54 protein-coding genes and 1 pseudogene (2 of these 55 running past the window's edge) are annotated in these 56,009 nt (G+C 66.5%); 33 read left to right on the top strand and 22 right to left on the bottom strand.

From position 1 onward, the window contains the following. Positions 1-798 carry the 5' portion of a LysR family transcriptional regulator gene (locus tag C7446_RS04125; RefSeq protein ID WP_121171529.1) on the bottom strand. It extends 150 nt beyond the left edge of the window, so the window shows 798 of its 948 coding nt (coding positions 1-798); it begins with the start codon at positions 796-798; its stop codon lies beyond the left edge, outside the window. Positions 799-1,014: 216 nt separating this feature from the next. On the opposite strand from C7446_RS04125, the gene C7446_RS04120 reads away from it, so the two are divergent. The 7 genes from C7446_RS04120 (at position 1,015) to C7446_RS04090 (ending at position 9,043) form a co-directional block, all read left to right on the top strand. Then, complete coding sequence (locus C7446_RS04120; protein WP_211327846.1) at positions 1,015-2,544, top strand: ABC transporter substrate-binding protein; 1,530 nt, start codon at positions 1,015-1,017, stop codon at positions 2,542-2,544. A 74-nt stretch (positions 2,545-2,618) separates the two neighbouring features. Continuing rightward, entirely contained in the window at positions 2,619-3,428 is an 810-nt protein-coding gene (locus C7446_RS04115; protein ID WP_121171525.1) for an ABC transporter permease, read from the top strand. Positions 3,429-3,608: 180 nt separating this feature from the next. Continuing rightward, the gene (locus C7446_RS04110) at positions 3,609-4,370 is read left to right on the top strand and encodes an ABC transporter permease (protein WP_245977661.1); all 762 of its coding nucleotides are present in this window, start codon (positions 3,609-3,611) and stop codon (positions 4,368-4,370) included. A gap of 58 nt (positions 4,371-4,428) precedes the next feature. Continuing rightward, positions 4,429-5,436, top strand: a complete 1,008-nt coding sequence (locus C7446_RS04105) for an ABC transporter ATP-binding protein (RefSeq protein ID WP_245977660.1) — start codon at positions 4,429-4,431, stop codon at positions 5,434-5,436. Next, the gene (locus C7446_RS04100; RefSeq protein ID WP_245977659.1) at positions 5,433-6,443 is read left to right on the top strand and encodes an ABC transporter ATP-binding protein; all 1,011 of its coding nucleotides are present in this window, start codon (positions 5,433-5,435) and stop codon (positions 6,441-6,443) included. The genes C7446_RS04105 and C7446_RS04100 overlap by 4 nt, the downstream gene beginning before the upstream one ends. A 33-nt stretch (positions 6,444-6,476) precedes the next feature. Further along, the gene (locus tag C7446_RS04095; protein WP_121171523.1) at positions 6,477-7,895 is read left to right on the top strand and encodes a M20 family metallopeptidase; all 1,419 of its coding nucleotides are present in this window, start codon (positions 6,477-6,479) and stop codon (positions 7,893-7,895) included. Beyond that, a complete protein-coding gene (locus tag C7446_RS04090; RefSeq protein WP_245977658.1) occupies positions 7,880-9,043 on the top strand; it encodes a M20 family metallopeptidase in 1,164 nt (387 codons plus the stop codon). Before C7446_RS04095 ends, C7446_RS04090 begins: the two co-directional genes overlap by 16 nt. A gap of 30 nt (positions 9,044-9,073) precedes the next feature. On the opposite strand, the gene C7446_RS04085 is transcribed toward C7446_RS04090, so the two are convergent. After that, positions 9,074-9,493: a GNAT family acetyltransferase gene (locus C7446_RS04085; RefSeq protein ID WP_121171519.1), complete on the bottom strand. Its 420-nt coding sequence runs from the start codon at positions 9,491-9,493 to the stop codon at positions 9,074-9,076. Between the two features lie 118 nt (positions 9,494-9,611). Here C7446_RS04085 and C7446_RS04080 point away from each other — a divergent pair, with 118 nt between their 5' ends. The 7 genes from C7446_RS04080 to speB all read left to right on the top strand — a co-directional run bounded on the left by C7446_RS04080 (position 9,612) and on the right by speB (position 14,936). Further along, positions 9,612-9,992: a winged helix-turn-helix domain-containing protein gene (locus C7446_RS04080; protein WP_121171814.1), complete on the top strand. Its 381-nt coding sequence runs from the start codon at positions 9,612-9,614 to the stop codon at positions 9,990-9,992. A 124-nt stretch (positions 9,993-10,116) separates the two neighbouring features. Further along, positions 10,117-10,923, top strand: coding sequence for a molybdate ABC transporter substrate-binding protein (gene modA, locus C7446_RS04075; RefSeq protein WP_121171517.1), 807 nt, complete (start codon positions 10,117-10,119; stop codon positions 10,921-10,923). 68 nt (positions 10,924-10,991) lie between these two features. After that, the gene (locus C7446_RS04070; protein WP_121171515.1) at positions 10,992-11,579 is read left to right on the top strand and encodes a malonic semialdehyde reductase; all 588 of its coding nucleotides are present in this window, start codon (positions 10,992-10,994) and stop codon (positions 11,577-11,579) included. 17 nt (positions 11,580-11,596) lie between these two features. Further along, on the top strand, positions 11,597-12,292 hold the full coding sequence (modB, locus tag C7446_RS04065; protein ID WP_121171513.1) for a molybdate ABC transporter permease subunit: 696 nt from the start codon (positions 11,597-11,599) through the stop codon (positions 12,290-12,292). A gap of 7 nt (positions 12,293-12,299) precedes the next feature. Further along, positions 12,300-13,400: a molybdenum ABC transporter ATP-binding protein gene (gene modC, locus C7446_RS04060; protein ID WP_121171511.1), complete on the top strand. Its 1,101-nt coding sequence runs from the start codon at positions 12,300-12,302 to the stop codon at positions 13,398-13,400. 21 nt (positions 13,401-13,421) lie between these two features. Continuing rightward, positions 13,422-13,940 (top strand): GNAT family N-acetyltransferase, encoded by a 519-nt coding sequence (locus tag C7446_RS04055; RefSeq protein WP_121171509.1) that lies wholly within the window; start codon positions 13,422-13,424, stop codon positions 13,938-13,940. A gap of 96 nt (positions 13,941-14,036) precedes the next feature. Continuing rightward, positions 14,037-14,936, top strand: coding sequence for an agmatinase (gene speB / locus C7446_RS04050; protein WP_121171507.1), 900 nt, complete (start codon positions 14,037-14,039; stop codon positions 14,934-14,936). 13 nt (positions 14,937-14,949) lie between these two features. On the opposite strand, the gene C7446_RS04045 is transcribed toward speB, so the two are convergent. Both C7446_RS04045 and C7446_RS04040 read right to left on the bottom strand, forming a co-directional pair. Continuing rightward, a complete protein-coding gene (locus C7446_RS04045) occupies positions 14,950-16,587 on the bottom strand; it encodes a sensor domain-containing diguanylate cyclase (RefSeq protein ID WP_121171505.1) in 1,638 nt (545 codons plus the stop codon). Positions 16,588-16,777: 190 nt separating this feature from the next. Beyond that, positions 16,778-17,725 (bottom strand): alpha/beta fold hydrolase, encoded by a 948-nt coding sequence (locus C7446_RS04040; protein WP_121171503.1) that lies wholly within the window; start codon positions 17,723-17,725, stop codon positions 16,778-16,780. A gap of 121 nt (positions 17,726-17,846) precedes the next feature. Here C7446_RS04040 and C7446_RS04035 point away from each other — a divergent pair, with 121 nt between their 5' ends. The 5 genes from C7446_RS04035 to C7446_RS04015 all read left to right on the top strand — a co-directional run bounded on the left by C7446_RS04035 (position 17,847) and on the right by C7446_RS04015 (position 21,949). Then, entirely contained in the window at positions 17,847-19,022 is a 1,176-nt protein-coding gene (locus C7446_RS04035; RefSeq protein WP_121171501.1) for a glycerophosphodiester phosphodiesterase, read from the top strand. Between the two features lie 74 nt (positions 19,023-19,096). Next, positions 19,097-19,396, top strand: a complete 300-nt coding sequence (locus C7446_RS04030) for a hypothetical protein (protein ID WP_121171499.1) — start codon at positions 19,097-19,099, stop codon at positions 19,394-19,396. 68 nt (positions 19,397-19,464) lie between these two features. Beyond that, positions 19,465-20,196 carry an alpha/beta fold hydrolase gene (locus C7446_RS04025; protein WP_121171497.1) on the top strand — a complete coding sequence of 244 codons (732 nt, stop codon included), beginning with the start codon at positions 19,465-19,467 and terminating at the stop codon, positions 20,194-20,196. Positions 20,197-20,291: 95 nt separating this feature from the next. Further along, a complete protein-coding gene (locus C7446_RS04020) occupies positions 20,292-20,783 on the top strand; it encodes a GNAT family N-acetyltransferase (RefSeq protein WP_121171496.1) in 492 nt (163 codons plus the stop codon). Beyond that, on the top strand, positions 20,783-21,949 hold the full coding sequence (locus C7446_RS04015; RefSeq protein WP_211327845.1) for an MFS transporter: 1,167 nt from the start codon (positions 20,783-20,785) through the stop codon (positions 21,947-21,949). The genes C7446_RS04020 and C7446_RS04015 overlap by 1 nt, the downstream gene beginning before the upstream one ends. 3 nt (positions 21,950-21,952) lie before the next feature. Here C7446_RS04015 and cra read toward each other — a convergent pair whose 3' ends face one another. Next, positions 21,953-22,954: a catabolite repressor/activator gene (gene cra, locus C7446_RS04010; protein ID WP_121171494.1), complete on the bottom strand. Its 1,002-nt coding sequence runs from the start codon at positions 22,952-22,954 to the stop codon at positions 21,953-21,955. A gap of 215 nt (positions 22,955-23,169) precedes the next feature. Between cra and ptsP the strand changes: the two genes are divergently transcribed. From ptsP to C7446_RS03960, 11 genes and pseudogenes are all read left to right on the top strand, one after another. Further along, positions 23,170-26,058, top strand: coding sequence for a phosphoenolpyruvate--protein phosphotransferase (gene ptsP / locus C7446_RS04005; protein WP_121171493.1), 2,889 nt, complete (start codon positions 23,170-23,172; stop codon positions 26,056-26,058). Continuing rightward, on the top strand, positions 26,058-27,011 hold the full coding sequence (locus C7446_RS04000) for a 1-phosphofructokinase family hexose kinase (RefSeq protein WP_121171491.1): 954 nt from the start codon (positions 26,058-26,060) through the stop codon (positions 27,009-27,011). The genes ptsP and C7446_RS04000 overlap by 1 nt, the downstream gene beginning before the upstream one ends. A 100-nt stretch (positions 27,012-27,111) precedes the next feature. Continuing rightward, entirely contained in the window at positions 27,112-28,857 is a 1,746-nt protein-coding gene (locus C7446_RS03995) for a fructose-specific PTS transporter subunit EIIC (protein ID WP_121171489.1), read from the top strand. 86 nt (positions 28,858-28,943) lie between these two features. Further along, positions 28,944-29,630, top strand: coding sequence for a type 1 glutamine amidotransferase domain-containing protein (locus C7446_RS03990; RefSeq protein WP_121171487.1), 687 nt, complete (start codon positions 28,944-28,946; stop codon positions 29,628-29,630). Between the two features lie 231 nt (positions 29,631-29,861). Further along, positions 29,862-30,416 (top strand): O-acetyl-ADP-ribose deacetylase, encoded by a 555-nt coding sequence (locus C7446_RS03985; protein WP_121171485.1) that lies wholly within the window; start codon positions 29,862-29,864, stop codon positions 30,414-30,416. Between the two features lie 191 nt (positions 30,417-30,607). After that, the gene (locus C7446_RS03980; protein ID WP_121171483.1) at positions 30,608-31,117 is read left to right on the top strand and encodes a 2Fe-2S iron-sulfur cluster-binding protein; all 510 of its coding nucleotides are present in this window, start codon (positions 30,608-30,610) and stop codon (positions 31,115-31,117) included. Then, a pseudogene (locus tag C7446_RS16895) lies at positions 31,114-31,706 on the top strand (FAD binding domain-containing protein); the annotation flags it as partial. The gene C7446_RS03980 and the pseudogene C7446_RS16895, both read left to right, overlap by 4 nt. A 132-nt stretch (positions 31,707-31,838) precedes the next feature. Next, positions 31,839-32,099, top strand: coding sequence for an FAD binding domain-containing protein (locus tag C7446_RS16630; protein ID WP_245977684.1), 261 nt, complete (start codon positions 31,839-31,841; stop codon positions 32,097-32,099). Further along, a complete protein-coding gene (locus tag C7446_RS03970) occupies positions 32,096-34,396 on the top strand; it encodes a xanthine dehydrogenase family protein molybdopterin-binding subunit (RefSeq protein ID WP_121171482.1) in 2,301 nt (766 codons plus the stop codon). The genes C7446_RS16630 and C7446_RS03970 overlap by 4 nt, the downstream gene beginning before the upstream one ends. A gap of 224 nt (positions 34,397-34,620) precedes the next feature. Then, positions 34,621-34,872, top strand: coding sequence for a hypothetical protein (locus C7446_RS03965; protein WP_121171480.1), 252 nt, complete (start codon positions 34,621-34,623; stop codon positions 34,870-34,872). Next, positions 34,869-35,060, top strand: a complete 192-nt coding sequence (locus C7446_RS03960) for a hypothetical protein (RefSeq protein WP_121171478.1) — start codon at positions 34,869-34,871, stop codon at positions 35,058-35,060. The genes C7446_RS03965 and C7446_RS03960 overlap by 4 nt, the downstream gene beginning before the upstream one ends. Before the next feature lie 165 nt (positions 35,061-35,225). Here C7446_RS03960 and C7446_RS03955 read toward each other — a convergent pair whose 3' ends face one another. The 3 genes from C7446_RS03955 to C7446_RS03945 all read right to left on the bottom strand — a co-directional run bounded on the left by C7446_RS03955 (position 35,226) and on the right by C7446_RS03945 (position 38,526). Beyond that, on the bottom strand, positions 35,226-36,200 hold the full coding sequence (locus tag C7446_RS03955; RefSeq protein ID WP_121171476.1) for a coiled-coil domain-containing protein: 975 nt from the start codon (positions 36,198-36,200) through the stop codon (positions 35,226-35,228). 142 nt (positions 36,201-36,342) lie between these two features. Then, on the bottom strand, positions 36,343-37,044 hold the full coding sequence (locus tag C7446_RS03950) for a response regulator (RefSeq protein ID WP_121171474.1): 702 nt from the start codon (positions 37,042-37,044) through the stop codon (positions 36,343-36,345). Positions 37,045-37,047: 3 nt separating this feature from the next. After that, positions 37,048-38,526, bottom strand: coding sequence for an ATP-binding protein (locus tag C7446_RS03945; RefSeq protein WP_121171472.1), 1,479 nt, complete (start codon positions 38,524-38,526; stop codon positions 37,048-37,050). Positions 38,527-38,763: 237 nt separating this feature from the next. Here C7446_RS03945 and C7446_RS03940 point away from each other — a divergent pair, with 237 nt between their 5' ends. Further along, a complete protein-coding gene (locus C7446_RS03940; RefSeq protein WP_121171470.1) occupies positions 38,764-39,321 on the top strand; it encodes a gluconokinase in 558 nt (185 codons plus the stop codon). Here C7446_RS03940 and C7446_RS03935 read toward each other — a convergent pair whose 3' ends face one another. The 5 genes from C7446_RS03935 to C7446_RS03915 form a co-directional block, all read right to left on the bottom strand. Further along, positions 39,322-40,353: a LacI family DNA-binding transcriptional regulator gene (locus C7446_RS03935; RefSeq protein ID WP_121171468.1), complete on the bottom strand. Its 1,032-nt coding sequence runs from the start codon at positions 40,351-40,353 to the stop codon at positions 39,322-39,324. Positions 40,354-40,396: 43 nt separating this feature from the next. Continuing rightward, complete coding sequence (locus tag C7446_RS03930) at positions 40,397-41,272, bottom strand: SMP-30/gluconolactonase/LRE family protein (protein WP_170149995.1); 876 nt, start codon at positions 41,270-41,272, stop codon at positions 40,397-40,399. 93 nt (positions 41,273-41,365) lie between these two features. After that, a complete protein-coding gene (locus C7446_RS03925; RefSeq protein WP_121171464.1) occupies positions 41,366-42,559 on the bottom strand; it encodes a fumarylacetoacetate hydrolase family protein in 1,194 nt (397 codons plus the stop codon). A gap of 129 nt (positions 42,560-42,688) precedes the next feature. After that, on the bottom strand, positions 42,689-44,089 hold the full coding sequence (locus C7446_RS03920) for a sugar porter family MFS transporter (RefSeq protein WP_121171462.1): 1,401 nt from the start codon (positions 44,087-44,089) through the stop codon (positions 42,689-42,691). A gap of 190 nt (positions 44,090-44,279) precedes the next feature. Continuing rightward, positions 44,280-45,626, bottom strand: a complete 1,347-nt coding sequence (locus tag C7446_RS03915) for a glycosyltransferase (protein ID WP_121171460.1) — start codon at positions 45,624-45,626, stop codon at positions 44,280-44,282. 159 nt (positions 45,627-45,785) lie between these two features. Between C7446_RS03915 and C7446_RS03910 the strand changes: the two genes are divergently transcribed. After that, entirely contained in the window at positions 45,786-46,325 is a 540-nt protein-coding gene (locus tag C7446_RS03910; protein ID WP_121171458.1) for a DUF2585 family protein, read from the top strand. A 3-nt stretch (positions 46,326-46,328) separates the two neighbouring features. Here the strand turns inward: C7446_RS03910 and C7446_RS03905 are convergent, their stop codons facing one another. The 8 genes from C7446_RS03905 to C7446_RS03870 form a co-directional block, all read right to left on the bottom strand. Further along, positions 46,329-47,099, bottom strand: a complete 771-nt coding sequence (locus tag C7446_RS03905; protein ID WP_121171457.1) for an SDR family NAD(P)-dependent oxidoreductase — start codon at positions 47,097-47,099, stop codon at positions 46,329-46,331. Between the two features lie 129 nt (positions 47,100-47,228). Then, positions 47,229-48,164, bottom strand: coding sequence for a Gfo/Idh/MocA family protein (locus C7446_RS03900; RefSeq protein WP_121171455.1), 936 nt, complete (start codon positions 48,162-48,164; stop codon positions 47,229-47,231). 361 nt (positions 48,165-48,525) lie between these two features. Next, positions 48,526-49,317, bottom strand: coding sequence for an ATP-binding cassette domain-containing protein (locus C7446_RS03895; RefSeq protein WP_121171453.1), 792 nt, complete (start codon positions 49,315-49,317; stop codon positions 48,526-48,528). After that, complete coding sequence (locus C7446_RS03890) at positions 49,314-50,348, bottom strand: ABC transporter permease (RefSeq protein ID WP_211327844.1); 1,035 nt, start codon at positions 50,346-50,348, stop codon at positions 49,314-49,316. The genes C7446_RS03895 and C7446_RS03890 overlap by 4 nt, the downstream gene beginning before the upstream one ends. A 3-nt stretch (positions 50,349-50,351) precedes the next feature. Continuing rightward, on the bottom strand, positions 50,352-51,458 hold the full coding sequence (locus tag C7446_RS03885; RefSeq protein WP_121171451.1) for a sugar ABC transporter substrate-binding protein: 1,107 nt from the start codon (positions 51,456-51,458) through the stop codon (positions 50,352-50,354). Positions 51,459-51,503: 45 nt separating this feature from the next. Continuing rightward, on the bottom strand, positions 51,504-52,706 hold the full coding sequence (locus tag C7446_RS03880; RefSeq protein WP_211327843.1) for an aldose epimerase family protein: 1,203 nt from the start codon (positions 52,704-52,706) through the stop codon (positions 51,504-51,506). A gap of 520 nt (positions 52,707-53,226) precedes the next feature. Further along, complete coding sequence (locus C7446_RS03875) at positions 53,227-54,000, bottom strand: FadR/GntR family transcriptional regulator (RefSeq protein ID WP_245977657.1); 774 nt, start codon at positions 53,998-54,000, stop codon at positions 53,227-53,229. Between the two features lie 172 nt (positions 54,001-54,172). After that, positions 54,173-55,096, bottom strand: a complete 924-nt coding sequence (locus C7446_RS03870; protein WP_121171447.1) for a LysO family transporter — start codon at positions 55,094-55,096, stop codon at positions 54,173-54,175. A 190-nt stretch (positions 55,097-55,286) separates the two neighbouring features. On the opposite strand from C7446_RS03870, the gene C7446_RS03865 reads away from it, so the two are divergent. Next, positions 55,287-55,844: a DJ-1/PfpI family protein gene (locus C7446_RS03865; protein WP_121171446.1), complete on the top strand. Its 558-nt coding sequence runs from the start codon at positions 55,287-55,289 to the stop codon at positions 55,842-55,844. A gap of 19 nt (positions 55,845-55,863) precedes the next feature. Here C7446_RS03865 and C7446_RS03860 read toward each other — a convergent pair whose 3' ends face one another. Beyond that, positions 55,864-56,009: the end of a 2-hydroxyacid dehydrogenase gene (locus C7446_RS03860; RefSeq protein WP_121171444.1), read on the bottom strand. The gene runs 775 nt beyond the window's last position; only the last 146 of its 921 coding nucleotides appear in the window; its start codon lies off the right edge, out of view — the gene reads right to left on this strand; it ends in the stop codon at positions 55,864-55,866.

Below are 56,009 nucleotides of genomic sequence, written 5' to 3'. Positions count from 1 at the left end.
GATGGGCACCGCCATCAGCCGCCCCAGCGCCAGCCGGCGACGCACCGTCAGCTCACCGGAGAGGGTCAGGCCCTGTCCGAGCAGGGCGAAGCTGGTCAGGGCTTCGGTAAAGTTGCTGGTAAAGACCGGCTCGAACAGCAGCTGGCGGCGTGAACAGCAGACATCGAAGAGCTGGCGCAGGGTGGTGGTCGTTTCCGGCAGCGCGATCGGCCAGGGGTGCATCTGCGCCAGCGAGACCTGCTCGCGATCGGCCAGCGGATGATCCGGCGCCATGATGGCGTGAATCGGCGAACTCTGGCGGTAGGCGATGTGCACGCCGCTGCGGGGTGCCAGGCTGTAGGTCAGGGCGATATCGGCATCCCCCTCCAGTACCCGCCGGGTGGCCTGTTCGGCGGTATTGACGTGCAGATCGAACTGGATACCGCTGTAGTGCTCGCGAAACGCGGCAATCAGCCCGGGCAGAAAGTCGATCGCAAACCCCTCCGAAGAGGCCAGCCTGACCTTGCCACGACGCAGGCCGGCAAGCGCCTGAATGTCATCGGCGACCCGTTCGGTATCGAGCTGGCTGCGCCGGGCATGCGCCGCCAGCAGCTCGCCTGCGGCGCTGGGCACCATGCCCCGGGGATGGCGCTCGAACAGCACGGTATCGAGCTCCTGTTCCAGCCGGGTGATCTGACGGCTGATGGCCGAACCGGCCACGCTGAGCCGCTGGGATGCCTCGCTGACCGATCCGCAGCGCACCACCTCGAGAAAGTAACGCAGGCCGGTACCCATCAGCAGCCGGGAGGAAGAGGGCATGAGCTCGGCTCCTGGGCCGTGTTGTCGATTGTCTTCGCAATGTCGCACTGCGTTGCCGAAACGGCAAGGCAGGCTTCGAAACTCGATGCTTGTGGCATTACGGGCGCAGTCATAGAGTCGGATTCATGCGTTGCGCCCGACACCCTCATGACAACAACGGGTGCGACGTCGGCATCACGCCCGAACACAGCGACAACAACAATGCGAGGACCCGCCATGCCCCTTCGCCACTCCCTGCTGGCGCTGAGTGCAGCGACCCTGGGTGCCGTCTCCGGTCAGGTACTGGCCGATCGCGCCGATGATACCCTGGTCTATGCCTCCAACAGCGAGCCGGAAAACGTCAGCCCCTACTTCAACAACCTGCGCGAGGGCGTGATGCTGTCGCACCTGGCGTGGGACACGCTGATCCATCGCGATCCCGCTTCCGGCGACTATCAGCCGCAGCTGGCCACCGACTGGCAGTGGGTGGACAGCACCACGCTCGATCTCGACCTGCGCCGCGGGGTGGAATTCCAGAACGGCGAGCCGTTCTCGGCGGATGACGTCGCCTTTACCTTCAATCACATGCTCGAGCCGGACTCGAAGATCGTGACCCGTCAGAACATCGACTGGATCGATCACGTCGAGAAGCTGGATGACTACCGGGTGCGCTTTCATCTCGCCCACCCCTTCCCGGCGGCACTGGAGTATCTGGCCGGGCCGACACCGATCTATCCGCAGCAGTACTACCAGCAGGTCGGGCCGGAAGGCTACAGCCGCCACCCCATCGGTACCGGCCCCTACGAGATCACGCAGGTCTCGCCCGGCGAGGGCGTGACCCTGCAGAAGAACGACAGCTACTTCAGTGACAGCCCGCTGGGCGAGCCCTCGATCGGCACCCTGGTCTTCCGGGTGGTGCCGGACCAGGACTCCCAGGTGGCGCAGCTGATGACCGGTCAGGTGGACTGGATCTGGCGGCTGCCCGCCGACCAGGCCGACTCGATGGCTTCGATGCCGAATATCACCGTCAACAGCGGCGAGAGCATGCGCGTGGGCTATGTGTCGATGAACTCGAACAACAACGCCCCCGAAGACTCGCCATTTCGCAAGCTCAAGGTGCGCCAGGCCGTGAACCACGCCCTCAATCGTCAGGGGATGGTGGACAACCTGGTGCGCGGCGACAGTCGGCCGATCCACGCGCCCTGTTTTCCTTCCCAGGCGGGGTGTGAGACCGGTGACGTGGTGCAGTACGACTACGACCCGCAGCAGGCCAGGCAGCTGCTGGAGGAGGCCGGGTATCCCGATGGCTTCGAGACCGATCTCTACGCCTATCGCGATCGCAACTACGCCGAGGCCATTCTCAACGATCTGCGTGCGGTGGGCATTCGCGCCAGACTGCACTTCATGGCGTACTCCGCGGTGCGCGAGCGTCAGCGTGACGGCCGGGCCCCGATGACCTTCCAGACCTGGGGCTCGAACTCGGTCAACGATGCCTCGGCCTTCACCGGGGTCTACTTCAACGGCGGCGCGGATGACGAGGCCCGCGATCCGCAGGTGATGAAGCTGATCAGCCAGGCCAACAGCGAGACCGATCCGCAGGCACGCAACAGCGACTATCGCCAGGCACTGGCGCGGATCTCGCAGCAGGCGTACTGGGCACCGCTGTTCTCGTACTCGATCAACTATGCCTATACCGACCAGCTCGTATTCACGCCCCATACCGACGCCATCCCGCGCTTCTACGACTCGCACTGGCAGCAGCCGTAGTCGCCATGTCACGGCCGCCCGGGCAGGGCGGCCGGTGATCAACGCGGTCTTCCCATCGAACATGGAGGTGCACCATGGGGCGTTTCATCTTCCGCCGCACGCTGGTCGCCCTCGGCGTGGCGCTGACGGTCTCGATCATCAGTTTCCTGCTGCTGCATCTGTCCGGTGATCTGGCCACGGCCATCGCCGGACCCGATGCGACGGCTGCGGAGATTGCGCGCATCCGGGTCCAGTTCGGACTCGACCAGCCGATGATCGTGCAGTTCTATCACTGGTTCACGGATGTGCTGCAGCTCGATTTCGGCCAGTCGTACTACTACCAGAGTTCGGTGCTGTCGCTGATCGCCGATCGGCTGGCCCTGCTGGTGGCCGTGATCGGGCAGGCCATGCCGAGCTTCTGGTTCGGGCTGGCGCTGATCATCCTCTTCGCCGTGCAGCTGCAGTGGCTGCCGGCAGCCGGCCACGAGGGCTGGCAGAGCTTCATCCTGCCGGCCATCGCGCTGGGCTACTACGCCACGCCGGCGATGATGCGCCTGACCCGGGCCGGCATGCTCGAGGTGCTCGAATCCGACTACATCCGCACCGCCCGGGCCAAGGGGCTGCGCACGCCGACGGTGATCTTCAAGCACGCCCTGCGCAACGCGATCATTCCGGTGGTGGCACTGGCGGCGGTCGAGCTCGGTTTCATGCTGGGCGGCTCGGTGGTGATCGAGTCGGTGTTCTCGCTGCAGGGACTGGGCCAGCTGGCATGGGATTCCATCTCGCGCAATGACTTCCCGGTGGTGCAGGCCGTGGTGCTGATCATCGCGCTGTTCTACATCGCCCTGACACTGCTGTCGGACATTCTCAACGCCATGCTCGACCCGCGTCTGCGTGTCGGCTGAAGGGAGGATTCGGGATGAGTGATTCCACCGCAACCGAACGGGACGCCTCGCTGGATGAGCGCTGGGCCGCGCTCGACGGCCAGCGCGGCCGGTTGAGCGCACTGCGCCGCCGGCTGCTGGGCCATCACGGCCTGAGCCTGGGACTGGCGATTGTTGCCCTGGTGGTGCTGACGGCGCTCCTTGCCCCCCTGGCTTGCGCCACACGATCCCTACGCTCAGGCGCTCGGCTCGCGCCTGGTACCGCCGGTGTGGGATGCGCAGGGCAGCTGGGCGCACATGCTGGGCACCGACAAGCTGGGCCGCGACATGCTCAGCCGGCTGATCTTCGGCGCCCGCATCTCGCTGTTCATCGGCATTGCCGCGGCGCTGATCTCGGCGCTGATCGGCATCACGCTGGGGATTCTCGCCGGCTACTTCGGTGGCCGGGTGGATTCGGTCATCAACTACCTGATCACCACCCGGCTGGCGCTGCCGGTGGTGCTGGTGGCGCTGGCGATGGCGTCGCTGGTGGGGGGCTCGCTGACCACCGTCGTGGTGCTGCTGGGGCTGCTGCTGTGGGACCGCTTCGCGGTGGTGACCCGCTCGGCCACCCAGCAGCTGCGTGACAGCGAGTACGTGCTGTCGGCGCGGACCCTGGGCTGCTCGCTGCAGTGGATCCTGCTGCGCGAGATCCTGCCCAACATCGCCGGTGCCCTGATCGTGGTCGCCACCCTGGAAATGGCCCACGCCATCCTGCTCGAGGCCACGCTGTCGTTTCTCGGCATGGGAGTACAGCCGCCGCTGCCCTCCTGGGGGCTGATGGTGGCCGAGGGCAAGGCGTACATGTTCTTCAAGCCGTGGGTGATTGCCATCCCCGGGGTCGCGCTGTTCGTGCTGGTGCTGGCGATCAATCTGATCGGCGACGGCCTGCGTGACATCAACGCCCCGGACGGGCGCAACTGACCCCGGCCACGAATCGCGACACGCTTCGCGCACCAGTACAACGACAACGGAGCGCATCATGGCACTACTGGATATTCGCAACCTGCGAGTGGATCTGCCGGTCGAGACCGGCACCCTGCACGCCGTGCGCGGCATCGATCTCTCGGTCGAGCGCGGCGAGATGCTCTGCATCGTCGGCGAGTCGGGCTGCGGCAAGTCGATGACCTCGCTGGCGATCATGGGACTGCTGCCGCGCCGGGCGCAGGTGCGGGCCGACAGCCTGACCTTCGACGGCATCGATCTCACCGCCATCTCCGAGCGGCGACGCAGCGATCTGCGCGGCGCACGCATGGCGATGATGTTTCAGGAGCCGATGACCGCCCTCAATCCGGCCTGGACGCTGGGCAATCAGCTCATCGAAGCGCTGCGGCGGCACCGGCGGGTGTCGAAGCGCCAGGCGCGGGAGCGCGCCGTGGAGCTGCTCGAACGGGTGGGGATCACCGCGGCCGCCGAGCGTCTGTCCCAGTATCCCCATCAGCTCTCCGGCGGGCTGCGCCAGCGGGTGATGATCGCCATGGCGCTGATGTGCGGCCCCGACCTGATCGTCGCCGACGAGCCCACCACGGCGCTGGATGTGACCATTCAGGCGCAGATCCTGCGGCTGATCCGCGAGCTGCAGCAGGAGATGGGCACGGCGGTGATCTTCATTACCCACGACCTGGGGGTGGTGGCGCGCATTGCCGACCGGGTGGCGGTGATGTACGCCGGCGAGGTGGTGGAGAGTGCGCCGGTCGAGGCGCTCTACGCGCGCCCCGGCCACCCCTATACCCGCGGGCTGCTGGAGTGCATTCCCGCTCCGGGGCGTACCGCGCCGGGCAGCCGCCTGCAGGCGATCGACGGAGTGGTGCCGAGCCTGGTCGGTGAACTCGAGGGCTGCGCCTTTCGCAACCGCTGTCCGCGCGCCGAGCCCTGCTGCGCGCAGACCCCGCCGTTTGCCTCGCTTGAAGCCGCCCATCGGGCGCGCTGCCACTTCGCGGCCACCGTGGCCACCGTGGCCACCGACAGCCGGGAGGCGCTCTGCTCATGATGACCGAGACCCTGATCCAGAGTGATCGTGAGATGTCGGCACCGGCGCCATCGCCCTCGCTGGCGCTGGAGCTCAGTGCACTGTCGAAGCGCTATCGCGTCGGCGGTGGCATGCTGCGCGCCGCCCGCGAGCTGCAGGCGGTCAGCGAGGTGTCCCTGCGCCTGCGTGCCGGCGAGACGCTGGGGCTGGTCGGCGAATCCGGCTGTGGCAAGAGCACCCTGGCCCGGCTGCTGCTGGGGCTGGAGGCGCCCTCCGGCGGGGATGTGCTGATCGGCGGCGAACCGCTTCACCGCATCGACCGCCGGGCGCTGGCGCGGCGCATCCAGCCGATCTTCCAGGACCCGTACTCCTCGCTCAACCCGCGTCGCAGCGTGGCAAGCATCGTCAGGCTGCCACTGGATGTGCACGAGATCGGCGCGCGCACCGAGCGGGCGTCGAAGGTGGTGGAGATGCTCGATATCGTCGGCCTGCCGCGTCGCGCGGCACGCCAGTATCCCGGCCAGCTCTCCGGCGGTCAGCGCCAGCGGGTGGCGATCGCCCGCGCCCTGATCATGCGCCCCGACATCGTGGTCTGTGACGAGCCGACCTCGGCGCTCGATGTCTCGGTACAGGCGCAGATCCTCAACCTGCTGATGGCGCTGCGCGAGGAGCTGGGGCTGACCTATCTCTTCATCAGCCACGATCTGTCGGTGGTCGAGCATCTGGTGGATCGGGTGGCGGTGATGTATCTCGGCCGGATCGTCGAGGAGCGCACCCGCGAGCAGCTGTTCAAGGGCGCCCGGCACCCCTATACCCAGGCGCTGCTGGCCTCGGCGCTGACGCCCGAACCCGGGCTGGGCGTGCCGGATGCCGGGCTGGGAACGGTGATGCCCGACCCCACCCGGCCGCCTGCCGGCTGCGCCTTCCATCCGCGCTGCCCGCGGGCCGAGGCGCGCTGCTCGCAGCAGGCGCCGGCGATGCCGCCGGTGGGCACCCCCGGTGGCCGGGCGGCCTGCCACTTCGCCTGAGTCTTTCTCCCACGGTTTGTTCAAGGAGGTTCCATGTCCCGTCAGCAGGTGATCGAGGCCGCTCTGGCCCATTTCGATTCGGGCGCGTTTCGCGACGATCTGGCCCGTCGGGTGCAGCTGGCGACCGAAAGCCAGATCGAGGGCACCGGCGCCCGGCTGCAGGCCTATCTCGACGAGATCGTCATTCCGGGGCTGAACGCGCTGGGCTTCAGCCATGAGGTTCTGGCCAATCCGGTCGAGGGGTTCGGGCCGATCCTGATTGCCGAGCGCGTCGAGCCCGGAGCCGGCTTTACCGTGCTGAGCTACGGCCACGGCGATGTGGTGATGGGGTATGACGAGCAGTGGCACGAAGGCCGCTCACCCTGGCGGCTGAGCGTCGAAGGGGATCGCTGGTACGGCCGTGGCACGGCCGACAACAAGGGGCAGCATGCCATCAACCTGGCCGCGCTGGCCCGGGTGATCGCGGTGCGCGGGGAACTGGGCTACAACGTGCGACTGATCATCGAGATGGGCGAGGAAACCGGCTCGCCGGGGCTCAGGGCCCTGTGCGAACGCGAGCGCGACCGGCTGGCGGCCGATGTCTTCATTGCCTCCGACGGGCCACGGCTGGGCGCGGACAAGCCGACCCTGTTTCTCGGTTCGCGTGGCTCGTGGAACGTCAATCTCTCGGTCGAGGCGCGTGACCGGGCGCATCACTCCGGCAACTGGGGAGGCGTGCTGAAGAATCCCGCCACGCGGCTGAATGCGGCACTGGCGAGCATTGTCGACGAGCGCGGGCGGCTGCTGGTCGAGGGGCTCAGGCCACCGGCGATCAGCGACTCGGTCAGGCGTATCCTGGCGCAGATCGAGGTCGGCGGCGGCGAGACCGATCCCCCGCTGGACGAGGGGTGGGGCGAGCCGGGGCTGTCCGCGGCGGAACGGCTGCTGGGCTGGAACACCTTCGAGATTCTGGCGATGACCGCCGGTTCGCCCGAGGCGCCGGCCAACGCCATACCCGCGCGTGCCCGGGCGAACTGTCAGCTGCGCTACGTGGTCGGCAGCCGGCCGCAGGCCTTCTTCGACCAGCTGCGGGCCCATCTCGATGCGCACGGCTTCGGGGATGTGCACATCGAAAATGCCCGGATCACCATGATGCCGGCGACCCGGCTCGATCCCGACGACCCCTGGGTGGCCTGGGCCCTCGCCTCGATGGCCCGCAGCACGGCCCATCCGCCGATGCTGCTGCCCAACCTGGGGGGCTCGCTGCCCAACGACGTGTTTGCCGACGTACTGGCACTGCCCACGCTGTGGGTGCCGCACTCCTATCCGGCCTGCAATCAGCACGCGCCCGACGAGCATCTGCTGGGCAGTGTGGCGCGCGAATCACTGGCGATCATGGCCGGACTGTGGTGGGATCTGGCAGAACAGGGCGGCACCGTGATCAGGGAGCGAGCGCAGTGGCAGACAGCATGAGCGAGCAGGTACACCACTGGCTGGCGGAGCGGTTCGAGGAGATGACCGCGTGTCTGGAGACGCTGGTCAACATCGACTCCCACTCGCTCGACAAGGCCGGGGTCGATCGCGTCGGCGAGGCGATCGAGGGCTGGCTGATCGAGGATGGTATCGCCGTTGAGCGCATCCGACGGCCGGAAGCGGGGGATATCCTGCTGGCAACACTGCCCGGCTGCGATGACGCCGAACCGGCGCCGGTACTGCTGATGGGGCATCGTGATACCGTCTTTGCCACCGGCACTGTCGCCGGGCGCGGCTACACGCGCCGGGGCGAGACGGCGTTCGGCCCCGGCGTGGCCGACATGAAGGCCGGGCTGGTGCTCAATGTTTTCGTATTGCGCGCGCTCAGGCACTGTACGGCCTTGCCGTTCCCGGTGCAGGCGTTGTTTACCGCTGACGAAGAGATCGGTTCGCCCGACGGGACGGCCTTCATCCGTCAGACGGCCGAGGGCGCCCGGGCGGTGTTCAACGCCGAGCCGGGACGGATCAGCGGCAACGTGGTCACCGCCCGCAAGGGCGGGGCGAGCTTCGTCATCGAGGTGACGGGCCGGGCGGCGCACGCCGGGGTGAGCCACGCCGACGGTGCCAGCGCCATCGAGGCGCTGGCCCGGATAACCACCCGCATCCACGCCCTGACCGACTATCGCAGCGGGGTCACCACCAACATCGGCACCCTCAGCGGCGGAACCGCCCGCAACGCCGTGGCCCCCTTTGCCAGTGCCGAACTGGATACCCGCTTCATCACCGGGGCGCAGCGTACCCGCCTGATCGCCGAACTGGAGGCCATCGTGGCCGACACCGGCGTGCCCGGAACCACGGCGCGACTGATCCCCAAAAGCGAGTTCCTGCCGCTGGAGGCGGCGATGAGCGAGGCGCTGCTGGCCCGCTATCAGCAACAGGCCCGCCTGGTCGGCTTTGCCGTCGAGGGCGAGTTTACCGGGGGCTGTTCCGATGCCGGCACCACCGCCAGCCTCGGGGTGCCCACGCTCTGTGGTACCGGGCCGGTGGGGGCGCGGATGCATACCGATGACGAGTACTGCCGGCTGGACACCCTGGCACCGCGCGCTCAGGCGCTGGCGCTGACGATCCTGTCGCTGGCCGAACGCTGAGCCGGGCGGAAGCGCGCCGGCCCCGGCGAGTCACTCGTCGGCAATCAGCCGCTTGCCCAGGGTGGTGAAGTCTCCGGCGTCATAGCCGAGTTCACGATAGTACTCGAGCAGGCGCGGCTGGCCGGGGCGAACCATCATCATCAGCCTGGGGCAGCCGCGCTCGATCAGCAGTCGTTCCACGGCCACGATCAGTTCGCGACCGTAGCCGCGGCCCTGCCATTCCGGCGCGACCGCCAGATAGTGCAGCCAGCCGCGATGGCCGTCGTAGCCGGCCATGGCGCTGGCCATGAGTTGCTCGTCGATGGTGCCGACCAGAAACAGCGTCGGATCCTCGGCACACTTGCGGGCGATGTCCCGGTGCGGGTCGTTCCATGGCCGGGTCAGGGCACATTGCTGCCAGAGGCTGATCACGGCCTCCTCATCGCCGTTACGGTAGGGGCGAAGCTGCATCACGGGGGCGGTCCTGTCGATTCACGAAGGTGGCTTGATGTCATGCCGGCGTCGATCGATGATGCCCGCACGGCTGCCGGATGCAACCCCGGATGGCCACTCGACCGATGGAGCCGTCATGACGCATACCCCCCTGACCGAGACGACCACCCCGTATATCCGGCTGCGTCTGGTACTGGCACCGGGGCTGGTGTTCGGCCCCGGCAAGGCCGATCTGCTGGCCGGCATCGAGCGGACCGGCTCGATCTCGGCCGCCAGCCGGGCGATGGGCATGAGCTATCGCAAGGCCTGGCAGCTGATGGAGACCCTCAACAGCCACTTTGTCTCTCCGGTCGTGGAGACCCGCACCGGCGGGGTGCGCCAGGGCGGTGCCCGGCTGACCCCGTTCGGGCGCGATCTGCTCGGACGCTACCAGCAGCTGGAAGCACGGGCGCGGGCCGATGCCGACCCCACCCTGACGTATCTGACCGGTCAGCTGAAGAGCGACCCTCCAGACTGATCGGGCTTCCGCTTTGTCTCCGGCAGCGGTGTGGACTATAGTCGATCCGTTATGTTCAGCCGTGCATAACGGTGCCGATCCGGTAGCCCGGCTGATTCGCTCACCACCGACAGGACCCCGACCGATGTCTGAACCCGCTCCCTCCGCCTGCAAGCGCACCCTGCTGGGGGTTGCCTTCACCGCTGCAACCCTGCTGGCGACGACCGCCCAGGCGGCCCAGCAGGTGCATGTCTATGCCGCGGCCTCGCTCACCGATGCGATGAATGCGCTGGTCAGCCGCTACGAGAAGACGCACGAGGACGTCGACATCGTGCCGGTCTATGCCTCCTCCTCGACGGTCGCCCGGCAGATCGCCAACGGCGCGCCGGCCGATCTCTACTTCTCCGCCAACGAGAAGTGGATGAACTGGCTGGACGAGCAGGGCGTGGCGCTCTCCGAGCGTGCCGATCTGCTCAACAATCGGCTGGCCCTGATTGCGCCGAAGGACAGCAGCATCGACTCCTTCACGCCGGATGCCGATCATCCGCTGGCGGCAAGACTGGATGACGGCGATCGGCTGGCGGTCGGCGATCCGGATCACGTGCCGGCCGGCATCTATGCCGGACAGTCGCTCAGAAGCCTCGGCGAGTGGGAGGCCCTCGCGCCGCGACTGGCGCGCGCCAATGACGTGCGGGCGGCACTGGCGCTGGTCGAGCGCGGCGAGGCCCCGCTGGGTATCGTATACTCGACCGATGCCGAGGCCAGCGATGATGTGAAGACGCTGGGGTACTTCCCCGCGGACAGTCACAAGCCGATCACCTATCCGGTTGCCCTGGTCGGCGAACATCCGGATGATGCGGCGAGGGCCTTTCGTCAGTGGCTGGCCGGCAGTGAAGCGGCCGGTGTCTTCAGGCGCTTCGGCTTCCAGCCGGCCGGGACGGATGACAGCTGACGGTCCGGCATGACCGGCGCCGGTGATGGTCATTCATCGGCGCAAGCACAATTCCAACAGGAGATCTCATGGATACGCTGCCACGCACCGCCCTGGAACAGCTCTTTCTCAACGCCCGCAGCCTGCACGAGTTCACCGACGAGCCGGTGGCGGAGAGCACGCTGCGCGAGCTCTATGACATCGTGCGGATGGCACCGACCTCGATGAACTGCCAGCCGGCACGCTTCGTGTTCGTGTCCTCCGATTCCGCTCGTCAGCGGCTGGCCGACTGCGTGGTGGATGGCAATCGACGCAAGGTGCTGGGGGCACCGGTGGTGGCGATCGTGGCGTGGGATACCCGCTTCTTCGAATTCCTGCCGACCCAGTTTCCGGTCTTCGATGCCAAACCGATGTACGAGAACGACCCGGCCTTTGCCGAGGAGACGGCCTTTCGCAACTCCTCGATGCAGGGCGGCTATCTGATCATGGCGGCACGGGCACTGGGACTCGCCTGCGGCCCGATGTCGGGCTTCGACCAGGCCGCCGTCAACGCCGAGTTCTTCCCCGATGGCCGCTACCGGGTCAACTTCCTCTGCAATCTGGGGGTGGGCAAGCCGGAATCGGCCTATCCACGCGGTCCGCGGCTCTCCTTCGACGAGGCCGCCTCCATCGTCTGAATCACGGATCGATCACCATGCTGACGCCGCTGGAAAGTGAAGCCCTGCTGATCAGTCTCAGGGTGGCCGGGGTAGCCGTGGGCGCCATACTGGTGCCCGGGGTGGCGGTGGCCTGGCTGCTGGCGCGCTTCGAGTTTCCCGGCAAGTCACTGCTCGATGGCCTGGTGCACCTGCCGCTGGTACTGCCCCCGGTCGTGGTCGGCTATCTGCTGCTGGTCACCCTGGGCCGCAATGGCGTGATCGGCCAGTGGCTGCAGGCGTGGTTCCACTTCAGTCTGCCGTTCAGCTGGCAGGGCGCGGCGCTGGCCGGCGGGGTCATGGCCTTTCCGCTGCTGGTGCGGGCGGTGCGCCTGTCACTGGAGGCGGTCGACCCCGGGCTGGAGGCCGCGGCCCGCACCCTGGGCGCCAATCGGCTGCGGGTGCTGATGACCATCACCCTGCCGCTGGCGCTGCCGGGGATCATCACCGGCGCGGTGCTGGCCTTTGCCCGGGCCCTTTCGGAGTTCGGCGCGACCATGACCTTTGCCTCCAACATCCCCGGGGAGACCCGGACCCTGCCGCTGGCGCTCTATTCACTGATCCAGATGCCCGGCAGCGAGGCGGCCGCGGCGCGGCTGTGCGCGATCTCGATCGTGGTGGCGATGATCTCCCTGATGGCCTCGGAGGCACTGGCACGGCGCACCCGGCGGCGCATGGCACCGCGGGATCGCTGAGGTCGGCATGCTCGAACTCGATGTCACCCGTCAACTCGGCGACCTGACCCTGGCGGCGTCACTGACCGCCCCCGAACAGGGCGTGACCGCCCTGTTCGGGGAGTCCGGCAGCGGCAAGACCAGCCTGCTGCGCCTGATGGCCGGTCTCGACCGGCCCGACCGGGGCGTGATCCGGCTCGATGGCGAAACGCTGGTGGACACCGGACGCGGGGTCTGGGTACCGCCCCACAGGCGACGGCTGGGGGTGGTGTTCCAGGAAGCGCGGCTGTTTCCGCACTATCGGGTGCGCGGCAATCTCCGCTATGCGCTGCATGCCTCCATGCAGGGCGAATTCGAACGTATCGTGGCCCTGCTGGGCATCGGTCATCTGCTCGATCGCATGCCGGGGTCGCTCTCCGGCGGCGAGGCGCGGCGGGTCTCGATCGGCCGGGCGCTACTGTCGGGGCCGCGCCTTTTGCTGATGGACGAGCCGCTGACCGGCCTCGATGGTGCCCGCAAGCAGGAGCTGCTGGATTACATCGCCCGGCTGGCGCGGGAGGTCGAGATTCCCATCATCTTCGTCAGCCATGACACCGATGAGCTGATGGCCGTGGCGACCCGGCTGGCACTGGTCGAGCAGGGGCGGATCATCGCCAGCGGCGAGCTGGATGACATGCTCGCGCGGCTCGACCTCAGTGACCAGCTGGGCGGCTTCGAAGCGAGTTCGCGACTGCACGCCGTCCTCGGCCAGCCCGAGCCGGATCACCGGCTGATCCGGGCGCAGCTGGCGGATGGCCAGCAGCTGCTGCTGCCGGCGGATGCCGGTGCGCCCGGCGAGGCCATCGCGCTGCGCATCCGGGTGCGCGACGTGGCGCTGGCGCTCGAGGCGCCGCGACACACCAGCTTTCGCAACCTGCTCGCGGCCACCATCGAGGCGCATGATGCCGAGCGCGAGCGACCCACGGTGGAGCTGACCCTGCGGATCGGCTCGGAACGGCTGCGCTCGCGGGTGACCCGGCACGCCTTCGATGAGCTCGGGCTGTGCCGGGGGCAGGCGGTCGTGGCGATGATCCGCAGCGTGAGCCTGTCGACTTCCGGCCGGGCGCAACGCCAGGATGTCATGGACTGAACGCAGCGGAGCAGACCGACAATGACCAGCAGCGTTATCGAGCGGCTTGAAACGCCGGAAGCCAGGCCGCTGGCCGGACTTGCAGAACTGCTGCGCGACAGCGTGGCCGGTGGTGCCGCGATGGGCTTTCTGGCGCCGCTCTCGCATGAGGCTGCCGGGCGCTGGTGGCGGCATGAGGCCCCGGCGCCGGGCCCGCATGCGCCGCTCTGGGTGGCCAGCCGTGAGGGGCACATCGAGGGGGCCGTGCAGCTGAATGCCTGCCGCAAGCCGAGCGGTCGTCATCGTGGCGAAGTGCTCAAGCTGATGGTGCATTCGCGCGCTCGCGGGCAGGGACTGGCCTCCCGGCTGATGACAACGCTCGAGGCGCACGCTGCCACGCTCGGCCTGACGCTGCTGCTGCTGGATACCCGGTCCGGCTCGCCGGCCGAGACCCTCTATACCCGGCTGGGCTGGGAGCGATACGGCGAGGTGCCCGGTTATTCGCTCGACCCCGACGGCAGCGGGCCGTGGCCGACAGCGTTCTACTTCCGGCGCTTGTAAGCGCAGCGGCGAATCGCGACACTGGCGTTCTTCCGGCTCCCGGCTGGCCGCGACCCTGTCGGCGCGCGGCCCGCGGGCTCATCACAAGGAATCGGCATGTTCGGATTGCCCTACCAGGGGATCGCCACCTTCCTCAAGTCTCCACTCGATGCTTCGCGTCCCTTCGGGTTCGTGGGCATTCCCTATGACGGTTCGGTCACCTTTCGCCCCGGTGCACGGCTGGGGCCCAATGCCATTCGCCGCGCCAGCATGATGCTGACCGACGGTCATCATCCGGAATTCGGGACCGACCCCTGTGCGCGGGTCACGGATCTGGGGGATATCGATATTACCCGGGTCGCCCAGCACGCGGCACTGGCCCGGATCGAGGAGGCAGTGACCACGCTGTCCGCCGAGCGTCCCGAATGCCGCCTGATGCTGGCCGGCGGCGATCACCTCACCACCCTGGGCGTGCTGCGGGCGCTGCGGCGGCGTTACGACCGGCCGCTGGCACTGATTCACTTTGATGCCCACTGCGATACCTGGACACGCCACTTCGATGACGATGTCGGTCATGGCACCTTCCTGCGCAACGCCATCGAGGAGGGCGTGGTGGATCCCGCCATGACGCTGAGCCTGGGGCTGCGCTCACCGGTCGATCCGCAGACGCGGGAGTGGCTGGGCAGCCGGGGTGGCCTGGCCATGAGCGCGCGCCGGCTGATGCGCACCGACGGTGAGCAGCTGGCAGCGCTGGTGGATGAGCGTATCGGTACGGCGCCGGTCTATGTCACCTTCGACATCGACGTGCTCGATCCTGCCCATGCGCCGGGCACCGGCACCCCCGAAGTCGGCGGCATCACCACCATGAAGGCGCTGGAGCTGCTCGAGAGCCTGCGCCACTGCAACATGATCGGCATGGACGTGGTGGAGGTATCACCGCCGTTCGACAGTCATGACATTACCGCCCTGGCCGCCGCCACGCTGCTGTGGACCTGGGCGGCCATGCTGCCGCTGTAGCGGGGCAGGCGTCTCAGCCGTCGGAGAGTGACTCGTCTTCGGTCGATGCGCTCGGCTCCCCGTCATCGCAGTAACCGACGCTGTTGCGGCCGTCGCGCTTGATGCGATAGAGCGCCAGATCGGCCTGCTTGAGCAGTGCGGCCGCGGCCAGGGGGTGGTGCGGATGCGAGACGGCCACCCCGGCGCTGATGGTGACATAGTGGCTGGTGGGCGAGCGGGCGTGTTCGATGCACTGTGCCTCGATGGCCGTGCGCACGCCGCTGGCGATGTTGCGGGCCTCGTCGACGTCGAAATCCGGCAGTACGACCACGAACTCTTCTCCACCGATCCGGGCGATCAGGTCCGAATCGCGCTGAAAGATATCCGACAGGGTAGCGGCCAGAATCTTCAGGCACTCATCCCCTTCGGGGTGGCCATAGTAATCATTGAACGCCTTGAAGTGATCGACATCGATCATGATCAGCGCGACCGGGCGGTCAAGGCGGTGGGTCAGCGACAGGATCTGGGGCAGCCGGCGATCGAGCAATCGGCGATTGCCCAGTCCGGTCAGGGCGTCCAGTTCGACCAGCGCTTCCAGGTGGGTGTTGCGTTCATCGAGATCGGTGATCAGGTGCTGGAACTCGCGGGCCATGAGGCCCAGCTCGTCCTGTCTTGCCTGCAGCCAGGACGGAGGCATTTCCAGGCTTTCGCTGTTGTGACGCAGCCGCTTGGCATAGCGCGACAGGCTGACAATCGGTTGCAGTACCAGCCGGTGGAACAGGCAGAGGGCGATGATCAGGGTGACCAGCAGCAGACCGAACACGCCGAGCATGACCCGATAGTAGTCCTCGAGTCCGGCCCGGAAACGGTCGCGGGGCAGTCGGGTCTGCAGCAGCAGGCGGTGGTCCGGATTGCTGGTCGGCCGGGACATGCTCAGCAGCAGCGAGTCCTCGTCGAGTTTCTCGATGTAGCTGCTCTGCCGGGTCCGTTCGGGGCGGGCCGCCGGATCGCGCACTGCACGCAGGGTCAGCACCACCGGCATCCCATCGATGCTGCCCAGCGACCAGATGCTGGGCAGATGACGGGCCAGGGTCAGATGACCGGCCATGGGACCGGTACCGTCATCGCGGGTGATCGGCCAGCTGCTGGCGAGGGTGAAGTCGGGCACGGCCAGCATGCGATTGTGGCCCGGAGAGCCGGCCGGCGTGGTATGCGGCAGGCTGCGCTGCAGTGCCCGTACCAGCGGACGCATCCAGGCGCACCGGCCGGTCGCCTCGGGGCAGGAGGTCAGCCGGCCGCTGAGCGGATCGATGGCGGCGACCCAGCTGACCCCGTCGGTGGCATCGGTCAGCAGCAGCAGCGAGATGCCGTCACTTTCGAAGATTCGTCGGGTAATGTGGGTGCGGGGATAATCCGCCTGTTCGCCGAGCATGAAATCATGGGTGCTGTCCCAGCTGGCCCACTGGTGCGTCATGCTGCTCAGCTTCTCGATCTGCTGCTCGACCGCTCGCTGAATATTGCTGATGTGCAGTCGGGCATGCTGCTGCTCTTCGCGGACCAGACCGGGCATCATCAGCTGATAGAAGACCCCTCCCAGCACGATCAGCATGACCAGGAAGGTGAGCGCCAGGGTAATGATGAATTGTGCACGCAGCGATGAGGATGAAAGCATCGGTCTGTCCGTTGATGATCGGGCGGTACCTTCCCGGATCCCGCAAAGCAAACTTCGGAGGCCCGGCGCAGCTCAGGCCGGGTAGCGGATTTCCGGAGTCGGTGATTCGACAGGGATGTCCTGTACACCGCTTATATCAACATCGGCTTGACAACCCGGAACTTGAAGCCGCGACGTCGATGGGAGGCCATTACCGATCCCGCTGCAGGCAGTCATCGATTTCGGCCGCGACGCGGTCGGGCATCGTGAGCATGGGCAGATGTCCACTGCCGGCCAGCACGACCAGCCGTGCGTTCGGCATGGCGCGGTGAAAACGATGGGCATGCTCGAGCGGGATCAGGGCATCATTATCGCCGGCAATGATCAGTACCGGGAGGGAGAGGTGTTGCAGCTTTCGGGGGTCGGCCAGTGGTCGACTACGCCAGTGACGGGCAAGATTGAGCAGGATGTCGCGATGGCCCGGCAGCCGGGCAAGCTGATGATGGCGTTCGATCAGTGCCGCCGACGGCTCGTGCGGGGCGAGACTCTCCTGCAGGCTGGCCGTCACGATCCCGGCCGGGTCGAAGTACCGCAGCAGCGGTCGCAGGGGCGCTGCCCCCAGAAGCTGCATGCGGCGTTCGATACGGCGTGTCTCGCTGCGCTCATCGGCCCAGCCGGCGGCCCCGATCAGGATCAGACGCTCGATTCGCTCGGGGGCGGCCAGCGCCAGTGACCAGGCCAGCAGGCCGCCCATGGAGCTGCCGGCCAGGCTGCAGCGCTCGATGCCCAGCTGCCCGAGAGCGGCGTGCAGTGTGCTGACCTGGGCCTCGATGGTAGCCGGGAAGCTCGCCGGTGCCATGGTCAGGCCGTGGCCGGGCAGGTCGATCGCCACCAGCCGATAGTGCTCGGCCAGCCTCGACCACAGCGGGGACCAGACCTCGCTGTCGACCAGCATGCCGTGTAACAGTATCAGTACCGGGCGGCGCCGGTCGCGCGGGTGGCTGTCGCGATAGTGCAGCCGGATGCCGTTCGCCAGGGCAAGATGATGGCTTTCCGGATAGCGCCAGTCGCGCTCGATCTGCTCGAGCTGCAGATCCGGTACCTTCAGTCTGATCGCACCACCGAGCATGCGGCGCAGCTGTCGGGAGAGATCATGCATGGCTTCTCCACGCTCCAGTCGGGGAACCTGCAAGTGTCAGGCCGTGTACACGCCGGGACACGACCGTTGGGGTAATGATGGCAGAGTGGTAAACGATCAATGACGATAAAGAGGACAGGGCATGGTGATCATCCGTACAGTGCTGCAGCGCATCATGGCTGCCGTGATCGTCTTCGGGCTGCTGATATCAGCGGCATCGGGTGATGCGCCCGCTTCCGATCAGGCGGCCATCGGGCACCAGCTCAGCGAACAGGCCGGCATACCCTGGCATGCCGTGATTGCCCACCGCGGCGACTCCTATGATGCGCCGGAATCGACCCGACCGGCCTATCTGCTGGCGCGGGCGCTGGGCGCCGACTACCTCGAACTCGATCTGCAGCGTACCCGTGATGGTCATCTGATCGCCTTTCACGACGATACACTGGAGCGGACCACCAATGTGGCAGAGGTCTTTCCCGAACGCGCCGATGCGCCCGTCAGCAGCTTCACGCTTGCCGAGCTCAAGCGGCTCGATGCCGGCAGCTGGTTCAACGAGCGCTATCCCGAGCGCGCCCGGCCGAGCTACAGGGGGCTCAAGATTCTCACGCTCGACGAGGTCCGCAGGATCGCCGAGGGGGGTGACAACCACCCCGGGCTCTATATCGAGACCAAGGTGCCAGGGCAGTTTCCCGGCATCGAGGCGGATCTGAAGGCCTATCTCGAGGCGCATCACTGGATCGGCGACCAGGTCCGCCAGCCACCGGAGGGCTTCGATCGCAACCGCCATATCGGCGTGGCCTTCACGCCGGGACGGGTGGTACTGCAGACCTTCGAGAAGTCGAGCCTGATCAATCTCCAGCAGCAGATGCCCGGGGTACCGAAGATCCTGCTGCTGTGGCTGGGCGAGGGCTCCATCCCGGCCGATGAGAGCATCCGGCAGCGCGAGGGTGAGTCGCTGGCCGATTTCCGCGCCCGCCAGCGGGTGGCCTCACGGCAGGCCTACGCCGACTGGCTCGATTTCGCCAGCGCCCACGGGGCGGTGGGGGTCGGCCCGTCAGCGGTACAGTCGGCGCATGATGACGCCTTCAGCAGCCGGTTCAGCTACATGGACCTGGCCCGGCGCTGGATGGTCGGAATGAGTCATGACAAGGGGCTGCTGGTCCATCTTTATACCGTCGACCAGGCGCAGGACTTTCGCACCTACAGCGATCGCGGCGTGGATGGCTTTTTCACCAATCATGCGCCGGCGCTGCTGACGTTCTACGGTCGTGCGCCGGACAGGAGCGTCGAACATGTCCTGCGCTCGTGGAATTACTGAGCGTTCGGCAGTGCGCTGCGGACGCTGATATGCCAGGGTCCGGCGCACGCCACACTTCTCCGGGGAGACACGACATGCGAGATGATGACAGTGATCAGTTCGACCGTTTCAACGAGCAGGTACAGCGTGCACTGGCGGACTGCCAGCTTTATGGCTCGGTAATCCGCTCCTCCATCGGTGGCCGGGACGTGGTGATGACCGCGACCGGCCGCGATCGGCAGGAAACGGTGGTGGCGACCGCACTGCTGGACTGGGCGGTGGAGCAGTTCCGCTCCGGCGAGCTGTCAGCCAACGATCTCAAGCCCTATCTGCAGCAGATCCATACCGATCTCAGCGGTACCGGCGAAGGGGAGGGAGAGTCGTCGTCGAACTGACCCGGCGGCCCCGCCGGCGCGAATCACGACTGCTACCCTGAACGGATGACCGAGACGGGAGGTGAACCATGAGTGACAGTGACAGCGGCGCAGCCGACAAGCATCCGCTCATCCTGCTGCCGGGCCTGCTCAACGATGAACGGCTCTGGACCGCCCAGCGTGCCGCACTGGCCGACCGCGCCGAGATTCACGTGCCGGATCTGACCCGGCACGAGTCGATCGGTGCGATGGCGGATGCCGTACTGGCCGAGGCGCCCGAGCGCTTTGCGCTGGCAGGCCTGTCGATGGGCGGTTATGTCGCGCTGGCGATCATGCGCCAGGCCCCCGAGCGGGTGACCGGCCTGGCGCTGATCGATACCTCGGCTGCACCGGACAGCGAGGAGGGCGCGCGCGCGCGTCGCGGCATGATCGACCAGGCGCAGCATGACTTCGATGGCGTGATCGATACCCTGCTCGGCAAGCTGCTGCATGAGCGGCATCAAAGTGATCGCGCCCTGACCGCGAGCGTGCGGGCCATGGCCCACGCCGTGGGCGTCGAGGGGTTCCGCCTTCAGCAGCAGGCGATCATGGCGCGGGCCGACAGCTGGCCGACCCTGGCGACCATTGATTGCCCCGTTGCGGTCATTTGCGGTCGCGAGGATGGCATCACGCCGCCCGAGGATCATCAGCGCATGGCCGAGGCGCTTGCCGATGCGCAGTATACGGTGATCGACCAGTGCGGCCACCTGGCCCCGCTGGAGCAGCCCGACCGGGTCAACGAGGCCCTGCTGGCATGGTGGTCGCGACTGCCCGGGGCGTGATGCGCGTCACACGCCGGATGATATGCTGCCTGTCCTGCGGCGCGGCCTGAAGCCGCGCCGTTTCTTTCCCTGCCTGCCGGAGCTGCGTTATTGCCATGTCGCTGACCATTCGTGCCGCCACCGATGAGGATTTCGAGGCCATCTGGGCCATTTTTCGCCCGATTCTGGAAGCCGGCGAGACCTATGCGCTCGACCCCGGCATGAGTGCCGAGCAGGGGCGGGGACTGTGGCTGGAGGCGCCGCGGGCGAGTTTCGTGGCCGAGCGGGAGGGTGAAATTCTCGGCAGCTATTACCTCAAGGCCAACTTCGGTGGCAACGGCAGTCACGTCGCCAACTGCGGCTATATCGTGGCCGATGCGGCGCGGGGGCAGGGCATCGCCGGCGAGATGTGCCGACACTCGCTGACCATGGCCCGCGAGCTGGGGTTCACCGCGATGCAGTACAACAGCGTGATTGCCACCAACGAAGGGGCAATCCGGCTGTGGCAGCGTCACGGTTTCGATATCGTCGGTCGGCTGCCGGGTGCCTTCCGGCATCCCCGCCAGGGCGCGGTCGATGCGCTGGTCATGTATCGCGTGCTGAACTGATGGCGGCCGGTATCGCGGCGGGTGACGGGGTCACGGCGCAGGGCGTGCAGGGCGCGGTCCGCGCCAATGGCGCCGTTTTCCTGGGCTGCGGAATCGCGACCGCCTGCTGGGCACCGATGGTCCCCATGGCCAGGGAGCGGCTGGCCATCGGTGATGGCACCCTGGGGCTGATCCTGCTGGCGCTGGGAGCCGGCGGCATGCTGATGATGCCGTTGAGCGGGCTGCTGGTGCGCCGCTTCGGCAGCCGCCATGTGGTGGTGCTCGCCGGACTCTCCCCGATGCTGCTGCTGCCACTGCTGGCGGTAGCGCCCACGGCGCTCACGCTGGCACTCGCGCTGTTCCTGTTCGGGGCCCTGATCGGCGCGCTGGATGTCTCGATGAATGCCCAGGCGGTGACCATCGAATCGGCCGCCGAGCGCTCGCGCATGGCGACCTTTCATGGCCTGTTCAGTCTCGGCGGGCTGATCGGTGCCGGGCTCATGAGTCTGCTGATCGGCCTCGGCCTGCCGCTGGTCACGATTGCTGCCCTGTGTGGCACCGCCATCACGCTGATGGTGCTGGCCGGGCGCAGGCGGCTGCTGAGTGATCCGCCGTCTGCCGCGGGCAGCGCCGGGTTCAGCTGGCCGCGCGGCGCGGTAGTACTGCTGGGAGTGCTCTGTCTGATCGCCTTTCTGGCGGAGGGCGCCGTGCTTGACTGGAGTGCGGTCTTCCTGCGCTATTCGCGGGATGCCTCGCCGGCGCTGGCGGGCATGGGCTATGGACTGTTTTCGCTGACCATGGCTGTCGGCCGGCTGAATGGTGATCGCCTGATCCGGCGCTTCGGTCCGGTGCCGGTGCTGCGTTACGGGGCGCTGCTGGCCGCACTGGGCTATGGCGTGGCCCTGCTGGCCCCCTGGCCCCCGGCGGCGCTGGGCGGCTTCATGCTGGTCGGCCTGGGGCTTTCCAATCTGGTGCCGGTGCTGTTCTCCGCCGCCGGGCGGGTGCCCGACATGTCGCCGGGGCTTGCCATCTCGGCGGTGAGCACCCTGGGCTATGCCGGGCTGCTGGCGGGGCCGGCGGTACTGGGGCTGGTTTCCGAGCTGACCTCGCTGGCAATGGCGCTGGCGCTGATTGCCGTGGCGCTGCTGGGCGTGATGGCAAGTGCCGGGCGGGTGGTTCGCCGCTGAGAGTCAGCGGCGGATCAGCTGGCGCTCGACGATATCGCAGCCGGGCTCGTAGTCGCCCTCGATGGCGGCGAACGCCCGCTTGAGCGTCAGTTCGGCGATCCGCTGGTGCTGCTGGGGCAGGGAGTTGACCTGCATCGGCAGAAAATCCAGCAGCCGGTTGTCGCCAAAGGTGGCCACCCGCGGTGGCATCGCTGCAGGCTGCGCTGTCAGGGCTTCCAGCAGTACATCCAGTGCCCCTTCCAGCAGCGCATAGGAGGCCGTGATCAGCGCTTCCGGCATGCCGGTCTGGTCGAGCTGATCGCGCATCAGCCGGCTGCCGGTGGCCCGATCATAGTGCTGTCCGACATGCACGCGTGCCTGTGCCCGTGGCGCGCCGGCTGCCAGGGCCGCCTCGAAGCCGGCACGTCGCTCGCTGCTGATCGACAGCTCCGGCACGGCCTCGAACCAGGTGATGCGGCTCATGTCGGGCGTCATGACCGAGGCGGCCAGTCGCTCGGCGGCATGGCGGTTGTCACTGGTCACGCAGCGGAAATGGTGCGGATCGAGACAGCGATCCACCGCAATCACCGGCAGCCCGTCGGTCATCAGCTCACGATAGAAGGTACTGTCGCGTTCGAGCCGGGAGGCCGTGATCAGGGCGTCGCAGCGGCGTGCGCGCAGGCTGCGGGCCAGTGCGCGTTCGGTGTCGGGATCGTCGTTGGAGCCGACGATCAGCAGCTGATAGCCGGCGTCGCGGGCGCCGCGCTCGAGCAGCTTGGCCAGCCGGGCGTAACTGCCGTTCTCCAGGTCCGGCAGGATGAAGCCCAGCGTACGGGTCGCGCCACGGCGCAGCGCCGCTGCCTGGGCGTCGACCTGAAAGTGATGGGTTTCCACCACCGCCATGACCCGTTCGATGGTGCGGGGGCTGATGCGGTGCTGATGTGCCTTGCCGTTGACGACATAGCTGGCGGTCGTACGCGATACGCCGGCCAGCCGGGCGATCTCGGCCAGGGTCCTGGGTTTCATGGGCGCCTTCCTCCGCTGGGCCGGGTAGCGAGCCTCTACAACTTGTGTCCAGGGCGACGATGAATCGCTTGCTTCCCCGAATGAAAGCTTTCAGCATGTTGAACCTGTAAGGTGACACGATTCAGCAATGCTGTCAGCCCGGTCGGCGCCTGACGAGCCATATGGCATGATGCGACGTGATCACTGCTGGAATCACTGCTTCAGGGGGATGCTGCATGCTGACGCTGACACCCGATGCCGTACTGCTGGGGCAGTCGGCCGGCGACTGGCGCGAAGCGCTCGATCACGCGGGTAGTGCGCTGGTCGGAGCCGGGCTGTGTGACACGGCCTATGCCCGGGCGCTGTTTGATCGCGAGGCGCAGTCGTCCACCTGGCTGGGCAACGGTATCGCCATTCCGCACGGCACGCCGGAGAGTCGCGAGGCAGTGCAGGCCACCGGCATTCGTGTGCTGCAGTTCCCCGATGGCGTCGCCTGGCACGACGGCAATCGGGTGACGCTGCTGGTCGTGATTGCCGCCCAGAGCGATGAGCATCTCGATATCCTGCGGGCCCTGACCCATGTGCTGGATCGCCCCGGTGTAGCGGAGCAGCTGGCGAGTGCCGACAGCGCCGAGGCGGTCATTGCGCTGCTCTCCCGGCCGCCGGTCACGGCCCGGCTGGATGAGCATACGGTAGCCGCCGGGGTACCGGCACAGAGCCGGCAGGGGCTGGTCGCCATGGCGGCCGGCCGGTTGCTGGACGCCGGCTGTGTCGGTCCTGCCTTCATGGCCGAAATCATGGCAGCGGCGCCGGTGGCGCTGGGCCAGAAGCTGTGGCTGGTGCAGGGACAGCAGGATGTCCAGCAGCCGGCGCTGGGCGTGGCAACGCCAGCGCACGCTCTGGACGATACCGCTGCGGTGTTCTGCCTGGCCCATCCGGGCGGCGCCGATGCCGAAACCACCCGGGCCTGGCAGGCACTGCTCGACCGGGTGCTCGAGCTGCTTGAAACCGGCCAGGGGGCACAGCTGGCCACGCTCGATCAGGCGCGTCTGCTGGGTCGCCTCGCCGGTGAGAAGAGCGATGCCGAAACCGCCCGGGTGCGGGTCCGCAATGCGCATGGCCTGCATGCCCGGCCGGCCAAGCAGCTGGTACAGATGGCGCGCGAGCAGTCGGTCCCTGTCAGGGTACGGCTGGAGAGCGGCAACGGCGAGGCAGTCGCCGCCTCCAGCCTGACCCGGGTGCTGAGTCTCGGTGCCCGACGCGGCCAGATGCTGGTGTTCTCCGCCGAGGGCGAGGGCGCCCGCGAAGCCCTGGATGCCATGGCAGCGGCGGTACGCGACGGTCTCGGTGAGGCGGTGACCCCGCTGAATGACACCAGCGAGGCGCGCCCCTCGCGCAATCACATCACGCCAGTGGCTCCCGAGCCGGCGCCGGAGGCCGACAGGCCGCTGATGGCGGTGCCGGCCTCGCCGGGCATGTCGATTGCGCCGGTCTTCGTGATGCGCCTGCCCACCTTTGATTATGCCGAGCACGGTGATGACGCCGTACGCGAGAACGAGCGGCTTGATCAGGCGATACATGAGGCCGATGAACAGCTGGCTGCCCTGATTCGCACCGCCGGGGGAGATGAAGTGGCGGAGATCCTCTCCATGCATGAAGAGATGCTGGAGGATCCCGAGCTGCGTGAGGCTGCCCGGGAGGCGATCGGCGAGGGCATGAGTGCCGAGGCCGGCTGGTGGCGTGCCATCGATACCTCGGCCCGCGCCCAGGAAACCCTGGCCGATCGCGTGCTGGCGGAACGGGCGGCTGATCTGCGCGATGTCGGGCGCCGCGTGCTGGGTGTGCTGTGTGGGGTCAGGATGCCCGACCCGCCCGATCATCCCTATATTCTGGTGGCCGAGGATCTCGGCCCCTCCGACGTCGCCCGGCTGGATACCCGGCGGGTGAAGGGAATTCTCACCGCCCGGGGCGGGGCGACCTCGCACAGTGCCATCCTGGCCCGGGCGCTGGGGATTCCGGCGGTGGTCGGCGCCGGCCCGGGCGTGATGGCGCTGGGCAATGACATCGAGATGATTCTCGATGGCGTGCGCGGGCGCGTGGTGGCCGAACCCGGCAGCGAACGGCGGGCACGTACCGAGCTGTCGATTCGCGAGCATGATCAGCGCGTGCGTGAAGCCTACGAGACCCGCTTCGAGTCCGCCACGACCCTGGATGGCCATCACGTCGAGGTGGGTGCCAACCTGGGCAATACCGCCCATGCCGAGGATGCCGTCTCGCACGGTGCGGAAGGCATCGGGCTGTTGCGTACCGAGTTCATTTTCATGGCGCATCCGCAGGCGCCGGATCATGATACCCAGGTGGTCGAGTACCGCCGCGCCTTCGAGGCGCTGGGGCCGGAGCGGCCGCTGGTGGCACGTACCCTGGATGTCGGTGGCGACAAGCCGCTGGATTACTGGCCGGTACCCCAGGAGGACAACCCCTTTCTCGGGCTGCGCGGTATCCGTCTGGCGCTGACCCGCCCCGACGTGCTGGAAACCCAGCTGCGGGCCCTGATGGTGGCCGCCGAAGGAAGGCCGCTACGGATCATGTTCCCGATGGTCAAGGACGTCGAGGAGTTTCTGGCGGCGCGCGCCATCTTCGAACGGATCGTGGCCGAGCTGTACCCCGATACCCATCAGGCGCCGAACGTGCAGCTCGGTGTGATGATCGAGGTGCCTTCCTGCGCACTGCTGGCCCCGAGCCTGGCCGAGCATGTCGATTTCTTCTCGATCGGGACCAACGATCTCACCCAGTACACGCTGGCGATCGATCGCGGCCACTCCCGGCTTTCGGCCCAGGCCGATGGCCTGCATCCGGCGGTGCTGCAGCTGATCCGCATGACGGTCGAGGCGGCGCACGCGCACGGCTGCTGGGTGGGCGTCTGCGGCGAGCTGGCCAGTGACGCCCAGGCCGTGCCGGTGCTGGTGGGGCTGGGGGTCGACGAGCTGTCGGTGTCGGCGCGTCAGGTGCCCATGGTCAAGTCCTGGGTGCGCCGGCTGACCCTCGACGATGCCCGCCGGCAGGCCGAGCTGGCGCTCACCCGGGCCACCAGTGCCGCCGTGCGTGATGCGCTGGAGGCGCTCTGATGGGGATGGTGCTGGCACTTTCGCTCAACCCGGCGCTGGATCTTTCGGTGCAGCTGGATACCCTGGTACCGGGGGCAATCAATCGCGCCAGCGACAGTCGCATGAGCCCCGCCGGCAAGGGCAACAACGTCGCCTGCGTGCTGGCCGCGCACGGCCATGCCGTTACGGTGTCGGGCTTTCTGGGGCGCGATAATGCCGGGGTCTTCGAGCGGGCCTTCTCCGACTGGGGCGTGACGGATGCGTTCGTGCGGGTGACCGGTGACACCCGCATCAATATCAAGCTGGCGGAACAGACCGGGCGGGTCAGCGACATCAATGCAGCCGGTGCCCGGGTATCGGCCGATGACTGGCAGCAGCTGGAACGGACGCTGGAAGCCCGTTTGCAGCGCTCCCCGGCGGCTGTGGTGATTGCCGGCAGTCTGCCTCCCGGGGTGGCGCCGGATCAGCTGGGGCGGCTGATCGGTCTCGTGCGCGCGCATGGTATTCCGGTCTGGCTGGATACCAGCGGGGAAGCACTGCTGGCCGGGCTTGCAGCCCGACCGGCGGTGGCCAAGCCCAATGAACATGAGCTGGCCGAGTGGGCCGGTGTGCCGCTGACCGGTGAGGCCGAACGGCTGGCCGCAGCGCGGCGGCTGGTGGAGAGCGGCCTCGACGAGCTTATCCTGTCGCTCGGCGAGCACGGGGTGTGCTGGTGTTATCGCGACCCCGACGGGCAGGTGGCGATACTGCGTGCCCGGCCGCCGCGGATGCCTGTGGTGAGCACCGTGGGCGCCGGCGACACCCTGCTGGCCGGACTGCTGCACGCCCGGCTGGCGCAGTGGTCGAGGGAGGCCGGACTGCGTTTTGCCACCGCGCTGTCGGCAGATGCGGTACGGCGTGTCGGGGTCGGACGCAGCGATGGCGAGGATTTTGCGCTGCTGTGTGAGCAGGTACAAATCGAGAGCGTGTCATGAACGTCTCCATGCAACCAGTGCTTCGGGTGGCACGCACTGCAGCAATCATCGATCGGTGGGGGAGAGCCGCCACCGCAAGCGGTAGTCAGGAGAAGCCGGTATGAAAATCACCATCGTGACCCGGTGCCCGGGCGGCACGACCACGTCCTGGCTGGCAGCACGCCGGCTGGAGCAGGCGGCACAGCGGCGCGGCTGGGAGGCGCAGCTCGATACCGCTGGCGAGCGCCCCGCTGATGCCACCGGTGAGGTGGTCGTGGTGGCGGCCAGCGTGCCGGTCGATCTCGCTCCCCTTGCCGGGCGGCGGCTCTACCGTGACACCCTTGAGCAGGCGCTGGCCGATCCCGATGGCGTGCTGGCCCGGGCCGAGCAGCAGGCTGCCGAGCATGTTGCGTCGGACAGCGAGCAGCCGGCGGCGTCTGAAGCGGCATCGGCTTTTGAGGGGCAGCGCATCGTGGCAGTGACTGCCTGCCCGACCGGTGTCGCCCACACCTTCATGGCGGCCGAGGCACTTGGCCAGGCAGGCCGCAATCTGGGCCACCACATCCGGGTCGAGACCCAGGGCTCGGTAGGTGCCCAGGACGCCCTGAGCGACGAGGAGATTGCGGCAGCCGATGTGGTCCTGCTGGCCTGCGATATCGAGGTCGATGACAGCCGCTTTGCCGGCAAGCGCATCTACCGGACTTCCACCGGCAGTGCCCTCAAGCAGCCGACGCCGACCATCGAGGCAGCACTGGCCGGTGCCGAAGTGGAGCAGGCTGGTGGTGAAGGGCAGCAGGCCGCCGGCTCGGGCGGCGGGGTCGAGAAGGCGCGCAGTCTCAAGGAGAAGGGCGTCTACAAGCACCTGCTGACCGGGGTCTCCTTCATGCTGCCCATGGTGGTGGCCGGCGGGCTGTGCATTGCCCTCTCATTCGTGTTCGGTATCCGGGCGTATGAAGAGGAGGGTACGCTGGCATCGGCACTGATGCAGATCGGGAGCGGCAGCGCCTTCAAGCTGATGGTCCCGGTACTGGCGGGGTATATCGCCTACTCGATCGCCGATCGTCCCGGAATCGCGCCGGGCATGATCGGCGGCTGGCTGGCCAGTACCCTCGGCGCAGGGTTCATCGGCGGGATCATCGCCGGCTTTCTGGCCGGTTATTCGGCCAGGGGGGTGGTCCGTTTCGTGAAGCTGCCGGCGAGCGTGGAGTCGCTCAAGCCGATCCTGATCATTCCGCTGCTGGCGAGCCTCGCCACCGGGCTGATCATGATCTACGTGATTGGCACGCCGGTGGCGGCGATCCTCTCGGCCCTGACCGAATTCCTCAACTCGATGGGGTCGACCAACGCCATTCTGCTGGGCCTGCTGCTGGGCGGCATGATGTGCATCGACATGGGCGGGCCGATCAACAAGGCCGCCTATACCTTCGGTGTCGGCCTGCTTTCCAGTGAAACCTATGCGCCGATGGCGGCCATCATGGCGGCCGGCATGATTCCACCACTGGGCATGGGGATCGCCAGCATGCTGGCGCGCTCGAAGTTTGCCACTGCCGAGCGTGAGGCGGGCAAGGCGTCCTTCGTACTGGGATTGTGCTTCATTACCGAAGGCGCCATCCCGTTTGCGGCCAAGGACCCACTGCGGGTGCTGCCGGCCTGTATCGCCGGCGGTGCGGTGACCGGCGCGCTGTCGATGTTCTTCCATGTGCAGCTGATGGCACCGCACGGTGGGCTGTTCGTGATGCTGATTCCCAATGCCGTCAATCACGCATTGCTTTATCTGCTGGCGATTGCCGTGGGTGCGGTCATTACCGGCGTAGGCTACTCGGTAATCAAGCGCGGCGAGCAGGCGGTGGCTTCCCAGCCGGCCTGAGACGGCGGTCGGCGGAGCCGGCCACTTGAAATCCGCTCCGCTGTCATCATGAATGCTTCATCGGGATAGCTACCCAAAGGGGGTAAATGATGAAGGTACTGATGGTACTGACCTCGCATGACGCCATGGGTGATACCGGTCACAAGACCGGCTTCTGGCTCGAGGAATTTGCCGCACCCTATTATGTCTTTCGCGACGCCGGTGTCGAGGTGACCCTGGCCTCGCCGGCCGGCGGTCAGCCGCCGGTCGATCCCAACTCGACCACCGAGGATGCCAGCACCGACGAGACCCGCCGTTTCGAGAGTGACGAGGCCGCCAGGACCCAGCTGGCCAATACCCTGCCGCTCTCGACGGTCAATGCCACGGACTTCGATGCGATCTTCTATCCGGGAGGCCATGGGCCGCTGTGGGATCTCACCGACAACCCCGATTCGCAGCGCCTGGTTCGTGAGTTTCTTGCCGCCGACAAGCCGGTGACCACTGTCTGTCATGCGCCCACCGTGCTGCTCAACATCACTGACGAGGAGGGGCGCTCGATCGTGGATGGACGCCGGGTCACCGGCTTTGCCAACAGCGAGGAAGAGGCTGTCGGGCTGAGTGCCGTGGTGCCGCACCTGCTGCAGGATGAGCTGGTTCGACATGGCGGCATCTACGAGCGCAACGATACCGACTTTGCTCCCTTCCAGCTGCGCGACGGTCTGCTGATCACCGGCCAGAACCCGGCCTCGAGCGCTCCCACGGCGAAGCTGCTGCTGGAAGTCCTGCAGTCATGAGTGATACACCATGAGGCCTGCGCGCATGCGACGCGCATGATCATCCGACCGGCCGCATGACCGGTGACAGGGCCGCCCCAACGGGCGGCCCTGTTGCGTTCGGCCCGGACTTCGGGAAGCCGGCCTCATGGGCGCTGACAGCTGGACGCAGATGGCTGGCGCACTATGCTGAAAAGGGCGCGGCCGGCATGCCGGTCAGTGATAACCACTCCACGGCGGGAGAGTACGATCATGACCCGCACCCTGTTCGATCAGCAACTTCATGTCATCCAGGGCGATATCACCCGGCTGAGGGTGGATGCCATCGTCAATGCGGCCAACCACTCGCTGATGGGCGGCGGCGGCGTGGATGGCGCCATTCACCGGGCGGCCGGGCCGAACCTGAAAAAGGCCTGCCGCGAACTGCGCGAGACGGACTGGCCCGATGGTCTGCCGGACGGCGAAGTGGCGCTGACCGATGGCTTCGAGCTGCCGGCACGCTACGTGATCCACACCGTGGGTCCGGTCCATGCGAAGACGAAGGACAAGTCCCACCTGCTGGCCGGCTGCTATCGCAACGCCATGCGCCTGGCGGCGGAGAAGGGCTGTGAAAGTCTGGCCTTTCCGGCCATCTCCACCGGCGTCTATGGCTATCCCTTCGAGGAGGCGGCCGAGGTCGTGCTCGATGTCATGCGTGACCGGCTGCCGCACCATGAGGCCCTGACGGTCACGCTCTGCTTCTTCAGTGAAGAGGATGTCAGCGCCTTTCTGGCCGTGGCCGAGCGTGCCGGCGCCGTTGACGGCTAGTCCGCCGGCAAGTGCCCCGTGCCCTGACTCCGCCTGCCCGGTTACGCCGGCCCGGGTTGGCCGAGCAAGCAGCATGCCGGGCTGATGCCCGGGCCCGTGCTCCGCTTCGCCATGAAGGCGGGACAACACCGCCGGACCGGTGATTGCAAGACAGCAATGAATGATGTGAAACCGTGCAGCGAGGACCTGACATGCAGTGGACCATCAACGGCCGGGTTCGGGAGGCCGAGATCGATTTCCGAACATCCCTGCTCGATCTGCTCCGCGAGCATCTCGACCTCATCGGTACCCGGAAGGGCTGTAACCAGGGGGCGTGTGGTGCCTGTACGGTGCTGGTCGACGGCGAGCGGATCAACGCCTGTCTGGCGCTCGCCGTCCAGTATCAGGGGCGCTCGATCACCACCGTGGAAGGGCTGGCGCAGGACGCTGAGCTGCACCCCGTTCAGCAGGCGTTCGTCGAGCATGACGGCTTTCAGTGCGGCTACTGCACTCCGGGCCAGCTCTGCTCGGCACTCGGCATGGCCGGCGAGCTCAGGCGCGGCATGCCGAGTGCGGTCACGACCGACCTGACCAGTGATGACATCGCCCCGAGCCACGAGGAACTGCGTGAGCGGATGAGCGGCAATCTCTGTCGCTGTGGCGCCTACAACGGGATTACGGCCGCGATCGCCTCGACTCTGGCGACGGAGGGCCGCTCATGAGAGCGTTCGACTATCTGCGAGCCGATGACCGCGGTCAGGCCATCGGGGCTGCTGCCGAACACACGGCAGCCCGCTATCTGGGCGGGGGCACCAATCTGGTGGATCTGATGCGCGAGAACATCGAGCAGCCGGCGACGCTGATCGATGTCACCGCGCTTGCGTCGGAGATTACCGAGACGGACGAGGGTGGGCTGCTGATCGGCGCCGGGGTGACCAACAGTGCGCTGGCCGCCGATCAGCGCGTGCGCCGGCGCTACCCGATGCTTGCCCGCGCCCTGCTGACCGGTGCCAGCGCCAGATCCGCAACATGGCCACGGTCGGCGGTAATGTGCTGCAGCGTACGCGCTGCGTCTATTTCTATGACACCGCGGCACACTGCAACAAGCGTGCGCCCGGTAGCGGCTGTGATGCCCTCGAGGGCTTCAATCGCCATCACGCCATTCTCGGTGCCTCGCCTGCCTGTGTGGCAGTACATCCGTCCGACATGAGCGTTGCGCTGGCCGCGCTGGATGCCCGGGTGCATCTCGAAGGCCCGGAAGGCCGGCGCTCCATGGCGTTTGTCGATTTTCACCGACTGCCGGGTGAACGCCCGGATATTGACACCGAGCTGGCGCCCCATGAGCTGATTACCGCCATCGAACTGCCGGCACTGCCGCTGGCGGAACGGTCGAGCTATCGCAAGGTACGCGATCGGGCGAGCTACGCCTTTGCCCTGGTATCGGTGGCGGCGGCCGTCGACGTGCACAACGCCACCATCAGTGATGCGCGCCTGGCGCTGGGCGGCGTGGCACACAAGCCCTGGCGTGCCGTGAAAGCCGAACAGGCGATGATCGGTCGGCCGGCGACCGAGGCAACACTCAAGGCCGCTGCCGATGCCGAGCTTGCCGATGCCCGGCCACTGGCCGAGAACGGCTTCAAGGTCGAGCTGGCGCGCCGGCTGATGGTTGCTGTCCTCACCGAGCTGATGGGAGAGCCGCAATGAGTGCATCCAATGAGCGGGACAGGACGCATGCCGGGGTGGCATTGGCCCGCGATTATCGTACCCCGGACGGCCAGCCGGATCCGCTGAGCGCGCTGGATCAGCCTCGTATCGGTGCACCGCTATCGCGTGTCGACGGGTTGCAGAAGGTCACCGGAGGGGCCCGCTTTGCGGCCGAGTTTGCGCTGGAGGGCATGGTCCACGCGGCGCTGGCCTACAGCACCATTGCCCGGGGGCGCATCACCACGCTGGATACCGCAGCGGCCGAGGCCGCGCCGGGCGTGGTACTGGTGATGACCCATGACAATGCCCCGACGCTGCAGTCGCCGCCGGTCTTTCTGACCACGGCACAGGGTGCTGCGGGTGACGACCATCCGGTGCTGCAGAACGATCAGGTGCACTGGAACGGTCAGCCGATTGCGGTGGTGCTGGCCGAAACCCCGGAGCAGGCCGAGCACGCCGCCTCGCTGATCCGGGCCGAGTATGCGCCGGAACCGGCCGTGACCGATTTCAGGACAGCCGCAACGCGCGAGCCGGATAACGTGCTCGGCGGCCCGCCATCGGTCTCGGTGGGTGACGCCGAGCAGGCCTTCGGCACCGCACCCCGGCGGGTGGACGCCATCTACCGTACGCCACGCCACAATCACAATGCCATCGAGCCGCACGCCGTGACGCTGGCCTGGCACGACGATGAGCTGATGCTGCACGACGCCTCGCAGTGCGTCGATCACGTGGCGTACTCGCTGGCGCAGGTATTCGGCATCGCTGAGTCGCAGGTTCATGTCAGCTCTCCCTTCGTCGGTGGTGGCTTCGGCAGCAAGACCCTGTGGCAGCATCAGATTCTGGCCGCGGCTGCCGCCCGGGTGGCCGATCGCCCGGTGCGTCTGGCGCTCTCGCGAGAGGGCGTCCATCGCGTGGTGGGCGGGCGCGCCTGTACCGAACAGCGGGTCGCGATCGGCGCCGATGAGCAGGGCCATTTCCGGGCGCTGATTCATACCGGCAAGGCGGCAATGACCGCGCACAACAATCTGCCCGAGCCGTTCACCCAGGCGACCAGATGCCTCTATGGCGCCGATCATGTCCAGCTGGCAATCCGGGTGGCGGATCTCGACATGCTCGCCAACACCTTCATGCGGGCACCGGGGGAGTCGGTCGGCACCTTTGCGCTGGAGAGTGCCATCGACGAACTCGCCGAGCAGCTGGATCTCGACCCGCTCGAACTGCGCCGACGCAATGAGCCCGAGCGGGATCCGACCAGCGGCTTGCCGTTCTCCTCGCGCCATCTGCTGGAGGCCAGCCGCGCCGGAGCCGAGCGCTTTGGCTGGGATCAGCGCAGCGCCCGGCCCGGCGAGCGATACGAGGGGGAGTGGCAGATCGGGCTGGGCTGCGCCACGGCGACCTATCCCTACATGCGCATGCCCGGGGCCGCGGCGCGCATCACACTGAGTCGCAGCGGCGCGGCGCGTGTCGATGTGGCCGCCCACGAAATGGGGATGGGCACGGCTACCGTACAGACCCAGGTGGCCGCGGCGCGGCTGGGGTTGCCGGTCGAGCAGGTACGGTTCAACTATGGCGACTCTTCGCTGGCGGGCGTGGTGCTGGCCGGCGGTTCCCAGCAGACCGCGGCGATCGGCGGGGCCGTCATTGCTGCCCATCGCGCGCTGGTGGAGGCGCTGCTCGAACTGGTCGACGGCGATTCGCCGCTGGCCGGACTCACCATTGATGAGATCGAGTGCCGTGATGGCGGACTCGGCGCCGTGGCCGATTCGGCACGTTTTGAAACCTATGACCGGATACTGGCCCGGGCCGGTCGCGACGAGCTGGCCATCGAGGCCGATGCCGCCGAGTCCGAGGAGCTGTCACATTTCTCGATGCACTCCTTCGGCATGATCTTCTGCGAAGCGGCAGTCAGTGCGGTGACCGGCGAGGTGCGCATCCGGCGCCTGCTGGGGTCCTTCGACTGCGGCCGGGTGCTCAATGCCAAAACCGCCGCCAGCCAGTTCCGGGGCGGGATGATCATGGGGCTCGGACTGGCGCTGATGGAGGAGACGCAGTTCGACACCCGCAGCGGACGGATCATGAATCCGAGCCTTGCCGAGTATCACGTGCCGGTACAGATGGATGTGCCCGAGATCGAGGTGATGTGGACCGACATTCCGGATCCGCACACGCCGATGGGAGCGCGCGGCATCGGCGAGCTCGGCATTACCGGGGTCGGGGCAGCGGTGGCCAACGCGGTGTACAACGCCTGTGGCAGACGTGTGCGTGAGCTGCCGATCACGCTCGACAAGCTGCTGTAGATGCGCCGCTGCCGGGGTGCATGGGGGCACTACAGTGGTGCAAAACCTGTACCTTAAAAAATTCTGGTAAAAACCTTGTACAAGACGTGTGCCTGTGCCAAGGTGGATTCATCGGGCGCAGGGAAGGCGCCCGGGTCGAAGGGAAATCGATCATCTCCGGGCAAGGATGCCCAAACGCCAGCCGAACCGGGCTGGCAAACACTGCCAGGGAAGGAGTACACGTCATGGTCTATCAGGTTTCGTGTCACCGTTGCGGCAACAACCAGCAGGCACCTCTGGATGTTCATGATGACTGGGAAGAGATCAGCTGCACGGAGTGCGGTGAATTCCTGGACACGGTCGGCAACTGGAAGGACGCGCATTCACCTTCCTACGCCCTGCAGATGCTGAACATGTCGCGCACACTCACGCTGCAGATGGCCCGTGAAGGCCAGCCGATGAATGATCAGTGGGGGAGCAGAAGGGCCACGGCATGATGCGGATGACCCTCGATCTGCACTGTTCGCACTGCGGCAGCAACTGCTTTCTGCTGCCCATGGAGCGGGGCGAAGGCGGCGAAGTGCAGTGTTCACGGTGTCAGGCAGTGCGCTGCAGCACCCTGCACCTCGAGAAAGCGCTGATGGCGGTCGGGCAGACCACCGCCTATCGACGACCGGGCCTCTGACGGTACCGGTCAGGACGAATCCCGAAAAGCCGCCCTTTTGGCGGCTTTTTTCATGTTGGCCCCGGTGCCTCTGAGGACTGTCCCGAAGCCCTGAGCCTGGGCCGTGCGGGGCGTTGAGGCTTGAAAGCCGCATGCGGGTCGTGGCGAACACGACCCGTGGTGTGTTCAGGAGGGGTCGGCCGCGGATGGCTGCGGATCGCGGGGCGCCGGCGGCCTCGGGCTCATGCCGGGCCCATGCGGACCGCCCCGGCCGCTGTGGTGAGGCGGTGCGAAGACCTCCAGCGCGGCCAGCTGTGCCGGGCTGAGGAGATCATCGAGCCGGTCGCGGTAGTGCTCGATGGCGTCCTTCATCGCCTGGCGGTGCTGCTGCCTGTCGCCCTGCGAGGGCCTGCCGGCAGTGGAGTGTGGCGGCCGCTTCAGTTCATGCAGCTGCTCGAAGAAATCACGGGTCGCCTGATCGAAGGCCTGCTGTTTCTCCCGATCGAGATGCCAGCTTTCGACCAGTGCCCGGGCGCCTGCCAGCGGTGGATTGCCCTTCGGACCGCGCAGTTCGACATGGCGCATCATTGCCCATACCTTCAGCTGCCGGGAGTCGAGCACCTTTGCCATGCGCTCGTGCTGCGCCTGTCTGATCTTCTCGAACGCGGCACGCTTGTCGGCGCGTGAATCGAACTGCTGCCGACGCAGCTCGGCAAGATCCTGCTGCATGCGCTCGCGGGCCTGCTTCAGCGCCTGTTGCTGATCGTCGTTCAGATGCCAGCTGGCGATCAGGGCACGCCTCAGTTCACCCTTCATCCGGCCTGCATGCCGGCGTTGATGAAGCGCTTCCAGCACCCGCAACTGCGCCTGATCAAGCACTTCGGCCAGCGCTTCATGGTGCATTTGCGCGGCCTTGCGGAAAGCTGCCCGATCAGTCTGGTCATCATTGTCGGATTTCAGCTGTTGCAGACGCTGCTGAAAGGTGCGATCCGCGCTGGCGAGCTGGGCGCGCTGCTGATCGTTCAGCGACCAGCTGGCGTAGATCGTGTCGCGAGCCCTGCTTTTGTCGGCGCTGGCGGTTGAGTCGTGTGCCAGCGCCAGTGGCGAGAGCGTGGCGGTGACGGCGGTGGTCATGGCCGCAGCCAGTAGCAGCTTCTTCATCGGGGATTCCTCGGCTTGCCGGGCTCGTCGCGAATCGGGTGAGCCCGTGTACGCAGCCAGTATCCCCGGGGATCGTGCACGAAACGTGCAGGCAGGGAGGAGCGAATCGTCAACGCCGCCTCCCGGTGGGTCGGGCCGGCCCTCAGGCCCGGGGCTCGTACTTGTAGCCCACGCCATAGACCGAGTGGATGATGTCGCGTTCGGGCCAGATGTCGGCAATCTTGCGGCGCAGTTTCTTGATGTGACTGTCGACGGTGCGCTCGGAGACGATCCGGTGGTCGCGGTACATGCGATCCATCAGCTGCTCGCGCGAAAAGATGCGCCCCGGTGAGCGGGTCATGACCCACAGCAGCTGAAACTCCACCGCCGTGAGGCCGAGATCACGATTGTCGGCCAGTGCACGCCAGCCCTCCTGATCGAGCGTGAGGCCGGCCAGGGCGGCGTTGGCCACGGCTCCGCCGTTCTCGACGGGGGCCATGCGCCGCAGCACCGCCCTGATCCGGGCGATCACTTCGCGGGGTGAGAAGGGTTTGCAGATATAGTCGTCGGCGCCCAGTTCGAGCCCGAGCAGCCGGTCGATCTCCTCGACCCGGGCGGTCAGCATGATGATCGGCAGGCGGGGGTAACGGGCCCGGATATCGCGACACAGGGCGAGGCCGTCGCGGCCGGGCAGCATGATGTCCAGCAGCACCAGACTGGTAGCATCCGCATGCTCGGCCAGCCACGCCATGACCCGGTCACCGTGATCAAGCCAGTGGCTCGCCATCGCGTCGGCCTGCAGATAGTCGGCGATCAGTTCGGCGATTCTGGGTTCGTCCTCGACGATCAGCACGGTGTCTGACATGACTCACTCCTCGGTAATGGCAGGGGATGCAGCAGACGAGGCCAGCGGGAAGCACAGGGTCCAGCGCAGGCCGCCCAGCGGTGAACGGGCCGGGGTCAGGGTGGCGTGATGGGCCTTTGTCAGTGCGCTGGCGATCGACAGCCCCAGACCGCTGCCCCCATGGCGGCGATTGCGTGAACTCTCCAGCCGGAACAGGCGTTCGGTCAGTCGTGCCAGCGCCTGGTCGGGCACCCCCGGGGCGCTGTCCTCCCAGACCACCACGGCCTGCTCCCCGCTGCAGCTCAGGGTCACCGCCAGCTGGCCGGGCGGATCGGTATAGCTGCGGGTATTGCCGAGCAGGTTGCTCCACAGCTGGCGCAGCCGATGGGGCGAGCCATGGATCATGATGCCGGCAGGCAGTTCATGGGCCAGGCTGAGGCCGTGCCGGGCGAGGGCCTCGCGACTCTCCTCGAGCTGTTCGGCAAGGTGCCGGCCGAGATCGAGCCGGGTCATCGGTGCGGCCAGATTGTGGGCATCGGACTGGGCCAGCAGCCGCAGATCCTCCACCAGCCGGCCGAGCTGCTCGACCTCCTGGTGCAGCGCACCCAGAGTGCGCTGGTCCATCGGTCGCACGCCATCCTCGATCGCCTCGATCTCGCCTCGCAGTACCGTCAGCGGGGTGCGCAGCTCATGGGCGATATCCGCGACCCACTGCTGCCGGTCGCGCCGACCGCGCTCCAGCGATGCCGCCAGGGTGTTGATATCCCGCGACAGTCCGGCCAGTTCATCACGTCCCCGAACCGCCAGCCGGACACTGTAATCGCCCTCTGCCATGCTCCGCGTCGCCAGCGCCATGGCCCGGGTACGCCGTCCCAGCCAGAAGGCCAGGCCTCCGGCCAGCAGCAGGGCGCTGATCAGCAGCGTGACAATGATGATGCCGAGGTTGCGCAGCTGGCGGTGCAAAAAGATGCGATCGATCGTGTTGAACACGCCGTCGGGCGCCCGATAGCCCAGCGAACCGACCTGGCGTCCGCCCATCCGGATGGCCGCAAAGCGCAGTTCATCGGGCGCCCGCGAGGTCGGTGCCTCATGCTGATGCCGGCCGGAACGGCCGATGATGCGCCGCCCCTGCTCATCGAGCAGCACGAACTGGCGGGGGTCACCCAGTGCCGGCGGCAGGGGCGGCTGCCGGGCATCGCCGGTGCGTGACTGAGTGCCCCGCGGCGCCAGCGCCACTCTCAGCAGCTGCTGCCAGGCATCCCGGTTGTCGGTGAGCCATTCCCAGCTACCATGGGTACGGTAGCCCTCGGCAAGGGTGGTGGTCAGCGTGTCGATGCGCTGCTGCTGGGTGCGGCGCAGATAGTCGATGAAGCCGTCGTCGATGCTGCGGGCGACGGTAAAATAGAGCGCTCCGCTGATCAGCACGTTGACCAGCACGATGACGCTGAACAGCTTGAGTCCCAGCGGAGAGAGGGTGGTGCGCCACCACTGGCGAAAGGACATCGGATGATTCCGGTCGATGAACAGGGGGCCGAGTATGTCAGCATTCCGTGCAAACAGCGTGCAAGTGTTGCGGCTGACGGGCGAGGCGGGGCTGCCCGGCCGGGGGGCCCGTCACGGCGCGAAGGGCGGCTTCTGACCCGGTGTATTATCCATTGGTCTTAGTCGCTTGTGACACCGCAGCGGCTCTGAAACAATGCCATGTTATCGCTAACATGGCGCGTCAACAGGGATTTGAACATGGCACAAGGCACCGAAGGATACAGGCTGGAGAAGTCGCGCCGCATCGTGGTAATGGGCGTGTCGGGGAGTGGCAAATCCACCATCGGCGACGCCATCGGCGAGCGGATGGGCATCCCCTACATCGACGGTGATCAGTATCACCCGGAGCACAACATCGAAAAGATGTCGCGCGGCGAGCCTCTGAATGACGATGATCGGGCCGGCTGGCTGGAGCGGCTGAGCGATCTGATCAGCGACTACCGGGAGCGTGACGAGACCGTCCTGATCGGCTGTTCATCGCTCAAGAACAGCTACCGCGACATCCTGCGGCAGGGGGATGACGGGCTGATCTTCCTCTTCCTCGACGGCAGCTACAACGTGATTCTGGGCCGCATGCAGGAGCGCAAGCACTTCTTCTCGGCCGACATGCTGACCACCCAGTTCGATACGCTGGAGCGCCCGACCGACACCGAGGCGATGCGCGTGGATATCGACGTCGACTTTCATGAAGTCGTCGAGTCCGGCGTGCGTGCCATCATCGACCGGGACCGCGCGCTCTCCGCGCAGCCGAGCTGATCACCCGCCCGCCGGGCGGGTGCTCTCGCGCAGGGCAATCTCGAACCCCAGGTCCTGCAGCACTTCCGTGCCCTGGTCGCCTTCCAGCCGGGAGAGCATCCGGCTGGCAGCGGCAACACCGATGCGCCGCCGGGGCGTGATGACGGTCGAGAGCGTCGGTGTCGTGGCTTCGGTGATATCCAGTCCGTTGTACCCGGTCAGGCCGAGCTGGTCGGGCACCCTGATCCCCCGGCGCTGACATTCGAACAGCGCGCCTGCCGCCAGATCATCATTGACGCAGCAGACCATTTCCAGCGCCGGGTACTGTTCCAGCAGCTCACCCAGCAGCTGTCCCCCCAGCCGATAGTCCGAGGGTGATTCGGTGGTCAGACAGGCCGCCGTGCTCAATCCCGCTTCCGTCAGGGCGCGCTGCCAGCCCTCGAGGCGCCTGCGGGCGCGATAGTCCATGCGGGCCCCGATGAATCCCAGCCGGCGGTAGCCGAGCTCGAGCAGCGCGCCGGTCAGGGCATGGCCGGCCGCTTCGTGATCGAGGCCCACGGCCATGTCGAGCGGGGACTCCGGCAGCTCCATGATTTCGCAGATCGGCAGGCCGCAGCGGCTCAGCCGCTGGCGGGCGCTGTCGGTATGCTGGCTGCCGGAGATGATGAACCCGTCCACCCCGAAGGAGAGGTAGGTGTCGATCAGATGCGCTTCCTCCTCGCGGGAGTAGCTGGTGTGCCCCAGCAGGACCTGATAGCCGCTGCCGGCGAAGCCCTCATCGACCCCCCGGATGACTTCCGAGAACACGGCATTGGAGAGCGAGGGCACCAGCAGTGCAATCGAGCGGCTGCGGGCGCTCGCCAGGGCGCCGGCCTGACGGTTGGGGATATAGCCGAGTTCATCGATGACGGCATGGATGCGCTGTCGCAATCCTTCCGAAACCCGCCAGGGTTCACGCAGGGCGCGCGAGATCGTGATCTTGCTGACCCCGACCCGGCGCGCGACATCATCAAGCGTGACACGACCGGAAGTGCGCCGCGTGCGTCGTGTCATGCAGTCACATGCTCCATGGTTCGAGTAGTGGTCAACCGGAGACTCAATCCTGCAGGGGCTGATAGCGCTGATCGGGTAGCCCGGGCGTCTCCACCCGCATCGAGAACAGCGAGCCGGACTCCGGCAGGCCTTCCAGCTGTTCCTCGGTCAGCCCCTGATTGGCGGTGGTGACATAGAGGGTGCAGCGGTCGGCATCGCCGAAGGTGACCTTGGTCGGGTTGGGAGCCAGCAGCCGGTGCCGTTCGAGCAGCTTGCCGTGCTCATCGAAGTGTGCCACCGCACCGCCGCCGTAGAGGGCCACCCAGTAGTGACCATTCTCATCGACGGCGGCGCCATCGGGATGACCGTCGATATCGAGCTGGTTGAGGTCGGCAAAGACCTCGCCCGGGCCGATGGTGCCCTGTTCGATGTCGAAGGGGTGGCGATGGATGATCCGGCTCGGCGTGTCGGCGTGATAGAGCCAGGCGTCATCCGGGCTGAAGGCCAGACCGTTGGAAATGGTGATGCCGTCGAGATGCTGCTGCAGCGCCCCCTGGAAACTGAACAGGGCGCCTTCGGGATGAGTTTCATCGGCGTGCTTGGTCCCGATCCACAGCCGCCCGTGGCGGTCGCAGCGGGCATCGTTGCACCATGCCAGTTCGGGTTGCTGGGGGCCGGAGACCAGCTGCTGTTGCTTGCTGCCATCATCGTCCAGGCGCCAGATGCCGGAGCGCAGTCCGGCCAGAAAGCCGCCTTCGGGATGAAGCGCCACACAGGCCAGCGCCTCGTCGACGTGCAGCACCTCGTGCTCACCGGTCTCGGCGTTGAGCCGATAGAGGGCACCTGCCGTGATGTCGACCCAGAACAGCTGCCCCAGCTGATCGTCCCAGACCGGACCTTCGCCAAGGGTCATGCGCAGGGGAATGTGCTGTTCCAGCATGGTGCTCTCCGATATTTGCCGTGATGGGCTTATTGTGACAGCTGACAATAGGCCTTGTCGCGCCATGGCGACAAGCGCCGGCGTGCGCAGAGGCTACTGCCCGGGCACCGCCGGGGACGGCGGAAAGCGCTGTGCCAGATGACGGTAAAGGGCACGGATGCCCAGTGTCCAGGGCTCGATGGCATCGCTGCGATCGACCCGATTGACCAGTGCGCCGAGCCGATCCGTGGAGATCGTCACCCGGTCGTCGAGGTGATGGGTGAAGCCCCGGCCTTCCCCGTCGCGGTCCTCGGTGGGCGAGAACATGGTCCCCAGGAACAGCATGAACCCATCGGGATACTGATGATGACCGCCGATGGTCTGCTCGACCAGCGCCAGCGGATCACGGCTGATTTCGCGCATGTGGCTGTCGCCTTCGATGACGAAACCGTCATCCCGGCCCTCGATGCGCATGTGCACGCTTTCGCGGCGGACATCGTCGAGGGTGTAGCGGTAATCGAACAGCCGGATGAAGGGGCCGAGGGCACTGGAGCCGTTGTTGTCCTTGGCCTTGCCCAGCAGCAGCGCGCTGCGCCCCTCGATATCGCGCAGGTTGACGTCGTTGCCCAGGGTGGCCCCGCGCGGGCGGCCGTGCGAGTCGACCGCCAGCACGATTTCCGGCTCGGGGTTGTTCCACTGCGAGGCCGGGTGCAGGCCGACGGCCGCGCCAAAGCCGACCGATGCCAGCGGTGGTGCCTTGGAGAAGACCTCCGCATCGGGCCCGATGCCGACTTCCAGATACTGTGACCACTGGCCGCGCGCCTGCAGCTCGCGCTTGAGCGTCATGGCCGCGGCGGAGCCGGGGGTGATGTTCGAGAGGTCGCTGCCGATCAGCTCATGCAGCTGGCGGCGAATCTCTAGCGCCCGGCCGGGATCACCACCGGCCTGTTCCTCGATCACCCGCTCCAGCAGGCTGACGGCAAAGGTCACGCCGCACGCCTTGACCACCTGCAGGTCGCAGGGGGCCAGCAGCCGCTCGGTGGGCGTGTGGGCATCGATCGACCGTTCGAGCCAGGCGGTCAGCGGGCCGAGATCCTCGCCCGGTGCGGTATGTACCAGCTCGTGCAGGTCGTCGTGTTCCAGCAGGTCGGCCATGGTGGGGGCGTGGGCGGTGATGTCGTAAAGACGCCCCTGGCGCACGGCGACCACCGCCGGCCCGCCGATGGGGGCGCCCCGCCAGACGCGGCCGACCAGGGTGGCTGCATCGGCATCGGCGGGCAGACAGGCGTGGGCGTTGATGGCTTGCATGGCAGCGGTTTCCTTGAAGCGACACCCCGGCGCCGGCTGGCGTGGGGCGTCCGACGAAAGGGACAGGAGAGGGCGGCCCCCGCACGGGTACCGCCACTCTCGATGATGCCGGCAGGGGCGCCAGCGCCGTCAACGCCCGATTCGTCGCAGGGCCCTGCCAGCCATCAGGTTCTGCTCGATCCGCTCCAGCGAGATGCCCTTCGTTTCCGGCAGCAGGGCCAGCGTCAGGATGATGAACACAAAGTTCAGCCCGGCGTAGAGCCAGAAGGTGTGGGCATTGCCCAGGGTGTTGAGCAGGGTCAGGAAGGTTGCGCCGATGATCATGTTGGCGACCCAGTTGGTCACCGTGGAACAGGCGACGCCGAAGTCGCGGCCCTTGAGCGGCTGAATCTCGGAACACAGGATCCACACCATCGGTGCAGCCGACATCGCGTAGCTGATCACGAAGGCGCCCAGCAGCGAGAGCGCGAAGTATTTGGCGAAGGCGCTCTCCAGCCCGTATTCGTAGAGCCCGCCGAGCAGCACCATGCAGATGCCCATCACGGTGAAGCCGATATAGAGCAGCGGCTTGCGCCCGGCGCGATCGACAAAGCCGATGGCAATGAAGGTCGCCAGCGTCATGACCAGACCGATGATGACCGTGCCCCACAGCTGCTCGGTGGAACTGTCATAACCCGCCAGCCCGAGAATGCGCGGTGCGTAGTAGAGGATCACGTTGGCGCCGGTGAACTGCTGCATGAACTGGAGCACCATCCCCAGTCCGACCGAGCGGCGGAAGTTGGAGTTCGAGCGGAACAGCTTCCAGCCGGCATCGCTGACGTTGAGACTCTCGCGGATGCGCCCCAGCTCGGCATCCACCTGCTCGCGATCGTTGCCGCGCAGGCGCATCAGTACGCTGCGAGCCTCTTCGTCGCGCTGACTGCTGGCCAGCCAGCGCGGACTGCGCGGCAGGACGATCATGCCGAGCACCAGCAAAACGGCGGGAATGGCGATCACGCCGAGCATCCAGCGCCAGCCACCGGAATAGCTGAAGGCGGCATTGGAGAGGTAGGCCACCAGAATGCCGCCCATGATCATCAGCTGGTAGAACGAGATCAGGGTGCCGCGAATGCGCTCGGGCGCGATTTCGGAGAGATAGATGGGGGCGATATAGGACGAGATGCCTACCGCGATGCCGAGCACGATGCGGGCACCGATCAGGGCCTCGGGAGACCACGCCAGGGCCGAGGTCAGGGCGCCGATGATGAAGATGATGCCGCTGACGGCCAGCGTCAGCTTGCGACCGAAGCGGCGCGAGAAGAAGCCGCCGCCGGCGGCGCCGAAGGCCGCCCCGAACATCATCGAACTGACGATGATCTCCTGGATCCGATCGCTGATGTTGAACTCCTGCTCGATGAAGGGCAGGGCACCGGATATGACGCCGATATCCATGCCGAACAGCAGACCGGCGAGTGCGGCGATGGCGCCAATGACATAGACGACCGGCATGGCCTTGCGGTCGTCGGCCACCGAGGATGATGAAGAAGTCATGGTTGACTCCGGATTTCAATGGACGGATGGAAGTGACGAAGCTGAATTCATGTTGAACATATCCGGCAAATGTTCAACATGGACTTTGGTGGCAGACATCGCGCATGCCGCCTGATGTGGGAAGTCGGGAGATGAGGCCATTCGGGCCGGGCAGTGCAGCGTGAGCTGGCAGCCGGCGGGTGCTGCGCGATTACGCCCCGGATCCGTCAGGCAGGTGTTCGGGCCGGGGAAGTGATCCGACCGGCTCGTCGGTGGTAGCCGGCAGGGCACTCCCGGCCAGCGCCTCGCGGGGGCCGGTCCCCCGTGTCTGCAGGATGTGCTCGATGTGTGCGACAGCGCCCACGGCGCCGCCGGCGCCGGCAATTTCACGGCTGAGGGACAGGGCCCGGCGGCGATAGCCCGACTGCGTCAGCAGCGTGGTCAGGGCCGCGGTCAGACGCGGGAGGCTCAGCTGGCGCGGCGTCAGCCGCAGCCCCAGCTCGTGGTGTACCAGACGTGCCGCAATGCCCGGCTGGTCGAAGGCCAGCGGAATGGCCAGTACCGGTACAGTGGCGCTCAGGGCATCCATGACCGTATTGAGGCCGCCGTGAGTGATGCAGATATCACAGTGTTTGAGCAGGGCGGGCTGCGGCACCTGCGCCTCGACCCGGGTGGCATCGATGGTGGCGGCCTGCTCGGGGGTCAGGCAGCCGCAGTGCGAGACGATCAGCTGGATGTCGAGCCGGCGGCAGGCCCGGGCCAGCAGCCTGAAGATGTCCAGCCGATGCCCCTGCAGCGTACCCAGGGAGGCGTAGACCAGTGGCCGGGCAGGGTCGATGGCAGGATCGAGCACGGCAGGCGGGGTATCTTCCACAGGGGGGCGAATCGGTCCGACGGGAGCCAGATGTGCGCTCAGTGACGTACGCGGGAAGTCCAGCCCCGGTACGGTCTGGGCAATGCACTGCACTCCGGAAATGCAGTCCTGCAGCTCGTATCGCGGGGCGAGCCCCAGCTGTTCGGCCCAGCAGGCAATGGTGCGATTGTGGCGGCGCATCAGCCAGCGCGAGATGCGATCGGCGACCCGGTGGTGTTCGCGGCCCCTGTCGGTGGGATCGTAGCGCCACCCGAGCCAGGGCGGCGGGATGCCGATGTCGCGGTCGAGCGGCAGTGCCGAGGCGATCGAGATCAGCGGCAGTTGCAGGTGATCGGCGACCAGCCCGGCACCGGCTTCCATCTGATCGCCCAGCACGAGATCGACGTTACGCTCCTGCAGCAGCTGCGGGGCCAGCCGGCAGAGGGCGTCGGTACGTGCGCGCAGTTCATCAACGGTTTGCAGCAGGGCCGGGGTCAGGCGTTTTCCGGTGCCCGGCGTGGGGCGTGTCGACCCGCTCGTTTCGAGCAGACAGACATCGACTGCGGTGTGCTGCAGGTAAAGCGTCGTGCCCGGTGGCAGCAGGAAGGTGACATCGTGTCCCCGAGCGATCAGCCGCGCTGCCAGGCTCTCGAATACGCGCAGATGACTGGCATAGGGCGGACAGATCAGAGCGAGATGTGCCATGGTGCTTTTCCGTAACGACGCCAGGGACCGGCGAGAGGTGAGCGCAATGTGGAATCATCTGCAGCATAGTGCCGGCGTTTCATTTCGGACATTGACTGCAACGCGACATCAGCCAGTCGGATCACGGGATGCCCGGGCACCGGCCGGGAGCTTGCAGTAATGTGCCAGCGCAATCTGCAGCTGGCGGGCTGTGCCGTGGCCGTGCCGGTCATGCAACTGCTCTGGCTGCGTCTGATGGGGCGCAGCTACTTCTGCCCATGCGGAGAAGTGCATCTCTGGCAGGGCCGACTGGACCCGGCGCAGAATGCCCAGCAGTTCGCTGACTGGTATTCGCTGCTGCATGTCATCTTCGGCATGGGGCTGTTCGTGGTCCTGACGCGCGTGCGTCCCGGCTGGCCGGTGCGCTACCGGGCCCTGATGGCACTGCTGAGCAGTGCCATCTGGGAGATGGTGGAGAATGCGCCCTGGGTCATCGAAGCCATCAACCGCTCGGCCCAGGCACCCCATTATGCCGGCGACAGCATCCTCAACTCGCTGGCGGACACGCTGTTTGCCATGCTCGGTTTTCTGCTCGGCTGGCGCCTGCCGGGCTGGAGTCTGCTGCTGCTGGGCGCAGTGCTGGAGATCAGCGTGTCGCTGGCCATCAGCGACGGACTGATACTCGGCACCCTGCGACTGCTGGGCGCTGACGTCGACTGAAGCTCAGCACCAGCCGCCGTCGATGACATACTCCTGGGCGGTACACTGGGCGCTGTCATCGGCTGCCAGGAAGAGCACCGTGGGTGCCACGTGTTCCGGCTTCAGTTCGGTCTTGAGGCACTGGTGGGCCAGGATGTTGTCCACGTCCTCCGGCGCAATCCACAGCTCCTTCTGCCGCTCGGTCATGATGCAGCCCGGAATGACGGTATTGACCCGGATCGAGGAGGTTCCCAGATCGCGTGCCATGGTGCGGGTCAGGCCGTGCACGGCGGCCTTGGAAGTGGTATAGCCCGGCATGTTGCCCTGAGCAAGCTTCCAGCTGATCGAGCCGAAGTTGATGATCGAGCCGCCACCGAGGCGCTCCATCTGCGGTGCCACGGCCTGGATGGCAAAGAACTGCGGGCGCAGGTTGATCGCCATGCGTTCGTCCCAGTACTCCGGGGTGACCTCGCGCCAGTCGTGGCGGTCATCGCGGGCGGCATTGTTGACCAGGACGCCGATCGCGCCATGTTCCTGCTCGACCCGGCCGATGACCTCCTGCAGGGCCTTGATGTCGCGGATGTCGCAGGGCTCGAAGTGGGGGGCATTGCCGGTGTCGCGCTCGATATCGCTGACCAGCTGACGGCTGGGGTCCTCGGCGATATCGATGAACACCACCCGGGCACCCTGCTGGCAGAAGGCGCGGGTCAGGGCGGCGCCGATACCACTGCCGCCGCCGGTAATGAAAACGGTCTTGCTGCCCAGGCTGGGATAGAGGGCGTGCTCGGAAGCCATGAGGGTATCCTTGTCGGGAAGAGTGGGGGTAGCGATGCGACAACCGGTGCTGCCCGCTACCCGTTGCTGATGAATGTTCGAGACGGGGTGGCCCGCTGGCGGAACAGGTGGCCATCGCCGGGTGAGCGCTCAGTCCTGGTCGTGAAAGGGCGCGGTCGCAATGCGTTCGGCCAGCATGAAGGCATCTGCCACATGGCGGAACGGCCGGATGTCCACTTCGCTGCGGTCGGCCCCGATCAGCTCGGCAAAACGGCGGTAGAGACCGGCGTATTCGACATCCTCGCCATCGATGAGCTGCTCGCCGTCGACGCTCAGTCGACTGCCGCCATCCTCGAGCAGCAGCGTGCCCCGATCGGTCTCCACCGTGATCTGCCAGGTCTGGGGGCCGGTCTGGCGCCAGTCGAAGTCGGCATGAATGGGGGTGCCAGCGGCATCGGTGAAATCCAGCTCGGCGCCGATCGGCGCCTGGCAGTTCTCCGGCACTTCCAGCCGCGCGCGCTCGAGAAAGAACTCGTCGGGCAGAATCCGGGTCATGATCGACAGCGCATTGATGCCGGGATCGAATACGCCCAGCCCGCCGGGTTGCCAGATCCACTGCTGCCCGGGATGCCAGGTTCTGACATCCTCGCGCCACTGCACGTCGACGCGCTGTACCCGGGCTTCTTCCAGCCACTGCCGGGCGCGATCCACGCCGGCGGCCTCACGGGCGTGCCAGCTGGCAAAGAGGGTAACGTTGGCCTGGTCGGCGCGGCGGGCCAGATCCTCGACCTCGCTGAGGGTCACGCCCGGCGGCTTTTCCAGAAACACGTGTCGGCCGGCTTCAATGGCGGCGCGCGCCTGCTGATAGCGCACCTGGGGGGGCGTGCACAGCGAAACGGCATGCAGCTCGGGGGCGCCGGCGAGCATGGCCTCGAGACTGTCGAAGCTCTTGACCCCGTCGAGACTGGCGTTGCGGCTGGCGCAGGCGGCCAGTTCGAAACGGTGATTGTGCTGCAGGGCCGGAACATGCTGATCGCGGGCGATCTTGCCGACGCCCGCGATGCCGATGCGAATGGGGGCAGACATTACTCGATCCTCGTACGTTTGAAGCGCCACGCTACAGCGTAGCGGAGCTGGTGGGAGATGCGATCGGTCATCATGATCATTTCAGCGCAGCCGGGCACCCCCGCCCGGCCAGGCCACGCTGGCGCTGGTGTGTACCACCGCCATCGCCCGGGATGTGACAGGCCGGCAGCGCCGGTATCCGGCACCGGGCGTCCAGCGGCACCGGGAGGCGGGAAGCAGGAGTGGCAGGGCGCCCGGTTATCCCGGCAACGGGCCGGAAGTACGGGGGATGCCAGGATCAGCCCGGGAATGTCGGACATGGTCGGTGATGGTGCAACATCGACCATGGTTGTATCCGGCTCTGACAGCGCCCCCCTGGCGATCAGGCCGGTGTGGTCTGATCAGCATTGCGGTAGGAGTTGACCACGATATCGGTCAGCTCCTGGATCGAGGTATCCGCCGTGGCCCGGTCAAAGGTGATGGTGCCGTACTGCAGCAGATTGATCCGGTCGCAGACATCGAAGATCTGGGCGTAGTTGTGCGCCACGATGATGACTGCCAGCTCCGAGGTCTCCTTCAGCCGGCGGATCAGATCGAGGATCTGCTTGCTCTCGCGTACTCCCATGGCGGCCGTCGGCTCATCGAGCAGCAGTACCCGGACGTTCTCGGAGTAGACCGAGCGGGCCACGGCGATCGCCTGACGCTGACCGCCCGACAGCTTCGAGATGGGTACATCCACCGAGGGCAGCTTGATGCCGATCTCGCGCAGCTGGGCATCCGCCTTCTCGCGCATGGCAGCGTCGTTGAGCAGCCGCAGCGGCCCGCCGCGCAGGATTTCGCGCTTGAGAAACATGTTGCGAAAGACGCTCAGTTCGTTGATCAGCGCCAGATCCTGATAGACCGGCTCGATGCCTGCCCGGCGGGCGTGGGTGACGGAGCCGAACTCGACCGGCTGATTGTCGAAGTAGAGGCTGCCGCTGGTCGGCCGGTGAAAGCCGGTCAGGATCTTCATCAGGGTTGACTTGCCGGCGCCGTTGTCGCCCAGCAGCGCCAGCACTTCGCCCTTCTTCAGCCGGAAGGAGACATCGGACAGCGCCGTGACCTGACCGAAGCTCTTGGAAAGATTCTCGCCGCGCAGGATCTCCTCGCCGGCGGATGACGTCGCTGCTGTCATGTTTTTCCCCTTGCCCGCAGGCGACTCAGGTGCACGTTCATGATCATGGTGATCACGATGGCCAGTCCCAGGATCATGTCGAAGGTGTAGGCGCTGACGCCGGAGATGGTGAAGCCATCCTTGAGAATGGCCAGTACCAGCGCCCCCAGCAGGGCGCCGATCACGGTGCCCGACCCGCCGGCGAGCAGGGTGCCGCCGATGACCGCCGAGGCGATTGCCATGAACATGATTTCGGTGCCGCCCGCGAGTGGATCGATGGAGCCGATGCGAAAGGCATCCAGAATGCCGGCGAATCCGCCCAGCATGCTGCACAGCATGAAGTTGCCGATCTTGACCCGTCCGGTGCGAATCCCGATCTGCGAGGCGCCCAGCGGATTGCCGCCGGTCGCGATGGTGTGCAGCCCCCAGCGGGTGCGAAACAGGATGAACTGGAAGAGCAGGGCGATGGCGACCATCCAGAGCAGCGCGCCAAAGACATTGCCGCCCAGCACGGCGGTCCAGAATTCGCCGGCCACGGGCTGGACCGGGAAACCTCCGGAGATGGTCAGGGTCAGTCCCTGGATGAAGAACAGCATGCCCAGCGTGGTCACGAAGGAGGAGACCCCCAGGCCCACCGTGATCAGCCCGTTGACCAGCCCGATCAGGGCAGCCACCACCAGCCCCAGCACGATGGCCACGCCCAGCGGCAGGCCGGCCTGCTGGGCGAAGTACATGATGAAGGGGGTGATGGCATAGACCTGGCCCACCGACAGGTCCAGTTCGCCACAGATCAGTACCATGACCTGACCGGCGGCAATGATGGCCACGGCGGTGGCGAACTGGGAGAGCACGCCGATGTTGTTGAGGGTCAGAAAGGCCGGAGACGTGGCCTGGAAGTAGATGACCAGCACGATGGCGGCCAGCAGGATGCTGGCCTCGCGCCACTGCGCCATGTTGCGCCCCAGCCGGGAGAGACTGCTGCCCCTTTTCGCCGGGGCGGCCGGGGCCTCACTGACCCGGCCTTCCGCGTTGTGCCGATTGGATTGAGTCATGCGTCATTCAACCGTGATGGGGCCGGAGCGCTCGACCCGCTGGGGCTGTCTGCTGTTGCCCTCGTAGCGGGTCTTCGTCTCGAGATAGGGCTGGACCGTTTCCCGGGTCACGAACTTCAGTCCTGTATTGATGTTGGCCGGCCCGGTCAGCCCGCCCGACATCTTGTACAGGAAGAGCTCGAGCACGGTGTAGAAGCCCTGCAGATAGGGCTGCTGGTCGATGGTGAAATCCATCGCCCCGGCGTTGATGGCATCCAGGGTGCCCGGCAGCATGTCGAGGCCGCCGGCCCTGACTCCCTCCTCGTGCAGGTTGTACTTCTGCATCAGCCGGCCCACCGCCATGGTGCTGCCGGCATCGACGGCAAACATCGCCCGGGCATCCCTGTGTCCCAGATACCAGGACTCCACCCGCGACACCTCTTCGTTGATGGTGGGGCCAGTGGCGACCTCGCGCAGCTGAATGTTCTTGCCGGACTCCCGGATCGCTTCCTTCGCGCCATCGAGCCGGGGCTGGATGTTGAGCTGACCGGGGGTGGCGATGAAACCGGCCACTTCGCCTTCGTCGACCATGGAGGCAATCCGCGCCCCCAGCGCCTTGCCGGCCAGAAACAGGTCCTGACCGACATAGGCCAGGCGGTGATTATCGACATCGGCGTTGTAGGAAACCACCGGAATGCCGGCCTGCAGGGCGCGGTCAACCGGGTTGTTGAAGGCGTTGGGGTCGACCAGGGCGATGGCCAGCCCATCGGCACCGCCGGCGATGGCGGCGTTGATCGAGTTGACCATTTCACTGGCGATCGATTTCTGGGAGCCGGTCCACTGATAGCTGCAGCCCAGCAGCGCGCAGGCATCCTCGATACCGTACTGGGTGGCGGTGAAGAACGGATTGGTGGTGACGTGATTGATGAAAACGAACTTCCAGTTCGGATGCTCGGGGAAGTTGCCGGCGCCACCCCCCTCGGCGGCCCGGGTCAGACCCGTCATGCCCAGCCCGAGGGCTCCCAGCGAGGCCAGTGCGCCGGTGCCGAGCGCGCGCCTGAGCAGGGCACGTCGCGGCGGCTCGACTTCCGCAAGGGCTTCTTCGTCCGGTGCTGAATGCTGCTCTGTCATGATGCTGCTCCCCTGAGATAACGCTTTTGAGTGTTATTGCGTGTGTTACAGCGGCAGGAACTTGTAGATGGTGGTCTGGCTATAGGGTTCGCCCGGTGCCAGTCGGGTAGACGGGAATTCCGGCTGATTGGGGGAATCGGGGAAGTGCTGCGCTTCCAGGGTAAAGCCGCCCCAGTGCTGATAGGTCTTGCCTTGCTTGCCCTGGATGCCATTGATGAAGTTGCCGGTATAGAACTGTACGCCCGGTTCGGTGGTATACATCTCGACCTGGCGTCCCGACTCGGGGTCGATGACCCGGGCATCGAGTGCCCGCGGCTTGCCGGGGTTATCGAGTATCCAGTTGAGGTCGTAACCGCCCTGTTCGGGTTCGGCATACTTCAGCTGCTGATGATCGGCGTGGATGTGTTCTCCGATGGCCGTGGGCCGACGGAAATCCATGGGGGTATCCGCCACGGTCGCGATCTCGCCGGTCGGAATCAGCTGCTCGTTCATCGGGGTATAGTGGGAGGCGTTGAGCATCGCCACTTGATCGAGCACCGTGCCGTTACCCGCGCCCGACAGATTGAAGTAGGTGTGATTGGTCAGGTTGATGACCGTAAGCGCATTGCTGATGGCGGTGTAGTGAATGCGCAGTTCGTTATCGTTGTTGAGCGTATAGCGTACGGTGACGGCCAGATCGCCGGGAAAGCCCATCTCGCCATCAGGCGATAGCGTGCTGAGCTCGACCCCCTGCCACCCGTTCCCCTCGATGGTGTGCGCCTTCCAGACATGGGTATCGAGTCCCTCGGGGCCGCCATGCAGGGAGTTGGGACCATTGTTGGCAGGCACCTGATACTGACTGCCATCAAGCGAGAAACGGCCACCGGCCAGGCGGTTGGCATAGCGGCCGATCAGCGCGCCGAAATAGGTGTGATCATTGCGTTGATCATCGAGATAGCCCTGCAGCGTAGCGTAGCCCAGGGCAATGTCATCGAAGTTGCCGTTCCTGTCCGGTACCCGGATGGATTGCACGATGCCGCCATAGGTCAGAATGGCGACTTCCATGCCGTTGGCATTGGACAACTGATAACGCTTGATGGCGGTGCCATCGGGCAGCTTGCCGAATTCCGTGATCCGGATGTCACTGCTACCCGGTGTGCCCTTTTGCATGGAGGAGCCCTGATTGCTGGAGGTGGGTTCTGCTGCAATAGCGCCGCTTGCAACGGCCAGAAGCCCGGTCAGGGAAAGGCAAATCAGCGATCTGTACATGAACCTCCGCTCCTTTCAGGTAGTCGGATTGCTTCACGAAATTACCGTATGACCATCCGCCCTCTTGTCGGCCCGCGAGACGCTTTCAGCAATTGCCGAAGCCTTCATTGTCGAGGCGATTTCGCCGAGCAGGTGCCGTCACCATGGGCGTGGCAGCGAGCAAGCCTTGATCATCCCGCTGACTCTCGGTCGAGCCCTGACCGGTGCGCCCTGGTGCAATCATTTATGACTTAACCGCGAGCAACGGTTTATTGAACATTAGTTGAACCATGTCTTACATGTCGTTTGACGGGTGGCCAAAGCGGCATTGCCGTTCTTTGCCGGCTTTCCATAACTACCGGAAAAACATGGCGTTGAAGAGATGAAAGGGGCAGCCGGAAGGGCAGGGAACGTACGGGTCAACTTTGGTCACAGCAACCAAGGTCGATATCGTCATGGCCGGCCGGAAGGGCCGTGGCAGATGGGTAGCGCTGGCTTTCGAGGTATCGTCACTCGAGGCATCGGTACGGCTGACTGTCGATCAGCCGGAAGTCGACATCATCCACGCCCGGGCCATGTCATGGGGAACCGGGGTCTGGGCATCATCCAGCCCCAGCGCCATGGCTGTGCCGTGCAACACCTCCCGGGCGGCTTCGAACGCCTGATGGGGCTGGCGCATGCGAATGCTGTCCATCAGCCGGCGGTGACTCTCCAGACTCTCTCCCGGGTTGCGGGTACTGGTGTTGGACTCCACCACCACCAGCTGAATCGAGGGGCGCAGTACATGAGAGAGCCGGGACCACACCACATTGTGGGTGGCGCGGTAGATGGCGACATGAAAGGCCACGTCATGATCACTGGGCAGGTGTCGCGGGGTGTCATCGGACAGGGCGTGGAAATCCCCGGAGAGGGCATTCCAGGCCTCCTCGATGGCGACCAGGTCGTGTGCCGTGGCCTGCTGCGCGGCGGTCATGGCAACAAAGGGCTCCACGGAGAGGCGAAAGGAAAGAATCTCCTGCAGGATGGCCTGGTTGGGTGCGGCGAAGCGGGCAATCCAGTCGGTCACCATCGGGTCCAGGATGTTCCAGGATTGCCAGTTCAGCACCCGGGAGCCGTGTCCGGCAATGCGCTCGATGATGCCGCCATCGACCAGCATCGACAGCTGGCGCCGCACGACATTGCGACTCAGCTCGAAGCGCTGGCACAGGTCCAGTTCCCGGGGGATGAAGTCGCCGGGCTGATAGTGCCCGGCCAGGATGTCCCGGATCAGCATTTCGGCGATATGAGGGGTACGATCGATGGCAGTTGGCGACATCCCTGACCTCGTCATTCGTGTTACAGCGACAGTGCCCTGCTGACATGATAAGCCGGAATGCGATGGACACGTCATGGTCATGAGTATGACAGGTTGCCCGGCAGAGGGGCACGCCCGCTGTGCCCCGGTCCGGCGCCGGCTCGGTGACGGGGCGTGATTCGGATGGTGCGGATCAGGCCCCCTGGCCCATGGCCAGCACGATCAGCATGATGGGTGGCGCCGCCAGCGACAGCAGAAAGCCGCTGACCAGCGCCAGTGGCACGCTTTCCAGGCCGCCGGCGCGCTGGATCATCGGCAGCGTGACATCCATCGCGGTAGCGCCGGCATACCCCACTCCCATTGCCGGGCGCCGGCGGAGCAGCAGGGGGATCAGCAGCATGGCGAGCAGTTCGCGGCCGAGATCGTTGAACAGCGCAATGCCGCCCAGCGCCGGCCCCAGCTGATCGCCGATCACCACGGCCGAGAGCGAGTACCAGCCGAAGCCGGCACTCATGGCGATGCCCTGTGACCAGGGCCAGTCCAGCAGCGGGGCCGCGATCAGCCCGGCCAGCAGCGAGCTGCCCGCCAGCGTCAGGGCGACCGCCAGACCGAAGCGATTGAGCAGGATCTGGCGCAGGGCCACCCCGGCATTGCGCAGTTGCATGCCGATCAGTGCCAGCAGCACGTAGAGCGCCAGCTCGGTGGCACGCTCGGCATGCTGTGACAGGGCGGGCAGGAGCAGCCCCAGCGTGAGGCCCAGGGCGACCACGCCGATGAGGCGGGCGCCATCCAGCAGTGAGGCGCCCAGCGCGCCGGCGCCGGGCATGCCACCGCTGGCTGGCGGACGCTGGCGGTGGCGCCAGTGATCGAGCACGGCCAGTGTCGCCAGATTGAGGGTGGCGGTCAGCAGGAACAGCACCAGGGCCTGGCCGCCCATGCGCGAGAACTGGCCGGCCAGATTGTCCAGACCCGCCAGCGAGAGGCCCATCAGCAGCAGGATGAAATGGATGGTGGCGTTGACGCTGCGTGACACCAGGCTGCGCCAGCGCTCGTCATTGAATACCACCAGATAGCCCAGTACCAGAGGCAGTAACAGCAGCAGCAGACCGATCAGCACTTCGGCGGGGCTCCGGTGGCAAAGGGGGCGGGCCAATATAGCGTACCCGCCAGCCGCTTCGAAACGTCAGCGGGTGCCCGGCTCCGTCTCGGCCCGGCGGGCCGCAGCGCCTGCTACGCTTGAGGCAGGCGGGGCGATCCGCACGCCGTCTATTACCCGATCCGAATCAGCCGTTTCCGAGGAGAACGCCATGTCGCGCATCCTGATGCTTGTCGGTGATTATGTCGAAGACTATGAGGTCATGGTGCCGTTTCAGGCCCTCCAGGCCGTCGGCCACGAAGTGACCGCCGTCTGCCCGGACAAGCAGGCCGGTGATACCGTGCAGACCGCCATTCACGACTTCGGTGCGGAGCAGACCTATACCGAGAAACCCGGCCACCGGTTCCGGCTCAACGCCGACTTTGACAGCGTCGAGCCCGGCAACTTCGACGCGCTGGTGATCCCGGGTGGCCGGGCACCGGAGTATCTGCGTCTCGATGACCGGGTGCTGGCCATCACGCGGGCCTTCTTCGAGGCCGACAAGCCGATGGCCGTGCTCTGTCACGGCGCCCAGATCCTGGCCTCGGCCGTCTCGCTCGAGGGGCGGCGTGTTTCCGCCTATCCGGCCTGTGCCCCGGATGTGCGCTTCGCCGGCGGCGAGTACGCCGAGATCGGTCTGGAAGAGGCCGTGACCTGCGGCCGGCTGGTGACGGCGCCGGTCTGGACGGCGCATCCGGCTTGGCTGAAGCAGTTCATGGCCGTGCTGTGACGTCGCCGGTGCAGCCGGCTCAGTAGCCCCGTTCGGGGTCCACCGTCTCGACCGTATCGCCGCGTTCCAGCGCGGCGATATTGTCAGCGATCTGTCGTGCGGCGGTCGCAATCGGGGTGGGGGCCGCGATGTGGGGGGTGATCAGTGCACGCGGCTGCTGCCAGA

The sequence above is a fragment of the Kushneria sinocarnis genome, from assembly GCF_003633775.1.
In the GTDB taxonomy this organism is placed as follows: Bacteria; Pseudomonadota; Gammaproteobacteria; order Pseudomonadales; family Halomonadaceae; genus Kushneria; species Kushneria sinocarnis.
This window is presented reverse-complemented; position numbering and strand designations above follow the sequence as displayed.

Coding starts and splice junctions, on each gene's coding strand:
- C7446_RS03950 (WP_121171474.1), bottom strand. CDS start 37,044: ATGTCAGACACCGTGCTGATCGTCGAGGACGAACCCAGAATCGCCGAA.
- C7446_RS03880 (WP_211327843.1), bottom strand. CDS start 52,706: ATGTACAGATCGCTGATTTGCCTTTCCCTGACCGGGCTTCTGGCCGTT.
- C7446_RS04040 (WP_121171503.1), bottom strand. CDS start 17,725: ATGCATGATCTCTCCCGACAGCTGCGCCGCATGCTCGGTGGTGCGATC.
- C7446_RS03970 (WP_121171482.1), top strand. CDS start 32,096: ATGAGTGCATCCAATGAGCGGGACAGGACGCATGCCGGGGTGGCATTG.
- C7446_RS03865 (WP_121171446.1), top strand. CDS start 55,287: ATGTCGCGCATCCTGATGCTTGTCGGTGATTATGTCGAAGACTATGAG.
- C7446_RS04105 (WP_245977660.1), top strand. CDS start 4,429: ATGGCACTACTGGATATTCGCAACCTGCGAGTGGATCTGCCGGTCGAG.
- modB (WP_121171513.1), top strand. CDS start 11,597: ATGCTGACGCCGCTGGAAAGTGAAGCCCTGCTGATCAGTCTCAGGGTG.
- C7446_RS04100 (WP_245977659.1), top strand. CDS start 5,433: ATGATGACCGAGACCCTGATCCAGAGTGATCGTGAGATGTCGGCACCG.
- C7446_RS03900 (WP_121171455.1), bottom strand. CDS start 48,164: ATGTCTGCCCCCATTCGCATCGGCATCGCGGGCGTCGGCAAGATCGCC.
- C7446_RS04020 (WP_121171496.1), top strand. CDS start 20,292: ATGTCGCTGACCATTCGTGCCGCCACCGATGAGGATTTCGAGGCCATC.
- C7446_RS04115 (WP_121171525.1), top strand. CDS start 2,619: ATGGGGCGTTTCATCTTCCGCCGCACGCTGGTCGCCCTCGGCGTGGCG.
- C7446_RS04000 (WP_121171491.1), top strand. CDS start 26,058: ATGGGGATGGTGCTGGCACTTTCGCTCAACCCGGCGCTGGATCTTTCG.
- modA (WP_121171517.1), top strand. CDS start 10,117: ATGTCTGAACCCGCTCCCTCCGCCTGCAAGCGCACCCTGCTGGGGGTT.
- C7446_RS03920 (WP_121171462.1), bottom strand. CDS start 44,089: ATGACTTCTTCATCATCCTCGGTGGCCGACGACCGCAAGGCCATGCCG.
- C7446_RS03885 (WP_121171451.1), bottom strand. CDS start 51,458: ATGACAGAGCAGCATTCAGCACCGGACGAAGAAGCCCTTGCGGAAGTC.
- C7446_RS04030 (WP_121171499.1), top strand. CDS start 19,097: ATGCGAGATGATGACAGTGATCAGTTCGACCGTTTCAACGAGCAGGTA.
- modC (WP_121171511.1), top strand. CDS start 12,300: ATGCTCGAACTCGATGTCACCCGTCAACTCGGCGACCTGACCCTGGCG.
- C7446_RS04035 (WP_121171501.1), top strand. CDS start 17,847: ATGGTGATCATCCGTACAGTGCTGCAGCGCATCATGGCTGCCGTGATC.
- cra (WP_121171494.1), bottom strand. CDS start 22,954: ATGAAACCCAGGACCCTGGCCGAGATCGCCCGGCTGGCCGGCGTATCG.
- C7446_RS03980 (WP_121171483.1), top strand. CDS start 30,608: ATGCAGTGGACCATCAACGGCCGGGTTCGGGAGGCCGAGATCGATTTC.
- C7446_RS03910 (WP_121171458.1), top strand. CDS start 45,786: ATGTGCCAGCGCAATCTGCAGCTGGCGGGCTGTGCCGTGGCCGTGCCG.
- C7446_RS03905 (WP_121171457.1), bottom strand. CDS start 47,099: ATGGCTTCCGAGCACGCCCTCTATCCCAGCCTGGGCAGCAAGACCGTT.
- C7446_RS03930 (WP_170149995.1), bottom strand. CDS start 41,272: ATGCTGGAACAGCACATTCCCCTGCGCATGACCCTTGGCGAAGGTCCG.
- C7446_RS03945 (WP_121171472.1), bottom strand. CDS start 38,526: ATGTCCTTTCGCCAGTGGTGGCGCACCACCCTCTCTCCGCTGGGACTC.
- C7446_RS03875 (WP_245977657.1), bottom strand. CDS start 54,000: ATGTCGCCAACTGCCATCGATCGTACCCCTCATATCGCCGAAATGCTG.
- C7446_RS03940 (WP_121171470.1), top strand. CDS start 38,764: ATGGCACAAGGCACCGAAGGATACAGGCTGGAGAAGTCGCGCCGCATC.
- C7446_RS04015 (WP_211327845.1), top strand. CDS start 20,783: ATGGCGGCCGGTATCGCGGCGGGTGACGGGGTCACGGCGCAGGGCGTG.
- C7446_RS04095 (WP_121171523.1), top strand. CDS start 6,477: ATGTCCCGTCAGCAGGTGATCGAGGCCGCTCTGGCCCATTTCGATTCG.
- C7446_RS03890 (WP_211327844.1), bottom strand. CDS start 50,348: ATGACTCAATCCAATCGGCACAACGCGGAAGGCCGGGTCAGTGAGGCC.
- ptsP (WP_121171493.1), top strand. CDS start 23,170: ATGCTGACGCTGACACCCGATGCCGTACTGCTGGGGCAGTCGGCCGGC.
- speB (WP_121171507.1), top strand. CDS start 14,037: ATGTTCGGATTGCCCTACCAGGGGATCGCCACCTTCCTCAAGTCTCCA.
- C7446_RS03935 (WP_121171468.1), bottom strand. CDS start 40,353: ATGACACGACGCACGCGGCGCACTTCCGGTCGTGTCACGCTTGATGAT.
- C7446_RS04085 (WP_121171519.1), bottom strand. CDS start 9,493: ATGCAGCTTCGCCCCTACCGTAACGGCGATGAGGAGGCCGTGATCAGC.
- C7446_RS03915 (WP_121171460.1), bottom strand. CDS start 45,626: ATGGCACATCTCGCTCTGATCTGTCCGCCCTATGCCAGTCATCTGCGC.
- C7446_RS03965 (WP_121171480.1), top strand. CDS start 34,621: ATGGTCTATCAGGTTTCGTGTCACCGTTGCGGCAACAACCAGCAGGCA.
- C7446_RS03960 (WP_121171478.1), top strand. CDS start 34,869: ATGATGCGGATGACCCTCGATCTGCACTGTTCGCACTGCGGCAGCAAC.
- C7446_RS04080 (WP_121171814.1), top strand. CDS start 9,612: ATGACGCATACCCCCCTGACCGAGACGACCACCCCGTATATCCGGCTG.
- C7446_RS03895 (WP_121171453.1), bottom strand. CDS start 49,317: ATGACAGCAGCGACGTCATCCGCCGGCGAGGAGATCCTGCGCGGCGAG.
- C7446_RS03925 (WP_121171464.1), bottom strand. CDS start 42,559: ATGCAAGCCATCAACGCCCACGCCTGTCTGCCCGCCGATGCCGATGCA.
- C7446_RS03985 (WP_121171485.1), top strand. CDS start 29,862: ATGACCCGCACCCTGTTCGATCAGCAACTTCATGTCATCCAGGGCGAT.
- C7446_RS04120 (WP_211327846.1), top strand. CDS start 1,015: ATGCCCCTTCGCCACTCCCTGCTGGCGCTGAGTGCAGCGACCCTGGGT.
- C7446_RS03995 (WP_121171489.1), top strand. CDS start 27,112: ATGAAAATCACCATCGTGACCCGGTGCCCGGGCGGCACGACCACGTCC.
- C7446_RS03955 (WP_121171476.1), bottom strand. CDS start 36,200: ATGAAGAAGCTGCTACTGGCTGCGGCCATGACCACCGCCGTCACCGCC.
- C7446_RS03990 (WP_121171487.1), top strand. CDS start 28,944: ATGATGAAGGTACTGATGGTACTGACCTCGCATGACGCCATGGGTGAT.
- C7446_RS04055 (WP_121171509.1), top strand. CDS start 13,422: ATGACCAGCAGCGTTATCGAGCGGCTTGAAACGCCGGAAGCCAGGCCG.
- C7446_RS04070 (WP_121171515.1), top strand. CDS start 10,992: ATGGATACGCTGCCACGCACCGCCCTGGAACAGCTCTTTCTCAACGCC.
- C7446_RS04025 (WP_121171497.1), top strand. CDS start 19,465: ATGAGTGACAGTGACAGCGGCGCAGCCGACAAGCATCCGCTCATCCTG.
- C7446_RS04045 (WP_121171505.1), bottom strand. CDS start 16,587: ATGCTTTCATCCTCATCGCTGCGTGCACAATTCATCATTACCCTGGCG.